We start from the raw sequence: 57,671 nt of genomic DNA, 5'->3' as shown, positions 1-57,671 counted from the left end.
GGATGGCCTCCTCGAACGAGCTCGCTGCGCTGGCCTGCAACAACGCCAGGATTTCGCGGTTTTTCGGTTTGGGATTGAGGGCAAGCCACTGCTGGCCTGAAGTTGTCACAAGGCCGGCCAGCGCTGAATCGGGATTGGGCCAGGGGGTAGCATGGGTAGCTGACCATGTTTTGCCTGCATCGACCGTTTCGGAAGCCATCACGGCAGTGCTCTTGCCCGAGCGCATGTAAATTTTTGCCTCCCGGGCACTATTCACAAGCACCACGGGTTGCAGGCTGGTCTGGCTACCCGGAACGCGCATTTTGTCGAGCACGCGTCCCTCGGGACTGATGCGCAGGATTTCAGCAAACTTGGTCACGAACTCGTGGTACACCGGCAAGCCGATCTGCCCATCCTGGTAAAAAATGGGTGCTCCCTTGGCGAGCGTGCTGATATTGAGGAAAGGCGAAGTCACCAGCCTTGCGGGAAGGCTCCAGGACAGGCCGTCATCGGTGGAGCGCAGCCAGGTGATGGAACTGCCCGCCCAGCCGCCCAGCGAGACATTGACCATCCAGAGCATGAGCGAGCCGTCAGGCATGCGGGCAATCACCGGATTGCCAATTTTTTTCACATAACGCCACAAGCCCTGCTGCAGTTGCTGGCGGTCCAGGAGCGTTGTCTCCTCGCCCCACTGCAGGTTTGCCGCGTCCATCACGGCGGTCTTGATGACCACGTCCCTCGCCCCTTCCCGCGAACCTGAAAACCAGACAGCGCGCAAACGGCCGTCACGCAGTTCGACCAGCGACGCGGCATGTACCGCCTGTCCAGGTGAAGAAGATACAAACCGGGCGTTAAATTCGAAACGGCCATCTGGCGAGGATTGCCGGACCGGCATGACCGCTGCGGGAACGGCAGTCTGCAACTTCGGCAGAATCTTTGTTGCCGACACTTCCGGCCGCGGCAATAACAGAAAATCCGGCGCAGACAGTTGGTTGCCAATTTTCCAGCCAGCCAGAAGAAAAATGGCTGTCAATACCAGCGCCAACAGCAAACTCATGCGGCGTGCAAAGCCTTGGCTGCTGAAGCTCAAGAAGCCCCCTGCCGGAAAGGCGAGCCCCTGTGGAAGCAACAAAAAACCATTTCAGTACTTGAGAAGCACGGCACCCCAGGTGAAACCGCCGCCAACGCCTTCCAGCATGACGATATCTCCCTTTTTGACCTTGCCGCTGCGTACCCCTTCGTCCAATGCCAGTGGAATGGACGCCGCCGAGGTGTTGCCGTGCTGGTCAACCGTGACAATCATTTTTTCCAGCGGTAATTTCAATTTTTTGGCCGTGCTCTGCATGATGCGCAGGTTGGCCTGGTGCGGAATCAGCCAGTCGATATCGGCTTCGGTGAGTTCCGCCTTGGCCAGCGTGGCACGGGCGGCACTTTCAAGCACCCCGACAGCCAGTTTAAAGACCGCCTTGCCATCCATGGTCAGGAGCGGGCTGCCGATCACCTTGCCACCCGATACATGGCCGGGAACGCAGAGGATGCCAACATGCTTTCCATCGGCATGCAGGTCGCTGGCCAGAATCCCGGGGGTTTCCGAGGCTTCCAGCACCACGGCACCGGCGCCGTCACCGAACAGCACGCAGGTCGTGCGGTCGGAAAAATCGAGGATGCGCGAAAACACTTCAGCACCGACCACCAGTGCCTTGCTCGCCGCGCCGCTCTTGATCATGGCGTCCGCCACGCTCAAGGCGTAAACGAAACCGCTGCAGACCGCCTGCATGTCAAAGGCCGGGCAACCGGCGATGCCAAGCTTGTGCTGCAGTATGCAGGCGACTGAAGGAAACACCATGTCGGGCGTCGAGGTGGCGACGATGATCAGGTCGATGTCGGCGGCTTGCAGTCCGGCAGCTTCGATGGCGCGTCTGGACGCCTCAAGCGCCAGGTCGCTGCTGGTCACGTCAGGCGCGGCAAAGTGGCGTGCGCTGATGCCCGTGCGTTCGACGATCCATTCGTCAGAGGTTTCGACGCCCCTGGCTGCCAGGTCGGCGGCCAGTTGGGCATTGGTCAGACGATTCGGCGGCAAAAAGCTGCCGGTGCCGGTAATGCGTGAATAGCGGGTCATTGGATTAGTGTGCCGGGGTTGAAACAGGGAATTCGGCTGGCAGGCGGGAGGCCGCCTGCGCGTCGTCGGTGGACACTGCCCCTCTGGCGGCTACCAGCAGGGGCGCTGCATGGGCAATGCGTTCGCGCACCCTTTCCAGCAGGTTGTTCCGGGCTGCATCATAAGCCCGGCCCAAGGCCTGCTCGAACGCAAAAGCGTCCGCCGAGCCGTGGCTTTTGAAGACCAGGCCGCGCAGGCCAAGCAGGGCCGCACCGTTGTAGCGCCTGTGATCAAAGCGCTTTTTAAACGCAGACAACACCGGGTAGGCCACAAGCGCGGCCATCTTGGTCAGCAGGTTACGGGAAAATTCGGCCTTGATGTAGTCGCCGATCATGTGGGCCAGGCCTTCGCTGCTTTTCAGCGCCACATTGCCGACAAAGCCATCACACACCACCAGGTCGGTCGTGCCCTTGAAAATGTCGTTGCCTTCGACATTTCCATAGAAGTTGATATCGCCGGAATCGGAAGCGGCCCGCAGCAAACGGCCGGCCTTTTTGATCATGTCGCCACCCTTGATGGCTTCCTCGCCGATGTTAAGCAAACCCACCGTCGGCGAGGGAATGTCGGCAATGGCAGCGACCAGCGCCGAGCCCATCACCGCAAACTGCAGCAAATGCTCTTCGGTGCAGTCCACGTTGGCGCCCAGATCAAGCATGGTGGTGGCCTTGCCTGCTGCATTGGGCAACTGGGACGCAATGGCGGGGCGGTCAATGCCTTCCAGTGTTTTGAGCACATAACGGGCAATCGCCATCAGCGCGCCGGTGTTGCCGCCCGAGACGGCCACCTGGGCGCGGCCTTCCTTGACCTGGTTGATGGCCACGCGCATCGAGGAATTTTTCTTGCGGCGCAGGGCAATTTCGATCGAATCGTCCATCGTGACCACTTCGCTGGCGGCAACGATCTCGCATCGGGCTTGCGCCAGCAACTGGGCATGCAGGGGATGTGCTGCAAGCACCTCGGGCTGGCCCACCAGCAACAGTTCGGCATCCGGGTGCGCCCGCAAAAAGGCCAGACTGGCCGCAAGGGTGACATCGGGACCGATATCACCGCCCATGGCATCGACAGCAATCCTGATCATGCGCGGCCCGGTCCCCTCAAAAATGAAAATTTAGGCAAAAGAAAGGCCCGCAGGATGAGTGCGGGCCATGGCTTGGAACGTGAAATTACGCTTCAGCTTTTGTTTTCAGCACCTTGCGGCCACGGTAAAAACCGGTGGGGCTGATGTGGTGACGCAGGTGGATTTCACCAGTGGTGGATTCCACGGCAATGCCCGGCACGTTCAATGCGTTGTGCGAGCGGTGCATACCGCGCTTGGAAGGGGACTTTTTGTTTTGCTGGACAGCCATGATTCGCTCCTGACAGGGGTGATAGTGTTGGTAAATTTCGCACCAAATTTCAGAGTCTGGTGAACTGCATTGCTCTGTTCAAGCTAGAAGCCAGTATCACTACCTTGGTACGCGAAGCCTTGGATTATAGCCCGATACCGGAAGGCAACCCGCACCAGGTGCCGAGGCCGTCACACGACTGCCCTGCCAGCCCTTGAACTGCACCCCCTGAAAAATCGCAATCGGGCTACTCGCTTTTCTTTTTCAACTGGGCCAGGACCGCAAAAGGATTGGGCTTTTCACTGGAAGTGGCTTCTTCGCCACTTTCGCCATTCCCGCTTTTCTCGTTTTTCTCGTTTTTCCCGCCAGATCCGCTGGCCAGCGCGTCCTCGCCGACCTGCATGACGGGCGCCACCGGACATTCGTCATGCATGGGCACCAGCGGCAGCGCCATCAGCAGTTCATCCTCCATCACCGCCAGCAGGTCGAAATGCGGCTCCATGACCAGCAGGTCCTCCTCGGACTCGTCGTCTTCGGCCATGGCGACTTCTTCGGTGGCCACGAAGCGGTACCACTGATCGACCTCCAGCGGCGTGGCTACCGTGCCCATGCAGCGCTGGCAGATCAGCGGGACCGATGTGCTGGCCAACAGATGCAGCCAGACATCATCTTCTGCGCCCGAGCCGGGGCGCAACTCGGCGCTGGCTTCCCACTTGAGCATCAAATCAGGTGCCAGCGCTTGTGCCTCATGCGCCAGGCGCTCCATATTTTGTAGCGGGGTGGTTTCAATGAGCGGAACGCCTTCGCGGGCGAAGGCTTGCATGTTCAGCCGGGTGGCATGATGAGATTTGGACATGCGTGCAGTGTAAGAGAATCAGTGCATGAATCCTGCGACCCTTCCTTCACCTGCACTCCCCGAAAAACCCGGTCTGTCCACGATCCGCCACCTGGCAGGCCGGCCACTGGTTCTGGGCTCCACCTCACCCTACCGGCGCGAGTTGCTCCAGCGTCTGCAAATTCCTTTCGAGGTGGCTTCGCCCGAGGTGGACGAGACACCGCTGCCGCATGAAGCGCCCGATGCGCTGGCCGCACGCCTGGCACTGGCCAAGGCGCGCGCCGTGGCCAGGAACTTTCCCCAAGCGGTCGTGATCGGTTCCGACCAGGTGGCAGACCTCAACGGGCTGGCGCTGGGCAAGCCCGGCAACCATGAACGGGCGGTCGTTCAATTGCGCCAGATGCGCGGCCAGACCGTGATTTTTCAAACAGCGGTGGCGGTGGTTTGCCAGGAAAGCGGTTTCGAGCAAACCGCCCTGGCGGCCGTCCGCGTGAAATTCCGCGACCTGAACGATATTGAAATCGAAAATTACCTGCGTGCCGAGCAGCCCTACGACTGCGCCGGCAGCGCCAAAAGCGAGGGACTGGGCATTGCGCTGCTTGAATCGATTGACAGCGACGACCCCACCGCACTCATCGGCCTGCCGCTGATCCGCACCTGCAAAATGATCCAGGCCGCCGGCACCGTCCTGCTGGCAAACAAAAAGGCCGCCCCATGAGCATCGCCAAAGGCAAACTCTACCTGGTGCCGGCACCGCTGGATTTCGGTTGCGACGAGCAGGCCCCGCTGCACGGCGTGATGCCCCAAGGCACACTGGAAATAGCTGCCCGGCTGTGCTGCTGGATTTGCGAAAACGCCAAAAGCACGCGCGCCTACCTCAAGCGCATCAACGAGCTGCACCCTTTGTCCACGTCGATCCAGGCGCTGCAGATACAGGAACTGACGCGCGAAGTTCACAAGAAAGGCGACCACACAGGCCACTTTGATGCCCGGCCACTGCTGCTTGCTGCCGTGGAAGGCCGCGACGTGGGTCTGGTCAGCGAAGCCGGCATGCCGGCGATTGCCGATCCGGGCTCGTCGGTAGTGCGCGCTGCGCATGATCTGGGTATTGAGGTGGTTGCGCTGACGGGCCCGATGTCGCTGGTGCTGGCGCTGGCGTCAAGTGGACTGAACGGGCAGAACTTTGCGTTCGTCGGCTACCTGCCGCAAGACCCTTCCGGCCGCGCCCAGCGCATCCGCGAACTCGAATCGCTGGCCCTGAAGACGGGCCAGACGCAGATTTTCATTGAAACGCCTTACCGTAATGCCGCCTTGCTGCAGGGCTTGCTGCAATCCCTGCAGGGCAACACCCGTCTCGCCCTGAGTTGCGGCATCACGCTGGGCAGCGGTGCATCGCGAAGTGCGCTGGCCAGCCACTGGAAACGCGACAAGCCGGTGCTCCCGCTCGACTTGCCGACCGTTTTCTGTATCGGCCGTTGATCCGCCTGCACAGTAAAAAGGCGCAAAAAAGCCCGCGACCTGCGCGGGCTTTTTTGACTCCGGTTGTTTAACGAAGCGCAGGAATCGCCTGGAAAGCCTTCATGGCTCCCTCGCCCATGGCGGCACCAAACTTCTTGGCAAGACGTTCGGCCACATTGTCACGGCGCGTGTAGTCGATGATTTCCTCCACCTTGACGACCTCGCGGGCAACATAGTCGAGGTTGCCCAAATGGTCCGCCAGGCCGAGTTCCACCGCCTGCTGGCCGTTCCAGAACAGCCCCGAGAACATCTCGGGCGTTTCCTTCAGGCGGCTGCCGCGACCTTTCTTGACCACCGCAATGAACTGCTGGTGAATCTGGTCCAGCATGCTCTGGGCGAAGGCCCGCTGCTTTTCGCTTTGCGCGCTGAAGGGGTCGAGAAAACCCTTGTTTTCACCGGCCGTCAACAAACGGCGCTCTACGCCGAGCTTGTCCATCAGACCGGTAAAACCAAAACCGTCCATCAGCACGCCGATGCTGCCGACGATGCTGGCCTTGTCGACGAAAATCTGGTCGGCGGACACGGCGATGTAATAAGCCGCCGAGGCACAGCTTTCCTCGACCACGGCATAAACCGGCTTCTTGTGCTTGGCCTTCAGGCGCAGGATCTCGTCGTTCATCATGCCGGCTTGCACCGGGCTGCCGCCGGGCGAATTGATCAACAGCACAATGGCCTTGGAACCCTCGTCCTCAAAGGCCGAGCGCAAGGCGGCATTGACAAACTCGGCGCTGGCATCGGCACCCTGGGCAATTTCACCCTTGATCTCGATCACGGCGGTGTGCGCAACGCTGGCGTCAATGGCCGGGGTGCCGCGCTGCAGCGCCATCCACAGCAGGACAACAAAAAACAGCAGCCATGACAGACGCACAAAGGTTTTCCAGCGGCGCGTAGACCTTTGCTCGTTAAGCGTGGCAAAGACCAGCTTTTCCAGTGTCGCCCGCTCCCAGCCGGGAACGCTGGACGCGTCTGCCGATGCGTACTTGCCTGTCAATTCGGCGTTCTCTTTCGCCTGACGGGCAGGTGCTTGCGACGGGTCGGGTGAAAATCCCGGCTCCCGGGATGGATCGAAGGAGGGGTCGGAATTGCCGGGTCGGTTGGAATCGTTCATGGGGCTAGTTTAGAGAAGTATTCAAAACGGCAAGGGCTTGAGGTTGTAGGTGGCGTGCCAATAAACCACATCGTCGCGCTCGGAAAGCATGATCTTGACCAGTCCAGCGCGGCATGGACCGCCGGCGCACTGCCCGGTATCGGGCCGGTAGGCCGCACCGTGGCTGGCGCACAACAGCCACTGGCCGCTGTCGTCGAACACCCGGTTGGGCAGCCAGTCCAGTTCCATCGCCACATGGGTGCAGCGGTTCAGGTAGGCCTGCGGCAGGCCCTGGAAACGGACGGCGAAGGCGCGGCAGGTCTGGCCGGCGTACACCACGTCAAACCCCACGGCCAGATCGCCGTCCGCCAGTTCGCGGCTGTTGCAAAGCGGCAGCGATTCGTCCATGGCGTCAAGCCGCCTTCAGCCGTTGGCCAGCAGCCATTGGTGCAGGTCCTGCACCGAATGCGCCACATGCAGCGGATTCAGAATGGTGAAGGTGGAAGGTTCATGCGCGCCGTAGCTCACGCCGACGCTGGCGCAGCCGGCGTTCAGCGCCATCTGCAGGTCGTGCGTGGTGTCGCCGATCATCAATATCCTGCTGGCCGGCAGGTCAAACTGCGCCATCAGTTCATGCAGCATCAGCGGATCGGGCTTGCCGGCGGTTTCGTCGGCGGTCCGCGAGCCGTCAAAAACGCCCCTGAGCTCAACGCTTTTCAGCGTCTCGTCGAGCCCGTGCCGTGACTTTCCGGTGGCCACCGCCAGCAAATGGCCACGCGCCTTGAGCGCGTCGAGCAGCGGCAGGACGCCGTCAAACAGGCTCAGGTCATTGAAATGGCTGGCGTAATGGTGGCGATAGCGCGCGCCGAGTTCCGGGTATTTGTCGGGCGAAACGTCGGGCGCGGCATGGGCCAGCGCCTGCATCAGGCCCAGACCGATGACATAGGCGGCGGCTTCCTGGGTCGGCGGCTTGCCGCCCACATCGCAAACGGCTGCCTGGATACAGCGCACGATGATCTGGGTAGAGTCGTATAGCGTTCCGTCCCAGTCGAAGGCAATCAGGTCAAAATTTCGAGTGTGCATGAGCCGGATTGTCGCTGGACGGCATGACCGATGCGTGACCGGCCGCGGAATTCTTCAGGAATCGCCGGTTTGTGCAGACGGCTCGGCGGTGCGATAAGGCAGGAACTGCTGCAGTTCCGCCGGCAAGGCAGACTGCAACTGAACCGCCTTGCGGGTCTTGGGGTGGTTGAACTTCAGGCTCCAGGCATGCAGAAACATGCGTTTCAGCGAAGGCGAATCAAGGCTGCTTTTTTGCAATGTCTTGTTCAACTCGAAATCGCCATACTTGTCGTCGCCGGCAATCGGATGCCCTTCTCCTGCCAGGTGGACACGAATCTGGTGCGTGCGCCCGGTCTTGATGGTGACTTCAAGCAGGCTGAACGGTGTGTTGAGCGCCAGCGGATTGGCGGCGATCTGGCTTTTGACCTTCACCAGCGTGACGGATCGCATGGCATCCGGATGGTCGTTGGCGACGATCTTGACGCGCCGCTCGCCGTTGGGCAGCAGGTATTTGTGCAGCGCCTTGTCAATCACGCGCAGCCTGGCAGGCCAGTTGCCGCTGACCAGCGCCAGGTAGACCTTGTCGGTTTCGCGCTCGCGGAACTGCTCCTGCAGCAGCTTCAAAGCCATGCGGCGCTTGGCGATCAGCAGGATGCCGCTGGTTTCGCGGTCCAGCCGGTGTACCAGTTCCAGGAAATCGGCTTCCGGCCTGGCCATGCGCAGTTGCTCGATGATGCCGAAGCTCACGCCGCTGCCGCCATGCACGGCCACGCCGGCCGGCTTGTCGATGGCCAGCAAAAAGTCGTCCTCGAACAGGATCGGGAACTCGGCAGCGGGCGCGTAGCCGCCGACGGTCGAGCTGGCGCCGTGGCGCGCCACTTCCGTCATCACGCTTTGCATGATCTGAGCCTTTTGCTCGGCCCGCTCCGAGGTGCGCACCGGCGGCAGGCGCACGATGTCACCGGTCTCTACACGGGTATCGGCATGCGCCCTGCCCTTGTTGACGCGCACTTCGCCGCTGCGGATGATGCGGTAAACATGGGTCTTGGGCACGCCCTTGAGTTGTCGGATCAGGAAATTGTCCAGCCGCTGGCCTGCATAGTCCTCGTCCACCGTGACCAGCGTGGCCTGTGGCACGGTCACCTCTTCGTCAAGGGTTGGGGGCACTGGCATGGCCTGGAGAATCGGCGGAGCCGCTGCAGGAACGGGGCGGAATGGCGCTTTTGTCGGGCGTTTTGCCTTGCCGGAAGCTGCCCCTATAATGTGTTTCACTAGCGATGCGCTGTAAGTAGTTGATTTGTCTGGAGTTTAGTCCACACCAATCCAAAGCCCCTGAAAAGGTCTGCAAACAGCCTCGCTGGAAGGTCGATGCCACTGGTGGCAATGGCCCACAAGCGACGCGTGCCAGGCACCTCGCGACACGGGAATTGCCATGCAGACGAGTCGATGCTTTGCGAATAAAACCACGGAATACCAAGGGATGCAGCTTCAGGTCACGGGCCCGGGGCTGCATCCGGATCCAGCTGAGATCAAGTCTTTTAACGGGTCACCCTCTGATGACAACACGGGTCAGTCTGATGTTTAGTTGCCTGCCGCGCCTCCTGGCCCTGCTTCATGGCATAAATCAGCCTGTAGCCCTTGCACAGCGGGCGCAAATAGCTACTAATTTTGTAGCAAATCCTGTCAGATACCTGCTCACTCCATCCACGCGCCTACGCCCAGACTGACACGGGCCGACCGACAACCGGTCGGCCCGTTTGCGGTCAAAAGCTCTCCGGCAATTCCCCACGTTCGCATTGCGTTGCTCCCGGCGTCGTTCAGCCATTTTTGGGCTTTAGAACGAAGAAAAGTTAGGAACACTCATGAAACGCATGCTGGTCAATGCCACCCAGTCCGAAGAACGCCGCCTGGCGATTGTCGATGGACAAAAACTCCTCGACTACGAAATTGAAATCGAAGGGCGCGAGCAGCGCAAGGGCAACATCTACAAGGCCGTCGTCACCCGCGTCGAGCCGTCGCTTGAAGCCTGCTTCGTCGATTACGGCGAAGACCGCCACGGCTTTTTGCCGTTCAAGGAAATCTCCAAGCAGTATTTTGCGCAGGGCGTGTCGGTCAGCCAGGCGCGCATCAGCGATGTGATCCGCGAAGGCCAGGAACTGCTGGTCCAGGTCGAAAAGGAAGAGCGTGGCAACAAGGGCGCGGCGCTGACCACCTTTGTCTCGCTGGCAGGCCGCTATGTGGTCCTGATGCCCAATAACCCGCGCGGCGGTGGTGTGTCGCGCCGCATCGAAGGCGAAGACCGGGCCGAGCTCAAAGAAAACATGGACAAGCTGGAATACCCGGCCGGCGCCAGCATCATTGCGCGTACCGCCGGTATCGGCCGCAGCGCGCCCGAACTGCAGTGGGACTTGAACTACCTGCTCAAGCTGTGGACCGCGATTGACGGCGCCGGCAAGGGTGGCAAGGGCGCTTTCCTGATTTATCAGGAATCGAGCCTGGTGATCCGCGCCATCCGCGACTATTTCAACAGCGACATCGGCGACATCCTGTTCGACACCGACGACGTGTACGAGCAGGCGCGCCAGTTCATGGCGCATGTGATGCCCGAGCATGAGCACCGCGTCAAGCGCTACCGCGACGACGCGCCGCTGTTCTCGCGCTTCCAGATCGAGCACCAGATCGAGTCGGCCTATGCCCGCACGGTTCAGTTGCCTTCGGGCGGCGCCATCGTGATTGACCACACCGAAGCACTGGTGTCGGTGGACGTGAACTCGGCCCGCGCCATCAAGGGCGGCGACATCGAGGAAACCGCCACCCGCACCAATCTGGAAGCCGCCGACGAAGTGGCGCGCCAGATGCGTCTGCGCGACCTGGGTGGCCTGATCGTCATCGACTTCATCGACATGGAGGAATCGCGCAACCGCCGCGACGTGGAAAACCGCCTGCGCGACGCGCTGCGCCAGGACCGCGCCCGTGTGCAGTTTGGCACCATCAGCAAGTTCGGCCTGATGGAAATGAGCCGCCAGCGCCTGCGCCCGGCGCTGAGCGAAGGCGCATCGATCCCCTGCCCGCGCTGCGGCGGCTCCGGCCATCCGAAAGCTCGGCGCTGCAGATTTTGCGCATCATCCAGGAAGAGTCGCTGAAAGACAGCACGGCTTCGGTGCTGTGCCAGGTGCCGGTCGATGTGGCGTCTTTCCTGCTGAACGAAAAACGTTCGGAAATCAGCAAGATCGAGATGAAGCAGCGCATCAACGTGCTGCTGGTGCCCAACAAGACGCTGGAAACGCCGAACTACAAGCTGGAGCGCCTCAAGCACGACGACCCGCGGCTGGACAACATCGAAGCCAGCTACAAGATGGCCGACGAAGCCGACGACGCCACGACCGTGACGCGCCGCAGCCAGGAAAAGCACAACAAGCAGGAGCCGATCATCAAGGGCGTGCTGCCCGATGCGCCGGCGCCGATGGCCATGCCCAAACCCGTGGCCGTCGCCCCCGTGGCGGCCAAGGCGCCGCCTGCGCCCCCGGTTCATGTGCCGGCGCCCGCTCCTGCCGAAAAGGGCTTGTTTGGCTGGATCAAGAACCTGTTCGGCATGGCCGAAACACCCGAGCCAGCGCCTGCACCGGTCCTCAGGGAAGTGAAAAGGGATGCGTCGCAAGAAACCGCACAGCGCGAAGGCCGGTCTGGCGAAGCACGCGGTGAGCAGCGGCCCGAGCGCGGCGGCCGCACGGAGCGCGGCGGTCGCCCTGAAGGCAGCAGGAATGACGGCGGCCGGGGCGATGGCCGACGCAACAGCGGCCGCGGACGCCCTGAAGGCGCAGCGCCTGAAAGCCGTGCCGAAGCACGTCCGGACACCCGTGGCGGCGAGCAGCGCCGTGAACGCAGCCCGGAAGGCCGCGCCGAGGGCGGCCGTCCCGAGCGCCAGGAACGTCAAGAGCGCCAGGAGCGTCCTGCCGGCGAATTCCGTGCAGAAAACCGCAGCGAAGGCCGTGGCGACAGCGAATCCCAGGCGCGCAATGAAGCGCCGGGTCAGGTCCGCGAAAGCCGTGGCGGTGAACGCGGCCGCAGCCGCGAAGGCCGTGCCGAGCGACCAGAACGCAGTGACCGTCCTGAACGTGGCGAGCGCATTCCGCGCGATGCCGTCGAGCAGGACCTGGCACTGGCCAACCAGGCGGCCATGGCTGCCGCCATGGGCAACGAAGCCGCTGCACCACGCCATGAACGGGCGTCCGAGGAAAATGAACGTGACGGCGAGCGCCGCCCGGCCAACGGACGCGATGAAGCGCGCAACGAAACCCGCACCGAAGGCAGCAACGAGCAGCCGCCGGTCGAAGGCCGTCGTGAACGCAACGAACGGGGCGGTGAACGGGGTGCAGAACGCTCCGGTCGACGCAACGAACGCCGGGGCGAACGCAACGACAGCGTTGCCGCACCGGTTGCCGGCGCGCAGGCTGACAGTTTCGATGCGGCACATCCGGCGGTCGTGTTAGGCCTGTCCGGTCTGGATGAGGCAGGCAATGCAGCGGCACCGCTGTCATCGACCGATGTTCAGATGCGCCCTGAAGGCCAGGAAGAAAGCACAGAGCGCCAGCCGCGCGAGCGCAAGAGCCGTGACCGCTATGGCCGCGAACGCCGCGAGCGGAGCGATCGCGGCGAGCCAGCCGCGCAAGGCGGGGAAACCGTGGCCAAGGCCAGCGCTTTTGAGCCAAATCCGCCTTATCCGCAGGATGGACAAGCGTATGCAGCTCCTGAATTGGTAGTGCCGCAAGCAACTCCATTGGCAGATCCAGTGGCAGTGCTTGCGGCAACGCCTGTCGCTGTCGCCATTGCGGCGCCAGTGCCTGCGATTGCCCCGGCGCCTGCACCAGCACCGGAGCGCATGCCCGCAGCCACAGCACCGCAAGCCAAAGCCGGCAGCCTGCCCAAGGTCCAGGCCTATGACCTGCCTTTGCAGGACCTGGCCCAGGTGGCCGAGGGTTCAGGCCTGCAGTGGGTGAATTCCGACGCCGCGAAGATTGCTGAAGCGCAGGCGGCCATTGCCGCCGAAGTCAAGCCGATCATGGTGAAACGTGAGCGCCCTGCCCCGGTGGTACGGGAAGAAGCTCCGCTGGTATTGGTCGAGACCAAGCGCGACCTGGCCAGCATGCCCCTGCCGTTCGAGAAATCGGCCGACTGACCTGACCCGCCCGACAGCCTGAGTTCCTGAAAAGGGACTTCAGGCAAAGTCCAGCCGCCAAGGCCGCATCCCGAGGGATGTGGCCTTTTTTTTGGCTGCTGAAGCGGCCCGGTTCAGCCGCATGGCGCGTTCACGGGGCTCTTGCAGATTTCGTGTCGAGAGCGCGCCGTGATTGCCGGCATTCGGGCAGGGACTTGCCTGAATGGCGACGGGTGAACACCAGGGGGTCAGCATGGTCTGTGTAGAAGCGCGATGCGCGGTGGGGCGGAACACGGGTCAGCCGACGAATTTTGCATAAAACAGGTCTTTTACGCAGGTTATATATGCACCTGTAGCTATTAATTCAGTAGCAATTTACCAAAATTCTCATGTTGTGCCTGTCAGTCACGCGGGTTGGGTTCCTGCGGCATCGCAACGCATCAACCTCTACGCGAGGCAGCAGGAAAAGCTGGCAAAGGCCGGTCAGGGCTGCGCGGCGCGCTTGTAGGCTTCGGTGGCAGCGGCATTGTCCTGGCGCTGCTCGGCCAGCACCGCCAGGGCGCGCCAGGCGTTGCGGTGCAGCAGCCGGTCCTGCAGTGCCGGCGCGGCCTGGCTCAAAAGCTGGCGCGCCTTGCCCCAGAGTTGCCGGTTCAGGCAGGCCATGCCAGCCAGATACAGCAAATTGGCATCGCGCGGCCGGCTTACCTGGGCCGCCTCGATGCGCGCCAGCCATTCGCCATCGAGCGTGTCCATGCCGGCTTCCAGCAAGGTGATCAGCTTGATGCGCAGGTTGTCGCCCAGTTGGGAGCGCGGCTCCAGCATCTGCTCCCACACCGGCAGCAGCCAGGAACGGGCCAATGCCGTATCGCCATGCAGGCTCATCAGCCGGGCTGCTGCATGCACGCACAGCTCGGGCATGGCGCGCTCGCTGTCGTCCAGCAATGTCCAGGCCTGCTGCAACTGCACCGGGTCATGGGCTTCGTCGAGCAGTTCCAGCGCCAGGCCGCGCAGGATGCTCTGCGCAGCAACCGGCGAGAACGCGCGGTGCTTGGCCAGCAGACGCGCGGTTTCCAGCGCCTGCAGGGTTTGCCGTCCGTACCGGGCGGCGCGCAGCTTCATGCGCAGGGCCAGCGTGCGGCGCGACGCGCCCTGCGGCAGCTGGCCGAGCCAGTCGAGGGTGGCGCCGGCATCATGGTCTTCAAGCGACCAGCGGGCGGCGCGAAACAGCACGCCTTCGCGCACTTCCTGGGCATGGCGGGCGGAAGAATTTTGCAGGGCAAGCGCCAGATGCTGGTTGCGCAGGGCCTTGTTTTGCAGCGCCTGCGCGCTTTCGGCCACGAGCAGGTGCGACAGTGAACGCAGCTGGCTGGCCAGACTGTCGCTGTGGCCGGTGGGGTGCCCCGTCGTTTCGGTGGTCACGCCCAGGCTTTTTTCCTGTGCCAGCGCATTCTGGGCCGATTTGGTCGCGCGTATGAAGCGCCCGGCCATCAGGTGCGCCAGCGAATCCATCAGCGCGCCGTACATGGCACGCTCTTTTTGCTGCGCACGCCAGCGCCGCGCCTCGACCGGCAGGGAAAACAGCGCCGACAGCGCGCGCGAAGCCAGGTACAGCAGCATGAACAGCCCGACCAGCAGCAGCACCGTCAGGTTGAAGGACACATCGACCCGGTGCGGCGGCCAGAATACCGTGACGACGGCCTGGTTGTTGCCGGCAAACAGGGCAACGGCGACGGCAATGCCGAACAGGGCGATGAACCAGAGAGCGGCGCGCATGGTGTGGTCTGAACTGCCTGTGTCTGGCGCTTGGCGTTTAACGGCCGGCGGCTGCAGTGGCCAGTGCGGCCAGGGTTTCATCGAGCCGGGGCAGTTCGGTGTTCTTGAGCTGACCCTGCACCTGGACCAGCAGCTGACGCGCGGCCTGGGTCTTGCGCGCTGCAGGGTCAAAGTACTTGCCCAGCCAGTTTCCGGCATTGAGCAGGTCGGCACGCGCGGCGTCGGTCTGGCGCGACAGCAGCGCCAGGCGCGCGTTGAGCAACCGCAGCTTGAGATTTTCGCGCAGGAAAAAGGCCTGCTCTGGCGCCAGCAGGGCTGCTTCAGGCTGGTCGATGCGGCTGACCCGCAGCAACTGGCTGGCTTCCAGCCACAGGCTGCCCGCCACCCGGCTCGACCAGGCGCGCAGCGCCTGCGTGTCAACGCCCGGCAGCCAGGACTTCTTGCCGGCGTCACGGGCATCACCCTCGGGCTCGGTAGCGCTGGCATCGACCTGGCGCGGAATATTGTTGCTGGCCACTTCATTGACCACCGGCAGTTCGTCCACCAGTCGGGCCAGCTCGTCCAGCTTGAGCATCAGCGCCGGAACGTCGGCAATACTGGCGTTTTTGACGCGATCGATGTCGCGGGTGACGGCGCGCTGTACGGGATTGAGTCGCGGCTGCGCGGCGCGCGTCAGCCGGGTTTCGGCCGATTTCAGCGCCGCCAGCAAGGGCTCTGCGCTGCCGGTGAGCAAGGCGCGCTGCTGGGCCAGCCGCAGGTCGGATTCGACATCGACGACCAGGTTTTCGTCGCGCGAGCGCGACAGGCTCTGCATCAGTTCTTCGAGCTGGGTGCGCTGCAAGCTGACTTCGCCCAGGCGGGTTTCCAGCAGGGCCAGGCGCACCGACTGCTCTTTGGTGCTGTCCTGCGCATCCTGCGCCAGGGTGCGCGCTTCGATGGACTGGGCGCTGGTGTCGGTTGTGCGCCGCGCGAGTTCTTCCTGGATGGAGCCCAGCTTTTGCCACAGCGCCGCGCTGCCCAGCAGGCCGGCGGCCGCCAGCGCCGCGACGCCCAGCGCCCAGCTGCGCGGCACCAGCCAGGCGTCCAGCGGGGCGGCGTACGCTGTGGCGCTGGAGGGCACGCCACGGTCTGTCGGCTCGCCTGCGGGCGGCGGGTGACTCATTGGGGGCAAGGCTGGAGGACTGTCGCTCATGGATGCTGCGATTCTATCGAGCCAAGCGTCTGCCGGATGTCCTGGAGCGCCGGGCGTGACTCCACAACAACACCCCAGCCGACAGCGCGCACGGCCTGGGCGATGCGGGGGTGGGTGGCGATGGCGCGGGCTCGGCGCCAGTCCACGCCCTGCAGGCCGGCCAGCCGGAGCAAATGGGCGACGGCTTCGGAACTGCTGAACAGCCAGACCGAACCATCGGAGCTGGCCTGGCGCGCGCGCGCGACTTGCGCGTCGCTCAGGCAGGGGGCACGGCGCTGGTACACGCCGACAAAATCGACGCTGGCGCCGGCATCGTGCCACTGGCGGGCAATCCAGTCGCGCCCGGAACTCGGGCCTTCAGCGCCCGCGCTCTGGCCGCGAACGACCAGCACCCTGCGGCCCTGCCAGTCACGCGCCCCAATGGCTTGCCACAGCGCTTCGGAATCAAACTGGCGGGCATCGGCCGCCGGCGCGTCGATTTGCGCGGCGGGAACGCCAGCGGCCCGCAGCGCGGCCACGGTGCCGGGGCCGGGCGCCATGAAGCGCAGGTGCGGCGGAATTCCTGGAAATTCCCCATTTGCTACGTTATCAATAGCTGCTTGCGCACGTACAGCCTGCGCAAGAGGCATTTTTTGCTTGAAAAAATGGTTGACGGCATGTCCGCTGACGAACATGCAGGCGGCGTAATCGTCCAGCGCCTGCCAGGCCTGGTTGAGCGCCTGAGCGTCGGCGGCGCCTGAAAGGGGCGCGATGTCAATCAGCGCCAGGGCCTCGGCGTCAATGCCGGCCTGCGCCAACTGCTGCACCCACAAGCCGGCATCGGGTTCGGGCCGGGTCACGATGACGCGGGCGCTTGTCATGCGTTCATGCGGTCAGGCCGGTGCGGGTCAAGCTGGCAGCGGCGTATTGCCGGCCCAGACCGCGCCGCCAGCGCGCAGCTGCGCCGCCACGGCTTCGCCCAGCGCCTCGGCTTCGGCAAAGGTCCGCACGACAGCGCTTTGCCGGGCATGCACCAGCGGCGCGGGCGCGGCTTGATGGGCGCCGGACAGCGCATCGGCCGTGGCCGGCTCTCCCCAGGCGGCGTCAAGACGCAGCGCGCCGTCAGTGCCGGCGGTGACAAAAGCGGCCAGCGGCATCGAGCAGCTGCCGCCCATGGCACGCGAGACAGTGCGTTCGGCCGTGACCGCCAGCCAGGTAGGCGAATGCGCCAGCGTGGCCAGCGCCTCGACCAGATCGGCGCGGTCGGCCCGCACTTCAATGCCCAGCGCGCCTTGCCCGGCTGCCGGCAGCATGTCGTCGGGCACAAAGGTGTGGCGGATGCGCGATTCCAGCATCAGCCGCTTGAGGCCGGCGGCAGCCAGCACGATGCCGTCGTACTGGCCTTCGTCGAGCTTGCGCAGCCGGGTGTCCAGGTTGCCGCGCAGGGGCTGGATGGCCAGGTCGGGCCGCAGCGCCTTGAGCAGCACCAGCCGCCTCAAACTCGACGTGCCGACGACGGCGCCCTGCGGCAGTTCAGCCAGCGAGGCATACCGGTTGGAGACAAACGCATCGTGCGGGTCTTCGCGCGCCAGGACGCAGGCCAGCGCGAAGCCGTCGGGAAGGTCCATCGGCACGTCTTTCAGCGAATGCACCGCCAGGTCGGCCCGGCATTCTGCCAGCGCGACTTCGAGTTCCTTGACGAACAGGCCCTTGCCGCCGACCTTGCTGAGCGAGCGGTCGAGGATCTGGTCGCCCAGGGTGGTCATGCCCAGCAGTTCGACCTGCCAGCCCAGGCGGGCTTCCAGCAGCGCCTTGACATGCTCGGCCTGCCACAAGGCCAGGCGGCTTTCGCGCGTGGCAATGACCACCTTGAGCGTTTTTGGGGGAGTTTGAAGCGCTGCTGCCACTGGTAACCTGTTGGTAATCTATAGAGGGAGTGAATGCTAGCATGTACGCTTTGCCTCACATTTCACCCGCCACCAGACGCAAAGGGCCAGGATGCCAACTTCCGCACGCACGAAAAAAGTCAAGACCGTTGTCAAGTCCGACATACTTGCCGCCGTGGTTGAAACCGTCAAGCCCGCCGTAGCCTCGGTGCGTGCCAGGAACAACGAGCGCCCGCTGGTCGAGGACATCCGCCTGCTGGGCCGCATCCTGGGCGATGTGATCCGCGACCAGGAAGGTGTGGCGGCGTATGAGCTGATCGAGCAGGTGCGCACGCTGTCGGTGGCCTTCCGGCGCGATGCCGACCAGGAAGCGGACAAGGCGCTCAAGACCCTGCTGAAGGACCTGAGCGGCGACCAGACCGTCAGCGTGATCCGCGCCTTCACCTACTTCAGCCATCTGGCCAACCTGGCCGAAGACCGCCATCACATCCGCCGCCGTGCCATCCACGAGCGCGCCGGCGACACGCAGGAAGGCAGCATCGACGTGGCGCTGGCGCGGCTGCGCTGGGCCGGCATTGCCCCCAAGACCATCTCGGACACATTGGCGCGCAGTTTTGTCTCGCCGGTGCTGACCGCCCACCCGACCGAGGTGCAGCGCAAGAGCATCCTGGATGCCGAGCGCGGCATTGCCCAGCTGCTGACGGCGCGAGACAGCATCAAGGCGATGGCGCTGGCCGTCAGCAGCGCCAAGGATGCGCTCACGCCGCGCGAACTGGACGCCAACGAAGCGCAGTTGCGCGCCCGCGTCATGCAGCTATGGCAGACCCGCCTGCTGCGCATGTCCAAGCTGACCGTAGCCGACGAAATCGAGAACGCGCTGAGCTATTACGAGGCAACCTTCCTGCGCGAGATTCCGAAAATCTATGCCCACCTGGAGCGCGAGCTGGGCGCGCAGCCGGTGCACAGCTTTTTGCGCATGGGCCAGTGGATAGGCGGCGACCGCGACGGCAACCCGAATGTCAACGCCGATACGCTGAACTACGCGCTGCGCCGGCAGGCCGACGTGGCGCTGCGCCACTACCTGACCGAGGTGCACCTGCTGGGCGGCGAGCTGTCGATGTCGGCCATCCTGGTCGAGTGCAGCGCGGAGATGCAGCAACTGGCCCAAAGTTCGCCCGACACCAGCGAGCACCGCCAGGACGAACCCTACCGGCGCGCGCTGACCGGCGTTTATGCCCGGCTGGCGGCCACGCTCAAAGCGCTGACCGGCGGCGAAGCGGCGCGTCATGCAGTGGCGCCGCAGAACGCCTACGCGACAGCGGAAGAGTTTTTGGCCGACCTGCGAACCCTGCAGGCCTCGCTGGTCAGCCATCATGGCCAGGCACTGACTGCCCAGCGCCTGCATCCGCTGATCCGCACTGTTGAAGTGTTCGGCTTTCACCTCGCCACCGTCGATCTGCGCCAAAGCTCCGACAAGCATGAAGAAGTCGTCGCCGAGCTGCTGGCCGTGGCGCGGATCGACGCCGGCTACGCCAGCCTGAATGAAGCGGCCAAGCGCACGCTGCTTTTGAAGCTGCTCAACGACGCCCGGCCGCTGCGCGTGCTGGGCCATGTTTACTCGGAACTGGCCCGCGTCGAACTGGCGATTTTTGAAGCCGCCCTGAGTGCGCGCGCCAGGTTCGGCAAGGAAGCGATTCGCCACTACATCATCAGCCACACCGAAACCGTCAGCGACCTGCTCGAAGTGCTGCTGCTGCAAAAGGAAGTCGGCCTGATGCACGGTGTGCTGGAGGATGCGCAAAACCAGCCCGGGTCGCGCTGCGACCTGATCGTGGTGCCCTTGTTCGAGACCATCGAAGACCTGCGCAATGCCGCGCCCATCATGCGCGAGTTCTATGCGCTGCCGGGCATTGCGCCGCTGCTCCAGCGCAGCGGCGCCGAGCAGGACATCATGCTCGGCTACAGCGACAGCAACAAGGACGGCGGCATCTTCACCAGCAACTGGGAGCTGTACCGCGCCGAAATCGCGCTGGTCGAGCTGTTCGACCAGCTGGCGGTGTCGCACGGCATCACGCTGCGCATGTTCCACGGCCGCGGCGGCACCGTGGGCCGGGGCGGCGGCCCGAGCTACGAAGCCATCCTGGCGCAGCCGCCGGGCACGGTGCGCGGCCAGATCCGCCTGACCGAACAGGGCGAGGTGATCGGCTCCAAATACGCCAATCCGGAAATCGGCCGGCGCAACCTGGAAACGCTGGTCGCGGCCACGCTGGAGGCCACGCTGCTGCAGCCGACCAAGCCGGCGACGCAGGCCTTTTTGCAGGCCGCCGCCGAACTGTCGCGGGCCAGCATGGCCGCCTACCGGGCGCTGGTGTACGACACCCCGGGCTTCACCGAATATTTTTTCAGCGCCACGCCGATCCGCGAGATTGCCGAGCTCAACATCGGCTCGCGGCCGGCGTCGCGCAAGCCCTCGCAGCAGATCGAGGACCTGCGGGCGATTCCCTGGGGTTTCAGCTGGGGCCAGTGCCGCCTGACCCTGCCCGGCTGGTACGGTTTTGGCACCGCCATCGAGCAGTTCCTGGACCAGGGCGGCACGCCGGACAGCCGCAAGGAGGCGCTGGCGCTGCTGAAAAAAATGTACCGGCAGTGGCCTTTTTTTCGCACCTTGCTGAGCAACATGGACATGGTGCTGGCCAAGAGCGACCTGGCGCTGGCCTCGCGCTATGCCGAGCTGGTGGGCGACGCCAAACTACGCAAAAAAATATTTTCCGCCATTGACGGCGAATGGCACCGCACTGCCCAGGCGCTGACGCTGATCACTGGCGACCGCCAAAGGCTGGCCGGCAACGCGGCACTGCAGCGGTCAATCCGCCACCGCTTTCCGTATATCGACCCGCTGCATCATCTGCAGGTCGAGCTGGTACGCCGCTACCGCGCCGGCCAGACCGACCAGCGGGTGCAGACCGGCATCCATATCTCGATCAACGGCATTGCTGCAGGGCTGCGAAATACCGGCTGACAGGGAATATCGGCCCGGTCCTACATTCCTAACAGTTTGTCGTTGATGGCGTTGTCGCCTGCCAGGTCATAGCATTGAAGGTATGCCAAGAATCCCGCGTTCCCAGCGCGTCAAGAGCATCAACTTTCAATAGGACCTGACCCATGACCGCTAACCATGCACAGTCTGCCCGCCGCCCTTCGCTGAGCGATGAGCTGGTGTCCAGCGACTTCATGGCGCTGGCCTCGCACATGACCGACTGCCAGCGTTCAAGGGGCCGCTTTTTCACCCTGCGCACCCGTCTTGAAAGCCTGCATGCCATCACCGCGCCCCGGTTGGTAACCACCGGTGCTGCCTTGGTCGTATGCAGTCTGGGCCTCGTGGGCCTGGGTCTGCTGACGATGGCTTGAGGAGGTGAATCCTGCCGTCCTGGACCGGCTTGCAACGCTCAGCCCCCATGCCCGAGAACTCCTGCTGTCGCAGGAAGGATCTGCCGAACCCCCTATCAGGGCGGAACTGTTCGGCATCCAGCGCTTTGAAGAACATGGCTGCAGCCTGGCGCAGGCGCAGGTTGTCGAAACCGATGCGCAGTCGCTGCGCCACACCCCCTTCTTTCCGCGCGTCGATGAAAACCTGGCGGCGCTGCGCATTGCCTACGACTATGTCGCGCTGACCTCGCACAGTGGCCATTACACCACCCCGGCGGCCGAATGGCTGCTGGACAATTTCCCGCTGATCGAAGCGCAACTGCAGCAAATCCGCGAAGGCGTGCCGCGCCGCTTCTATGCCAGGCTGCCCAAGCTGGCTGCGCCGCCGCTGCGTGGACTGCCGCGCGTCTATGGCATAGCCTGGGCTTACGTGGCGCACACCGACAGCGTACTGAATCCGGAAGTGTTCACCGCCTTCCTGAATGCCTACCAGCGCTGCAGCGAATTGCGCCTGAGCGAACTGTGGGCCCTGCCGACGACGCTTCGCGTCGTGCTGCTGGAAAACCTTCGCCGCATGGCGGACGACATTGCACGCAGCAAAATGGCGCGCGAAGTCGCCCATGCAGTCTGGGACAGCGGTCAAGGGCTGGACGAAGCGGACCTGGACACCGTCAACAGCCTGATGCGCCAACGCGGGGTGCAGCGCAGCTACCAGACCCAGTTGTGGCAGCGTCTGCCCACCGAAATTTCAGCCGACTCATCCGCCGTGCTCCGCTGGATCGAGAAGAACTGCCCTGACCGTCATGCGCTGATGCTGGAAAGCCAGAGCGCCCAGGTTGCGTCCAACCTGACCGTTGGCAACATCATCACCACCCTGCGCGTGATTGGCCAGATTGACTGGGTCGATCTGATCGAGCCGGTCAGCCGGTCCCTGCAGGTATTGCAGCAACTGCCCGGCTTTGCAGGCGAAAGCGAAAGCACGCGCCAGCAGATCACCCGGGCCATGGAGCAACTGGCGCGAGACAGCAAAAAAACAGAGCACGAGGTGGCCCAGGCGGTGGTTGCGGCGGCCCTGTCGGTGCCAGGCAGCCTGGCGCCGGACGCCGCCGAGCGATGCGCAGGCTTTTACCTGACGGGCGATGGCCGTGCCCGGCTGGAAGCCGACCTGGGCATGCCGGCGCAACGCGCCCGGCAACGCCTGAACTGGCGACGTTGGCGGCTGAGCCTGTACATCGGCTGCATCACCCTGGCGACGCTGTTGGCGGTGCTGCTGGCCACGCACCATGCAGACGGGCACCGCTGGCAGACCCTGGTGGCGCTTTTCCTGCTGGCCGGTCCTGCCTTCGAGGCCGCATCGGCTCTGGTACACCGCCTGATTGCCGAGTCGCTGAAAGTCCGGCCACTGCCGCGCCTCGGCTTTGCGTATGGCATTCCGCCCGAACACCGGGTACTGGTGGTGATTCCGACGCTGCTCACCTCCACGCACGCCAACGAGGAACTGCTGCAGCAGCTGGAATTTCACTGGTTGGCCAATCGGGAAAACGAAGCCCAGTTTGCCCTGCTCTCCGACTGGCTCGATGCGCCCGAGGCCAGCCTGCCGGGCGATAACGGCCTGCTGCAGGATGCGCTGTCCCGGCTGGAAACGCTGAACGCACGCTACCCGGCAGGCGCAGGCAGCCCGCCTCGCTTCCTGCTGATTCACCGGCCGCGCAGCTGGTGCGAAACCCAGCAGCGCTGGCTCGGCTGGGAACGCAAGCGCGGCAAGCTGGAGCAGCTGATGCGCCTGCTGGCCACCGGCAGCATGGAAGGCTTCCTGCCACTGGCCGCACCTTTGCGGCTGGCCGGTGACATCCGCTACGTGGTCACGCTGGACAGCGATACCGGCCTGCCGCCCGGCGCGCTGCGCGAACTGGTCGCCATTGCCGCCCATCCGCTGAATGCGCCTCGGGTGGACGTCCACCTGCGCCGCGTGGTCAGCGGCTACGGCATCCTGCAGCCGCGCATGGTCACGCCCCTGCCTGACCGTCTGGAGGACACTGCCTACCACCGGCTGTTTGCCGGCCAGTGCGGCATCGACCCCTACAGCAGTGGCGTCTCAGATGTGTACCAGGACCTGTTCGGCACCGGAAGTTTCAGCGGCAAGGGCCTGCTGCATGTCAGCGCGCTGCATGCCGTGCTGGACCGCCGCCTGCCCGATGAAGCAGTGCTCAGCCATGACCTGCTCGAAGGCAGCATGGCACGCTGCGGCTTCGTCAGCGATGTGGTCATGGTCGAGGATGCGCCCCATCATGCCGGCGTGGCCGCATCGCGCCAGCACCGCTGGACGCGCGGCGACTGGCAGCTGATTCCCCTGCTATGGCATGCCCGGCAGTACGGCATCGACGCCCTGGGCGTCTGGAAAATGCTCGACAACCTGCGCCGCTCGCTTGTTTTTCCTGCTGCGTTCGCACTGCTGGTCTGGGTGATCTTCACAGGCGCATTGCCCTTGGGCACCGCATTTCTGGCCGTCATTGCGGCGCTGCTGGCCGGGCCGCTGCTGGGTGCGCTGGCCGGACTGGTGCCAACCCACCCCGGCATCGCCTGGCGCCATTTTTTCAGCCGTGGAAGGGCGGAGTTGCGCACCACCCTGGGTGCTGCTGTCTGGCAGTTCAGCCAGATACCGGCGCAGTCGCTCCTGCTGCTGGATGCGGCGCTGCGTTCCATCTGGCGCATGTGCGTCAGCCACCGCCGGCTGTTGGAATGGACCACTGCGGCACAGGCGCAATCGGCGTCGCGCAAGGCGCTTTTTGTGTTTGTGCACCAGCATGCCGCAGCGTCGCTGCTGTGCGCTGCGCTGGCCATGGCGGCACCGTGGGCGGCGCACTCGTGGGCCGGCATCTTCCTGTTTCTCTTCTGGGGTGCATCACCGATTGCCGCATGGTGGGCCAGCCAGCCGCGCCCTGCCAGCGCCGAGCATGCGCTGTATGCCGCAGACAAGCGCTACCTTATGACGCTGGCGCGCGATACCTGGCGCTTTTTCGAGCGTTGCGTCGGGCCTGAAGACCACCACCTGCCGCCCGACAACCTGCAGCTGGTTCCCGACCCGACGCTGGCGCATCGTACCTCGCCCACCAACATCGGGCTGTACCTGCTGGCCGTCTGCTGCGCGCGCGAATTTGGCTGGATCTCGACCCCTGAAGTCATCCGGCGCCTGCAGGCATCGCTGGACAGCATCGACAAGCTGGCCAAGCACAATGGCCACCTGTTCAACTGGTATGACACGCGCACGCTGCAAATCCTTTTGCCGGCCTATGTGTCGTCCGTTGACAGCGGAAACCTGGCCGGCATGCTGCTGGCCGTGGGCCAGGCGTGCCGGCAGCTGGCGCAGCAGGGCGAGAAGCAAGACCCTGATGACGATCAAGCACAGACACAGGCAGCGCTGCGCGGCCTGGCCGGCCGCTGCGCCAGCCTGTACGAAGCCATGGATTTCAAGGGCCTGTATGACCCCAAGCGCCGCCTGTTCCACATCGGCTTGCGGGTTGACGACCAGGCGCTGGACATCAGTTACTACGACTTGCTGGCGTCCGAGTCGCGGCTGACCAGCTTTCTGGCGATCGCCAAGGGCGATGTGCCCAAGCGCCACTGGAGCGCACTGGGCCGGCCCTTTCTGTCGGTGGGCGGTGCGCCCGGGCTGGCTTCCTGGTCGGGCTCGATGTTTGAATACCTGATGCCGTCGCTGCTGATGCACGAGCCTGCCGGGGGACTGCTGCAGACCATGGCGCGATCGGCCATTGCCGCGCAGCGCGAATTCGGCCGGCAGCAGCTGATGCCCTGGGGCGTTTCGGAATCGGCTTATTTTGCCCAGGACCATTCGCTGGCCTACCAGTATTCGCCCTTTGGCGTTCCCCGCCTGGCGATGCGCCGCACGCCGCTGACCGACAGGGTGGTGGCGCCTTATGCGACCCTGCTGGCCACGTTGTTTGAGCCCGCCGCATCCGCAGCCAATTTGCGGCGGCTTGAAACGCTGGGCGCGCGCGGCGAACTCGGGATGTTCGAAGCGCTCGACTTCACCGCCTCGCGCCAGCCTGAAAGGCAGGCCTTCAGCATTGTCCAGACCTTCATGGCGCACCACCAGGGCATGTCGCTGGTGGCGCTGTGCAATGTACTGTGCCTGGATGCGCCCCGGCGCTGGTTCTGTGCCGAGCCCCAGGTGGCCGCGCATGAATCCCTGCTGCATGAACGCACGCCGCGCCAGATCATTGAGACCGCCAGCCCGCGCCAGCCGCCCATGCTGGACGCGCACAGCAGCGCACCGGTATTCCACTCACGCGACGTCAACCCGGTGCAGCTCGGCTGGAAACCGACCCACCTGCTGTCCAACGGGCGCTACAACGTGGCCCTTCGCGCCAGCGGCGCGGGCGTCAGCCGCTGGCAGGGCCGCAACATCAGCCGCTGGCGCGACGACCTGCTGCGCGACAGCCAGGGTTGCTTTTTCTACCTGAACCTGGGCGGCAACGAAGGCGCCGGATCGCTGACCGCGGCGCCGGCGCCCCTGCCTGGCTGGCGTTATCAGGCGCGCTTCATGGCAGACCGGGTGCAGTTCGATGCACAGGGCGAAAGTTTTAACACCAGCATCAACGTGCTGGTCAGCCCCGAGGACGACACCGAACTGCGCACCGTGCAACTGCACAACACCGGCCGGACCGCGCGCGTCGTCGAACTGGTGTCGTGCTTTGAGGCAGTGCTGGCTGACCCGCGCGCGGACGAAGCCCATCCGGCGTTTTCCAACCTCTTCGTGCAGACCCGCTGGGAGCCGCAGTGGCGAGCCCTGCTGCTCAAGCGCATGCCGCGCCTGCATGGCGACCCGCAAATGGCGGTGGCGCATTTCCTGGCCGAGGCCGATGCCGAGCTGCTGTCGGTCGATTGCATTGCCGACCGCAGGATTTTCGCCGGGCGCCACCAGCCGCAGCACCGGCCCGCCATGGGCAGGCAGCCGACGGACGCCGACGGCAACCCGATCAACGGCCTGGACCCGGTGGCCAGCCTGCGCCTGACCTTGCGGCTGGCGCCAGGTGCCGTGGCCCGCCTGACCTTTGCCACGGCGGCAGCGCAGACGGAAGACGAACTGATCGCGCGCATCGACAAATACCTGCAGCCCATGCACATCGTGCGGGCCACCCAGATGGCGGCCACGCTGGCGCAGGTCCGGCTGCGCGACCTGACCCTGACGCCCGAAGAACACCTGGCGGTGCAGGACCTGACGACTGCCCTGATGTACAGCACGCCCCGGCTGAATGCCGTGGCCGGGCCGCTGGACCAGCGCCAGCTGTGGCGCTTTGGCATTTCGGGCGACAAACCCATCCTGCTGGTGCGCATCCAGGCCGCCAGCGGGCTGCCCATGGTCGATGCCTTGCTGCGCGCCCAGCCCTGGTGGACCTTCGGCGGCCTGGCGGTTGACCTGGTGGTGCTCAACAGCGAGCCCAATTCCTACCTCATGCCCTTGCAGCGCGACATCCTGGCGATGCGAGACCGGCTGATGCAGCATGTGCAGAACAGCTTTTCCAAGGGTTCCGAGCTGACATCAAGCTTTCACCTGCTGCGCGACCCTGAAACCTCCGCCGCCGAGAAGGCCGCATTGGCCGGACTGGCGCGGGTGGTGCTGACGGCCGACGGCCGGGGACTGGAAGCGCAGGTAGCCGCCCTGCGCGTCGGCGTCTGGCCGGCGCAACAGGCCAGCCTGGCCAACGGAACGCTGCTTTCGGGCCGGCCAGACACAGCTCCGGCCAACGGCATGCCGGCGCCTGCACCCGTGCCGCAAGGGATCGGCCAGTTCGACCCGGCCAGCGGCGAATTCTGGTTTGACCTGCAGGGCGGCCAGTCCCTGCCGCGCCCCTGGGTCAATGTCATCGCCAATCCCGAATTCGGCTTTCAGGTGTCGGAAACCGGCAGCGGCATGAGCTGGGCCGGCAACAGCCGCATGCACCAGCTCACGCCGTGGTCGAACGACCCGGTCAGCGACCCGGCGTTCGAGCACTGGCTGCTGCAGGACATCGACAGCGGCCAGGTGTTCCCGCTGGCGCCCTCCAGGCTGGCAGCCAGCGACAGCCGCTGGCGCGTACGCCATGGCCAGGGCTATTCGGTGTTTCATGGCGTGCAGGACGGGCTTCAGGTGGAAACCACCTTCTTCGCCGACATGCAGGCCGCCGCCAAGATTGTTCAGGTCAAGGTGCGGCTGGACGGCGGCGCGCGCAGGCGCCTGCGCGCCGTGGCCATGGTCGAATGGCAGATGGGCGACGCTCGCGGCCGCCGGCGCACGCTGGAAACCTGGAAGGCTCCCGCTCAGGCGGCGGTGATGGCCCGGCAGCAGGAAACCCGGGACGGCTATGGCGGCAGCACGGTGTTTCTGGCCATGGCAGGCGCCTCTGGCGACGCGCAATGGACCTGCGACAGGGGAGAGTTTTTTGATACGCTGGGCCGGTTGTTCCTGCCCGACACCCTGGCCGGCCAGAGTGGCACCGGTTGCGACCCCTGCGCCTGCCTGGCCAGCGAATTTTTGCTCGCTGGCAACGAAGAACTGGCGTTCAGCTTCATCCTCGGCCATGCCGCTGATGGTTCTGAAGCAGAGCAGATGGCCGCGCGGTGGACGCCACAGGCCTGCACCGAGGCCCTGGCCGGTGTCAAGGCCGCCTGGTCAGGCCTGCTCGGCAAGGTGCAGGTCAGTACACCCGACGCCAGGTTCGATGCGTTGATGAACCACTGGCTGCTCTACCAGACGGTGGTGTGCCGTCTGTGGTCCAAGGCCGGCTTTTACCAGGCGGGCGGCGCCTCGGGTTTTCGCGACCAGTTGCAGGATTCGATGGCGCTGGCGCTGGCCGACCCGGCGCGGCTGCGCGCCCAGATCATGCTCAGTGCTTCGCGCCAGTTTCCCGAAGGCGACGTGCAGCACTGGTGGCACGCGCCCGGCGGCGAAGGCGTGCGCACCCATTTTTCGGACGACCTGCTCTGGCTGCCGTATGCCTGTACGCATTACCTGCAAGTCACGGGAGACGCCAGCCTGCTGGACGAGGACGTGGCCTTCATCGACGGGCCGCCGATTCCCGACGGAGCCGAAGACGCCTACTACGCGCCGCAAATCAGCGATCAGTCGGCGAGCATCTATGAGCACTGCGCCCGCACCATCGACCACAGCCTGGCGGTGGGCGCGCACGGCCTGCCCCTGATGGGCACCGGCGACTGGAACGACGGCATGAACCGCGTCGGCCATGAGGGGCGCGGCGAGTCGGTCTGGCTGGGCTGGTTTTTGTGCAGCGTGGTCGAGGGCTTTGCGCCGGTGGCCGCGCAACGCGGCGACACTGCGCGCGCGCAGCGCTGGCGGGAGGCGCGCACCGGCTGGATCGCCGCGCTGCACGACGCCGGCTGGGACGGCGCCTGGTTCCGCCGCGCCTTTTTTGACAACGGTGCGCCGCTTGGTTCGGACGCCAATGCCGAATGCCGCATCGACCTGATCGCGCAGGCCTGGGCCGTGCTGTCGGGTGCCTCGACCCCGGCCTTCATCCGCTCGGCCATGCTGGCACTGAACAACCAGCTGATCGACGAAAAGGCCGGCCTGCTGCGCCTGCTCGATCCCCCGTTCCGCGACTCGGCCAACAACCCCGGCTATATCCAGGCCTATCCGCCGGGCGTGCGCGAGAACGGCGGTCAGTACACGCATGCCGGGGTCTGGGCACTGATGGCGCAGGCGCTGACGGGCGACGTGGAAGGCGCCTGGCGCAGCTTCGAGGACCTGAGCCCGGCCCACCGCAGCGCGCATCCCGGACGCGGCCCGGCCTATGAACTGGAGCCGTATGTGGTGGCCGGCGACGTCTACAGCGCCGAACCGTATGTGGGCCGGGGCGGCTGGAGCTGGTACACCGGATCGGCGGCCTGGCTCTACCGGGCGGGGCTTGAAACGCTGCTCGGCCTGGCAGTGCAGCCCGGTCGCCTGTCGCTGTCGCCGCGCCTGCCCGCGCACTGGCCGGAAGTCGAGCTGCGTCTGCAACTCCAGGGTCACGACATCACTGTGCGCTGGAAGCGTGAACCGGCAGGCGCCACGCCGCTGGAGGTAGACAGGCAACTGTCTTGGGGCGAATGGACCCGGCTGGACACGCTGCCCGCAAAGGCCGTGTTGCTGGTCCGTGGCAACACAGCGCTGGCATTACCTGATTGCTATCAATAAAATAGCTATTACCCCATGCGCAGCATGCGGAAAAGGCATATTTCATGCTTGCAAGGGGGTGAAGGTTCAGCGCGCCTTTTTTTCGCGATGGGTGCGCTGTATCGCCGCCACGTCGATGATCAGCGCCACATTGCCGTCGCCCAGTATGGTGGCGGCGGAAATCCCCGGCACCTTGCGGTAGTTGGTTTCCAGGTTCTTGACCACCACCTGGTGCTGGCCCACCAGCTGATCCACCAGCAGCGCAAAACGCGTTCCCTCAGCCTGCACGATGACGACAATGGCCTGCGTCGGGTTATGCACGGCACCGGCCACGCCAAACAGCTTGTGCATCTCGACCAGCGCCAAGTACTCGCCGCGCACGTGCAGCACCTGCTCGTCGGCAGTGATCGCATGCAGGTCTGCAGACTGGGGCTGCAGCGACTCGATGACGTAGTTCAGCGGCAGGATGTAGATTTCATTGCCGATCCTGACCGACATGCCATTGAGGATCGCCAGCGTCAGCGGCAGCACGATCCGGATCGTCGTGCCCTTGCCCTGCACCGAGGAAATCTCGACATGGCCGCCCATTTCCTGGATGTTGCGCTTGACCACATCCATGCCGACGCCCCGGCCCGAGACATCGGTCACGGCTTCGGCGGTTGAAAAACCAGGCGCCATGATCAGCAGCCAGACTTCTTCATCAGGCGCGTTCTCGGCAATGGCGATGCCCTGCTGCCGGGCCTTGGCCAGGATCTTGTTGCGCGCCAGCCCACCGCCGTCGTCCTTGACCTCGATCACGATGCTGCCGCCCTGGTGCTGCGCCGACAGCGTCAGCTGGCCCGACGCGTCCTTGCCGGCCAGGGTGCGCTGCGCCGGCGTTTCGATGCCGTGGTCCAGGCTGTTGCGTACCAGGTGGGTGATCGGGTCGATGATGCGTTCGATCAGGCTTTTGTCGAGCTCGGTTTCCTTGCCAACCGTGACCAGTTGCACCTGCTTGCCCAGCTTGGCCGACAGGTCGCGTATCAGGCGCGGAAAGCGGCTGAACACATAATCCATCGGCATCATGCGGATCGACATGACCGATTCCTGCAGGTCGCGCGCATTGCGTTCCAGGTGGCCCAGGCCGCTGAGCAGGCGCTCGTGCAGCACCGGATCCAGCGTGGACGCGGTTTGCGTCAGCATCGACTGGGTGATCACGAGTTCGCCGACGAGGTTGATGATCTGGTCCACCTTTTCGACATCGACCCGGATGGAATTGGATTCCCTGGCCTGGCCGGCGGCGGCTGGCGCGGCTGCAGCCGTCCCGGGAACGGCGCCCGGCAGCAGCGCGGGTTGCGTAGCCGCCACGTCAGCAAGGACGGCCGGGCTTTCCGGCTGGCCAGGCTGGTCCGGATGTTCCGGCTGCGGCTGCGGTTCCGACACCTCTGAGGGCGTTGCGGTGCTGATTTCAATCTGTTCGGTTTCCACAATGAAGCAACTCACCGCCACCAGGTCATCGGCATCGCACGCGGTTTGCAGCCACAGCGTCAGGCTGTCGGCCTCGGCGGTCTGCGCCAGCACAGTCCCCAGGTTGGCCATTTCCTCGGCCAGCAGTTTCTGGTCATGGTCCGAAACCTTGGTAAAGCGGACCTTCAGCGTGGGAACGGCTGGCGGGCTGCCCTCGTCCCGCGCCAGGGCAGCGGGAACCGGTGCAGGAGCGGGTGCCAGCGCTTTTATGGCGGGCGCCGCCGAAAGCACGGGCGAAGCAGCGGCATTGGCCTCAAGCGCCAGCTGGCGCAGCACGGCGCAAATCTGCTCGACCATTTGCGGCTCGGGTTCCTTGCCCTCGCGGTAAGCGCTCAATTCTTTTTGCAACACGTCCTTGGTCTCCAAAAAAACATCCATCATCTTGGTACTCAGCGTCAGCTCGCCATGCCGGGCGCGGTCCAGCAGGTTCTCCAACAGGTGGGTGGTATCGGTCAGCGCCACAAAGCCGAAGGTGGCGGCGCCGCCCTTGATCGAATGCGCCGCGCGAAACACGGCGTTCAGGTCTTCACTGTCGGGCGCCTGAAGGTCAAGCCCCAAAAGCAGCTGCTCCATTTCCGCCAGCAGTTCGTCGGCTTCTTCAAAAAAGGTCTGGTAAAACTGGGTGATATCCATCTTTTAGGCTTTTCGGGTTGGGTTCTGGCGGCTGACCAGTCGATTGAGGCAAGCGTGCCGCAAGACGGGTTCATCTGGCCGCCAGGAATTGGCAGGCGCGTCAGCTCCGCTGGCCGGGAGCAACGGTTGACAGCTTCACGGCCGTCTGGCTGGCACGGGCTGGCTGCGAAGCGACCGGCCTGGCCAGCCCGCCGGAGGCATTGGCTGCATTGGCTTTCTCGATGGCAGCCTGGGCACGCTGGTTGAGCACGACAATGCTGATGCGGCGGTTGATGGGTGCAAAAGGGTCTTCCTGGTTCAGGTTCATGCTTGACGCAACGCCCATGACCCGCAGGATCTTGACCTCCTGAAGGCCGCCGGCCACGAGTTCGCGGCGCGACGCATTGGCCCGGTCGGCTGACAGCTCCCAGTTGCTGTAGGACTTGTCACCCTGTGCGTATCGGGTGGCATCGGTATGCCCCGACAAGGTGATCTTGTTGGGCTGTGCATTGATGACCGGGCTGATCTCGCGCAGGATGGTGTGCATATAGGACTGCACCACCGCGCTGGAGCGGTCGAACATCGGCCGGTTGCTGCTGTCGACAATCTGGATGCGCAAGCCTTCGGGCGTGATGTCGATCAGCAGCTGCGGGCTGAACTGCTTGAGCAGCGGGCTGGACTCGATCATCTCGTCAAGCTGCTTTTTCAGGTTGTCCAGGCGGGCGACGTCCTCGGCATTGGCCATCGCTTCAAGGTCTTCCTCGTTTTTCGGCTTCTTGATCTCGTCCTTGGTCAATGGAGGATCGCCGCCGCCCGGAATCACGCTGGGGCTGTTGTTGATGGCCGGCCCGCCCTTGAGCGCTTCGCTCAGCGGCATCTGGAAATGTTCGGCAATGCCTCTCAACTGTTTGGGCGAGGAGGACGACAGCAGCCACATGACCAGGAAAAAAGCGAACATCGCCGTCATGAAGTCGGCAAAGGCAATCTTCCAGGCGCCGCCATGGTGGCCGGCCGCCATCACTTTGCGCTTGATGACGATGATCGGGCGTTTGGCGTCGCTGCTCATGCTGGGGCCTTGCAGGGTTCAGCGGCTCTTGACATCGCGCACATGCCCTTCGAGTTCGCTGAAGGAAGGCCGTTCGGTGGATAGCAATACTTTTCGGCCAAACTCCACCGCCAGCTGCGGCGCATAGCCGTTCAGGCTGGCCATCAAGGTGACCCGGATGCACTCATAAACCTTGAGGGACTCGGCCACCTTGTGCTCGATCAGCGTGCCCAGCGGGGAAACGAAACCATAGGCCAGCAAGATGCCCAGGAAGGTTCCAACCATCGCATGCGCAATCAGCTGGCCCATCTCGGCCGGCGGCAGGTCGGCTGAAGCCAGCGCATGCACCACGCCCAGTACCGCCGCCACGATGCCCAGCGCCGGCAACGCATCGCCAACACGCGTCAGGCTGTGCGCAGGAATCTCGCCTTCGTGCTTGAAAGTTTCCATTTCCTGCTCCATCAGCTCGCCGATCTCATGCGGATCGGTGTTGCCGCTGACAACCAGGCGCAGGTAGTCGGTCATGAACTCCAGCACATGGGCATCGGCCAGGATCACCTTGTAAGGCGCAAAGACAGGGCTGTTCTTTGGGTCCTCGACATCGGACTCCAGCGCCATCATGCCGTCCTTGCGGCCCTTGGACAGCAGCACGTACATCAAGGCAAGCAGTTCCATGAAAAGCGCCTTGTCGTGCTTGCCGGAACTCTTGACCAGGCCGGGCAGCGCCTTCAGCGTGGCACGTATGGTCTTGCCATCGTTGCCCGCAATGAAGGCGCCCACAGCCGCACCGCCGATGATCAGCACTTCCAGGGGCTGGTAGAGCACGCCAAAATGCCCGCCCATCAGGGCATAACCGCCAAACACCGACCCCAGCACCACCACATATCCAAGAATCACCAGCACGCCGCTCTCCCCATTCAATGTTTACTTCGCGATTCGCCGCCACCGCCCTGCGACAGGTCAGATACGGGCACCGTTCATCACATCGGCCAGCCATTGCGACGACGAAGGCGACGCCACAAGCCCAGGCTGCTTCGGCATGGCGGCTTTTGCCGGCACAGCGCGCGGCGTCTTGCTGGTCTTGCCGGCACGCGATGGCGGCCGGCACAGCACGCAGACGTAATGGTTTTGCGGTTCGTGCGCATGGGCGACAAACTGTCCGGTGCAGCGTGTGCAGGTGCTCAGCTGCAGCATGTCGCTGTCGAAAAAGCGCACCAGCGTCCAGGCCCGCGTGAAATCGAGAATCGGCTCACCGCCCTGCTGCCCGACCTGCTCCAAATACAGCCGGTAGCTCTTGATGACCGCCGGAATCCGCGCGCAGTCGCCATGCGTCACCATGAAGCGGTAGATGTTGTAGAACATCGACGAATGAATGTTCGCCAGCCAGGTCATAAACCAGTCGGTCGAAAACGGCAACAGGCCCTTGGGCGGCGAAACGCCCCGGATTTCCTTGTACAGCTTGATCAGGCGGTCCCGGCTCAGCGTCGTTTCCGCTTCCAGGAACTGCAGGCGGGCGCCCAGCTTGATCAGGTCGATCGCCAGATGGATCTCGCGCGCTTCACGAATGACGCTTTTAGCAACCATGATGACTTTCACGTTCAGCTTGGGTAACTATTTTTGAAAGATCTGAAGGCGCAATATGTAACATCACTGCAGGGCGTTAATCCGCTGGCCCGACAACACAATGGCCGCATGCGCCTGCTGCAAGGGCAGGCTTTTGCCGTCCTGTGTCAGTGCCGACAAAATCGGCTGGTCGTCAAACCGCAGCCGGCACAGGAACAGGCTGGAAGCCGCCAGCTTCACGATTTGGGAAAGTGACAAATTGCCCAACAAATCAGCCACTTCCCGGCTCAAACCCAGGCGAAACATGGCTGTGGCAACGTCTTCCCGCACCAAGCGCTGGGCCAACAGCAAATAGGTCAGGTTCAGATCACCAATTTCATTGGTGTTGGTGGTTTCAGCCATAACTTTTTCCTTTTTCTCTTGTTTAGCTGTAATTTCAAGCAAAACAGAGAAATAAATAAATGAATCGAATATTAAAAAAATGACGTTGAATGAAATATCCAGCAAAGATGTTTTCTAAATCTGCTTTTGCCATATTCTAGATATTTTTACATCTATGTCACACTTTTATTTATTTTGTTTCAGTTTTGCATCACTTCCATCAATTAGCAGAAGTGCAAGTGCATCTGAAAATTTGATGAAATTCAGGCGGAATGGTCAGGTTCGAGCCGGTAAAGCCAGGCCAGCACTTCGGCGACGACCAGGTACAACTGCGGCGGGATTTCGTCGTCCAGGCTGACTTGCATCAGCAACTTGACCAGTTCCGGCGATTCATGCACGTACAAACCGCTTTCGCGCGCCCGCTTGACGATGGAATCGGCCACGGCGCCATAGCCTTTGGCCACCACCAGCGGCGCCCGGTTCTTGTTGGCATAAGAAAGCGCGATGGCGCTGGGCCGACCGGCCATGTCGCGGGCGGCCGGATCGTCACCTGCAGGGCTAGTCTCCATCGTCGGCTTTCGGCGTGTTTGCGTCGGCAGGTTCGGTAGGTTCGGCAAGGGAGCCAATCTGCAGGCTCGTCAGTTCGAGCCCCAGAGCACTCAGGCGTTCCGGCAGTTCGGCGCGGGCTTCACGAAGCCGGTCCTGGGTGACGTCTTCGCTGGCAGCCAGGCGAACCTGCAGGGCATCGCCGGTCAGGCTGATCCGCACTTCAATGTTCCTGAGTGTCGGAAGGGTCAAGGCCAGCCGGGTGCTCCAGCTGCGGGGCATGGCCTCGTCGCCGATTGCGGCCTGGCGTTCATCTTCCCGGATTTCCCAATCCATGGACACGGCGGGCCAGGCTTCGCCGCTCCAGCGAAATACGGGCTGTGCCAACAGTTCGAGTTGCTGGCGCACCAGGGCCACCGCATCCTGGTGAATTCCCGCCAGTGCAGGCGTGGTTCCGCGTGCCGCATGCGTCGCGCTGTCGTCGTGGCTTTTTGCCGCAGGCGTTGACCCATCAGCCTCTTGCATGGACGCGTAGGCACTCTTGTGTGCATGGGCCGCCTCAAGGCCTGGTGCAAGCCGGGCTGATTCCGGGTCGTTAGCCGGCGGCGGGGGAACGGCGACACCCGGCTTGTTACTCCCGCCCGGTGCTGCCTCGTCGGCCTGCGTCATGACAGGCTGGGCGGCGCGGCTGTTTAACGGGGCCACGGCCCGTTCGCCATCCGGGCCAGCCCCCTCTGGCAAGTCCGCCTGGACCGTCGCGGCCTTAAGGATTCCCTCCATGCGGGACTGCGGCTCCTGCGCCAATTCGGCCAGCGAGCGCGCGCCGGCAGCGAACTGCGCCAAGTGCGATTCATAGAACAGGCCAGAACGGCTGACAGTGCGAGCCAGCGTTTCGGCAATCACCGGAGACGGCGGCAGTTGCGACGACGGCAACAGCGGGCCGCTGCCGATGACCCGCGCTGCTGCGCCGGTGTGTCCGTCCAGGATGGCGCTGACCGCGCGCGCCGCAGCACTCAGTGTCACCGCCTGGTCGGGCCGCGCGCTTATGTCGCCATGGCCACGCAGGCCGCTTTTCAGCGGTCCCACGCCCAGTTGCTGCTCCACGGCCGCACGCGACGGCAGTCGGACGTCGTTGATCACTTCCTCGACCTGCGTGACCGGTCCCGGGCCGGCAAGCTGCACTTCGGGCTTGAGCGGCACCAAATCCACCCGCTGGGCCAGCCGGGTGGCCAGCAGCGTGTCAACCAGAGGCGTCAGGCCGCTCATCGGGTTTCCATTTCAGGGCAGGATCAGGCGCAAAACGGCTGACAGTGCGTTAACGGCCAAGGCCAGGCAAGGACATGACTGGTGAAAATGGAATCACAATCGTATGTCGGAATGCGGGCCGTAGGCTTTCTGAAGGCTTTCCTGCTGCTCAAGATTCCGGACCATTTCACCCAGCTGCCGCAGCTGGGGCATGACCAGGCTGGAGATTTCCGCTTGGTGCGACGCGATACGGCTGAGCAGCAGATACTTGCGCGCCACCTGCTCTTCATGCAGCGATTCGAGCGCTTCGATCTCTTTGAGCCGGTCCACCATGCCGCTGTACATCGTTTCATGCGCCGGCAACTCGCCCCACTGACAGGTGCGCGCCAGCGACAGCATCTGTTCCGCCAACAGCGCAATCTGTTCGTAGCAATGCATCACTTCACTTTGAGAACTCATGGATCAGGCTCCTGCAGAAAAACGTGGGGTGGCATGGTCATTCGACGCTTCGGGCATCGAGTGTGATTTTTGCGGATCGATCTCGCGCCAGGCCGAACCGATGTTTTCCAGCAGCCGTTCGGCCTCGTCCAGCAGCGCCGGGTCGTTGCGCAGGTTGGCCTGCATCAGGCGCTGGTTGATGTAGTCGTACAGCGCTGACAGGTTGGCGACCAGTTCGGCCCCGGCCTTGCCGCCCGCTTCTGCATCCAGGCTGGCCTTCAGCCCGTTATCGATGATGTTGATCGCCTTGGAAATTGCCTTGCCTTTGGCGGCGATTTCCTTGTGCGCCATGTGGTGGCGGGCCATGGCGATGGCGGTCTTGGCGCCATCGAACAGCAAAGTGATCAGCTGGTGCGGCGACGCGCTCATGACCCCCGACTGAAGGCCGACCTGGGCATAGCTCCGGGCGCCGGCGCTGCTGATGGCGTTGCGTGTGTACATGGGAGAGCCTTACTTTTTGTTGTCGCTGTTGTTCAACGCATCGAACTGCTGCGTCAGGTAGTTGCTGGTCTGGTTCATGCGACTCATCATCACGTCAAGCGCCGTGAACTGGGCTTTGTAACGCGCCACCGTGGACTCCACTCGGGCAGAGGTCGCCGTGTACTGCTTTCCCAGCATGTCCAGCGTTGCATTGATGCCCTTGGTGGCCGCTGTCAGCACGCCGCCTGTGGTGTCGGTATAGCTGGTAATCAGCGCGGCAATCTTGGTACCGTAACCGCTGGCCGCGCCTGAAAACAGATGGGTCACACCGCTAATGTTGCCGTCAAGTGCAGCCTTCAGCTTGGTCGAATCCAGTGCCAGGGTGCCGTCTTTTTGAAACGACACGCCAACCTGCGACAGCATCGTAAGGCCGCTGCCATCGTCTGTTTGCGCCGAAGTCAGCGCCGAACGGATGCCCACCTGAATATTGCGCAAGGTCGAGTCGCCCAGCAAAACGGCGCCTGACTTGCTGGCAGCATCAAAGGCGGTCAACCTTTTGGCAACGCTCTGCAGGCTGTTGAAAGCATTGACAAATGTGGCGATCGCATCTCCTGCGCTGTCGGTGTCTTTTTGCACCGTAAGGGTGCTGGTGCCGACCTTGCTCACTGTCATGGTCACATCCGCAACTGCACCGGGCACGCTATTGGTGGCGCTGGTGATGTCAATGCCGTTCACGGTCAGTTTTGTGTTTTGGGCGGCTACAGTTTGCTGCAAGGTTTTTGCGGCCGCCGGGTCGTTCGTCAGCAAACCAGCAATCTTGGCATCCGGAAGACGAGCCCCACCCGTATTACCAGGGTCAACCTGGTCTCCGGCAACCGTGATGCGCATGCTGGAAGCTTCGCCGGTTTTTGTCGAGGTCAGCACCAGACGGAACGGTGTGGCGCTGCCGTCATTGACGATGGAAGCGGTCACCCCCAGCGTAGTTTTTGCATTGATGGCCTTGGCAATGTCCGACAGCGAGCTGTGCGCGGGGTCAATGTCTAGCGATTGCGTACGCGAGGCATCCGCATCCTTGGTGAACACCGCACCCACCGTCTTGCCAAATTCAAACTGCACACGGATGGCTGTCGTGCCATCGCCAATGTTGGTGCTGGCATCGGCTTGTCCCGTGGTTGCCAGCGACTGCGCTTGCGACAACTGCGTCACGTTCACCGCGTAGCTGCCGCTCACCGCCGCTGGCAGCGCTGTCGCCGTCAGCACATCGGTGGCGGTCGAATTGGCCTTGATGCCCTGAAACAATTCCGGCTTGGCCAGTGCCGCCGCTGCAGACTGCAGCCCGCTCAAGGCACCGTTGAGCTGGCCATAGGCGGTCAGCTTGGTGGTGTAGCTGGTTTGCTGCTTCTGAATCGCCGCCAGCGGTACTTGCTCGGCGGTCTTCAAGCCCGTCAGCAAGGTATTCAAATCAAGGCCGGAGCCAATGCCGAGAGAAGAAACTGAAGCCATGGTCAATCCTGTTTTTTCTGTTCTGAAAAATCACACCGACTGGGCAAACAACAGCCCTTTCAGGTTGTCCATCGCCTTGGACATCTTCACCACATCCTCGGTCGGAATCTGGCGGATCAGCTTGCCGGTGTCCTGGTCCACCACCTTGACGATGAATTCCTTGTAATCTGGGTCAACCTTGAACTGCACGCTGATTGAAAAGCCGGCCAGTACCTTGTTGATGTCGTCCAGCGATTGCTGCACCTGCGTGGCATTGGGTTTGGCAACGTCGCCATCCTTTGCATCCACTGCAGGTTTCACAACGGGCACGCCGGAAAGGTCAGCCTTCGCAAGGGCAGCCGGTGAATTAGAGGCCACGACTTGCGCGCTCTGGCCGCCAATGGCCAGCTGAGCTGTTTTTTGACTGTGCTGCAAACCAGCGCTTGCGCCAATCGAACCCGTTGAAATCGACATATTCATTCTTTCGTCAAAAGCGCTAGCCGCTCGCGCCTGAAACCTTTTCAAGCGGGACTGGGCAGCGCAATCAGGTGTTGCCTGATTGCCTGACTTTTTTTGCAAGTGGCAGCCCGCAGGCCGCCGCTTGATTTAACTCGTCAAGGGCTTTCCCTCGACGAATCCGCTTACTTATTGCAGCAGCGACATCACGCCCTGGGTCGACTGGTTGGCCTTGGCCAGCACTGACGTACCAGCTTGCTGCAGAATCTGTGCGCGCGTCATGTTCGAAACTTCAGTCGCGTAGTCTGCATCTTCAATGCGTGAGCGTGAAGAAGACAGGTTGGTGATGGTCGAGCCGAGATTGGAGATGACCGAGTCAAAACGGTTTTGTACCGCACCGAGTGAGCCGCGCAGTTTGTCTACTTGTGACAGAGCTGCATCCAGTGCCTTCAGAGGATCAACAGTTGCCGTGGCGTTGCTGACTGCTTTGGTCGTCAGCTTGCCAACGCTGGTTGCATCCGCAAAAACGGTGTTCGCCTTGCTGTCGGTAACGATGCCGTTTTCGTGCATCGTGATCGTTTCATTGGTGCCGGCCGAGATTGCACCGCTGATGTCGACGAATTGCGCGGCAGCACCGACCGTAACAGCGCCCGTGGCGGCCACACCGTAGGCAGCAGTAGCACCACCAGCGCCGTCGATGTCAATCGTCGCGGGAGCCGCGAACGTGTTAACCAAAGCATTGACCGTCGAAGCGGCCACTGGCTCGTTAGTGACGCTCATCGTGCCTGCAACAGCGGTGGCCGTGAACACGGTGCCGGTGTTGTTGATCTTGATCGTGTCGGCGACGGTACCCATCTGGGTGGTCAGTGACGTAACGCTTGCAGCAACGGTGGTACCGTTCTTGGTCGCTGTCAGGTTGCCATCGGAAGTATCGACAAACAACGCGGAGCCGTCGGCGGCAGTAATGCCGCCGCTGCTGTCGATCTTGATGTTGGTCGACGCGCCGCCGAGAGTCACGGTGGCGGATAGGCTCTGTCCAGCCGGCGCCTTGAGCGAATCCGTCAGGGCGGTGCCGGTACGACCCGTTTCAGCCAGCGTGTAGCTCTTCGATGCAGCGGCGTAGGTGTAAGTGGACGTACCGACGACGACCGTACCCTTATCCTGCATCTTGCCAAGCACATCGTTTGCCGTAGCAGCGACAGTAGCTTTCGTGAAAACAGTGTTGCCACTCGTTGTAGCGCCCTTGGCCCAGCCTGCAACCAGAAGATCCGATTCGCCTGCGGCTTTGTTGGCCGGGCCCGTGCCATCCACGTTGAAGCCGGTCAAGCCCAGTGTTTTCGAGCTAATTTCCGACAGACCAATCTTGATGGTTTCGCCGTCATTTGCACCGACTTGCACGCTCAATTCCTTGGCGCTGGATGACAACACCTTAACGCCGTTGAAATCGGTTTGTGCGGAAGTACGGTCAATTTCAGACAGTCGCTGGGTAATTTCAGCTTGAATCGAAGCCTTGTCGTCAGCAGAGTTCGAACCGTTGGCCGATTGCACAGTCAGCTCGCGGATACGCTGCAGGTTGGTGTTGACTTCGTTCAACGCGCCTTCAGTGGTTTGCGCCAGCGAGATGCCGTCGTTGGCATTGCGCTGGGCCTGGCTCAGTCCCTTGATGTTGGCGGTGAAACGGTTGGCAATGGCCTGGCCGGCAGCATCGTCTTTGGCACTGTTGATGCGCATGCCGGAAGACAAACGCTGAATCGCAGTGTTCAGTGAAGCCTGCGACTTGGTGAGGTTGTTCTGTGTGAGCAACGAGAGCGAGTTGGTGTTGATAACTGAAGACATGAAAGGCTCCTGAATACAAAGTTTATGGACTCCGGCTAACTTGCCGTCACGTTGGCCTTGTTTGCTAGAACAGGTTGCAAGCCACCGTTATTTGAGTTATCGGCCAGTGCCCGGAAAACCTTTAGGCCTGCAGACAAATAATTTGCCTGTTTTTCAAAAACAGCCATCTTTCAATAAAACAGCGGTAAAAAAATTCCTGATTTTTTGATAGAAAAGGCTTGCATCGCTTTTTTGGCAAGCCTTAGCAGCTATTAATAAAATAGCATCTACAGGGTGACCTGGTGCATTGCGGGGTCATGACGCCTGGCTACCTTCCGTGCACGGCCCAAGTGGTTTTTTCCAGCCCAGCGGCTTTAAATTTATATTAAATACGGCTGAAGCGCTTGCCGGGCAAGCGCAAGCAGCTATGAATAACAGAACAATCCGCCTCAAGCTGACATGTTCATGACTTCCTGGTAGGCGGCAACCACCTTGTTGCGCACCTGCAGACCGGTCTGGAAGGCGATGTTGGCTTTTTGCATGTCGACCATGACGTCGTTCAGCGCCACGCCGGGCTTGCCCATTTCAAACGCCTCGGCCTGGCCGTAAGCGCCTTCCTGCGCACTGCTGATGCGTGCCAGCGACTTTTGCAGTTCGCCGGCAAAACCGCCGGCCGCCGCTTCGCCACTGGATGCCGGTGCGGAGCCCATCGACGGGGCCAGGGCGCGCATTTGCTGCAGGACGGATTCAATGGACGAAATGGACATGGTGTGTGGGGCAGACTGAAAACGAGCCCATGGGTGAGGATAGGCTGAAGCGTACCAGCGCCCCCTGCGGCCGCATCGTGCCAAAAGATGCCAAAAGCCCCGGCTATTCAGCCGATCAAGCGCGGGCCTGCACTCTGACAATTGTCCAACAAGGCCGGGGTGACCTGGCCGCAATGCACGGGTCAGCCCCTTTACCGCTTTACCGCTTCGCTTCTTTACCTCCCGTCGTATGCCACCCCTCGTCCTGCCGCGCCAAACGTCCTGCCTGCACTCCACCGGCCTGCTTGCCGCCCGTGCTGTTGAGCCGCGCAACGCTGCGCTGGACCGGTAACGCATGAGCACCCTTGCTGCAACAACTGGCGCGCAGGCAGCGCCTGGCGCTCTGCCTTTCCTGCAGCAACTGCGCGCCAACCCGCGCCTGCCGCTGATGATTGGCGCGGCTTTCGCCGTGGCGGTGATTGCCGCGATGTGGATGTGGAGCCGCCAGCCCGACTATGGCGTGCTGTACAGCAACCTGTCGGACCGCGACGGCGGCGCCATCATTGCCTCGCTGCAGAAGATGAACGTTCCGTACAAGTTTGCCGAAGGCGGCGGCGCCCTGCTGGTGGAAAAAGGCAAGGTGGCTGAAGCGCGTTTGCGCCTGGCCGCCGAAGGCCTGCCCAAGGGCGGCACGGTCGGCTTCGAGCTGATGGACAACCAGAAATTCGGCACCAGCCAGTTTGCCGAGCAGATCAACTACCAGCGGGCGCTCGAAGGCGAACTGGCGCGCTCAATCAACTCCATTTCGGCAGTCGAGTCGGCACGGGTTCACCTGGCGCTGCCCAAGCCGTCGCTGTTCGTGCGCGACCAGAAAAAGCCCAGCGCGTCGGTGGTGTTGTCGCTTCACAGGGGGCGCAGCATCGACGAGGGCCAGGTCAGCGCCATCGTCCACCTGATTTCCAGCAGCGTGCCCGAGCTTTCAGACAAGAGCATCACGGTGGTAGACCAGGCGGGCAACCTGCTGTCGGCGGCCAATTCGGGCACGCGTGGCCTGGACGTGAGCCAGCTGAAATACGCGCAGGAAATCGAGCAGGGTTACATCCGGCGCATCGAAGCCATTTTGCAGCCGCTCATGGGCACTGCCAACGTGCATGCGCAGGTGGCGGCAGAGATCGATTTTTCGGTGGTCGAGAACACCGACGAGAAATACCGCCCCAACCAGACACCTGGCAGCGCGGCGATTCGAAGCCAGCAGTCGAGCGATTCCATCCAGACCGGCAGCAACCCGCCCGGCGGCGTTCCGGGTGCGCTGAGCAACCAGCCGCCGGTCAATCCGGTGGCGCCCATCGCCCAGCCGGCTGCTGCTGCTGCTGGTCAGGCAACTGCAACGGCAGCAGCCCCGCCGGGTACCACGCGCAAGGACGGCACCACCAACTACGAGCTGGACCGCTCGATCCGGCATGTCCAGCAAGGCGCCGGTGGCATCAAGCGGCTGTCGGTGGCGGTGGTGGTGAATTACCGGGGCAGCGTCGATGCGCAGGGCAAGCGCATGGCCAAGGCCTTGACGGCCACCGAACTGGAACAGGTCAACAACCTGGTCAAGGAAGCCATGGGCTTCAGCGCTGACCGGGGCGACTCGGTGAACGTGGTCAACAGCGCGTTTGTCTCCGACGTTGCCGAAGCGGTTGAACTGCCGCTATGGAAGCAGCCCGAGAACATCGAGATGGCCAAGACCGGCGGCCAATATCTGCTGATTGGCATGCTGGCGCTGTTTGCCTGGTTTGCCGTGTTTCGGCCCTTGCTGCGCAAGCACCTGGCCCCGCCAGTCCTGCTGGAGGCAGAAGAAGAGGCACAAGCGCTGCCGGCTCCGGGCAGCCTGGAACAGGCGCCGTCGCAGGCACAGACCGCAGCAAGCCGCCAGGCCGAGGCCAAGGAGCGGCGCGAGCTGCGCAATGCCGAAAACATTCAGTACGCGCACGCTACCTCGGTGAAAAACCCGCAGGTCGTGGCCATGCTGATCAAGCAATGGATGGCGGAAAAAGATGAATAAGCACTTGAGGAAAAGCGCCATCTTGCTGATGTCGCTGGGCGAAGAAGGCGCCGGCAGCGTGCTGCAGCACATGTCGCAGTCTGAAATCCAGCTTCTGGGTGAAGCCATGGCCAAGCTGACGCAGGTCAAGCGCGAGGAAGCCAATGCCATCCTGGAAGAGTTCAGGGTCGAGACCGAGCAGTACTCGGCGATTCACATCAACTCCGGCAGCTACCTGAAAACGGTGCTGAACAAGGCGCTGGGCAACAACCGCGCGGCGACCCTGCTCGAAAGCATCTTCGAGCCAAGCGAGACGGCCACCGGTATCGACCGCCTGAACCACCTGGAGTCGGGCGAGGTGGTCGAGCTGATCCATGACGAACATCCGCAGATCATTGCCACGCTGCTGGTGCACATGGACCGCGACAAGGCCGCCGCTGTGCTGGAAAAACTGCCGGAGCGGGTGCGCGACGATGCGGTCATGCGCATTGCCACCTTCGGCGGCGTTCAGCCGGCGGCGCTCAAGGAACTGACTGATGTGCTCAACACCATGCTGTCGGGCGAAGGCACCAAGCGCAGCCGACTGGGCGGCGTGCGGGCCGCGGCGGAAATCGTCAACCTGATCAACAGCACGCAGGAAGAAAGCGTGATCAAGCACCTTCGCTCGCACGACGAACAGCTGGCGCAGAAGATCATTGACGAGATGTTCCTGTTCGAAAAGCTGCTGCTGATCGAGGATCGCGGCATCCAGCTCCTGCTCAAGGAAATCGAGTCGGAGTCGCTGATCATTGCGCTCAAGGGATCACCTCAGGAAATGCGCGACAAGTTCCTCAAGAACATGTCCACCCGGGCAGCGGACATGCTGCGCGAAGACATCGAAATGCGCGGCCCGGTGCGGGTCTCGCAGGTCGAGGCCGAGCAAAAGAGCATTTTGCAGATCGTGCGCCGCCTGGCCGATTCGGGCGAGCTGGTGCTGGGCGGCCAAGGCAACGACGCGTATGTCTAGCAACACCCGACTTCACGGATTCGATGCCGGCAAGTTCTTGCCGCAAGCGTCAATGGCACCGCAGGCGCTGGACGGCAAGCCATCGCAAACCGCCTGGGAGCGCTGGGAAATGGCGTCGTTCACACAAAAAAACGTTTTGCCCGCCAGCGTCCTGAACACGCCGGCACCGGAACCGGCTTCGCTGGTGCCGACGCTGCAGATCGACGAGGCCGAACTGGCCGCGTTGCGGCTTCAGGCCCGCCAGACCGGCGAAGCCGAAGGCCGCAAGCAAGGCCATGCGCAAGGGCTGGCCGAAGGCCATGCCGCCGGACTGGCAGCCGTCCAGGCGCAGGCCGCGCAACTTCAGGCCCTGGCGCAGACCCTGCCCGCCGCCCTGCAGCTGGCCCAGAGCAGCGTGGCCGATGACCTGCTGGCGCTGGCGCTCGACATTGCGCGGCAGGTGCTGGGCCAGGCGCTGGCCGCCGAGCCGCAGGCCATTTTGGCCGTGGTGCATGAGCTGCTGCAGGCCGAGCCCAGCCTGTCGGGTACGCCGCAACTGCTGCTGCATCCCGACGATGCGGCACTGGTGAAGGAATTGCTGACCGACGACCTGAAGGCCGCCGGCTGGCGCGTGCGCACCGATGCACAAATCGCACGCGGCGGCTGCCGCGTCATGGCCCACAGCGGCGAGCGCGACGCAACCGTGCAGGCGCGCTGGGAGCGGGTCAGCGCAGCGCTGGTGCGCCACCCTCCCCCCGAACACCTGGCGGTGCCCGAAAGTGCCGAGCCAGCATGACGGTACAACCCGTGACTGCCGACGCCAATCCACACCTGTCCGCATGGCAGTCGGCGCTGGGCGAGGCGCGGGTGGCGGTCGGCCTGACGGTGCCGGTACGCACCTACGGGCGGCTGACGCGCGCGGTGGGCCTGGTGCTTGAAGCGGTAGGCTTGCGCCTGCCGGTGGGCAGCGACTGCCTGATCGAGCTGCCGCCCGGCTACCCGGAAAAAACTGCCGAAGCCGAGGTGGTCGGCTTTGCCGGCGACCGTATCTTGCTGATGCCGCTGAGCGTGGTCGACGGCCTGCTGCCGGGTGCGCGCGTTTATGCGCCGGAGTCGCCGGTCGGCGGCGGCAACGCCGGTCCGCGCACCAAGCGACTGCCGGTAGGCGACGGCATGCTGGGCCGTGTGGTCGATGCCTCCGGCCGGCCGCTCGATGGCCTGGGCCCGCTTGATGTGGACCAGGAAGTGCCGCTGTCGCGCGCGCCGGTCAATCCGCTGACCCGCGCGCCGATCAAGGACGTGCTGGACGTCGGCGTTCGCGCCATCAACGCCATGCTGACCGTCGGGCGCGGCCAGCGCATGGGCCTGTTTGCCGGCTCGGGAGTGGGCAAGAGCGTGCTGCTGGGCATGATGGCCCGCTACACCAGCGCCGACGTGATCGTCGTCGGGCTGATCGGCGAGCGTGGCCGCGAGGTGAAGGATTTCATCGACAACACGCTGGGCAAGGAAGGCATGGCCAGGGCCGTGCTGGTGGCAGCGCCGGCCGACACCTCTCCCCTGCTGCGGCTGCAGGGTGCGGCCTATGCCACCTGCCTGGCCGAGTATTTCCGCGACCGGGGCAAAAGTGTGCTGCTGATCATGGATTCGCTCACCCGCTATGCCATGGCCCAGCGCGAGATTGCGCTGGCAGTCGGAGAGCCTCCAGCCACCAAAGGCTACCCGCCGTCGGTGTTTGCCAAGCTGCCGGCGCTGGTCGAGCGTGCCGGCAACGGCGAGATCAATGCCGAAGGCCATGGCGGCTCGATCACCGCGTTCTACACCGTGCTGACCGAAGGGGACGACCAGCAGGACCCGATTGCCGACTCGGCCCGCGCCATCCTGGACGGCCACGTGGTGCTGTCGCGCAGCCTGGCCGAATCGGGCCACTACCCCGCCATCGACATCGAGGCGTCGATCAGCCGGGCCATGACGGCGCTTATCGAACCGTCGCAGTTCGAGTCGGTACGCAGCGTCAAGCAGATGCTGTCGCGCTACCAGCGCAACCGCGATCTGATCAGCGTGGGTGCCTACGCGCCCGGCCACGACGCGCAACTGGACAAAGCGATTGCGCTGTACCCAAAGATCGAAGCCTTTTTGCAGCAGACGATGGACGAGCGCGCCGATTACGCCACTTCCGTCAGCCAGCTGCATGCAATTTTCAATGCCCGCTAGCCCTCTTCAACCTCCGCCCAAAGCACACCATGTCTGAAAAACTACCGCTTGCCACGCTCATCGAACTGGCCCAGACCAGGACTGACGAGGCCACGCGCCGGCTGGGCCAGCTGCAAAACGCCCAGACCAGCGCCAGTGCCAAGCTGGAGATGCTGGTGCAGTACCGGCAGGAATACCTGGAGCAGTTCAACGGGCAGATGCAGGGCGGCTTGGCAGCGTCGCAGGTGCGCAATTTCCAGAACTTCATATGCACGCTCGACGGTGCCATCGAGCAGCAGCGCGCGCTGACGCTGCAGGCCGACACTCGCCTGGGACAGGGACGCACCGACTGGCAAAGCAGCAAGCGCCGCCTGAGCTCGTTTGGCACGCTGGCGGACCGGGTTCGCCAGTTCGAACTCGGCGTGGCCAACAAGAAGGAACAACGCGAAAGCGACGAACGCTCCGCCAGGCAGTTTTTCCTGCGTTCCACAGCATTGACCGACTAATTCATTCTGTTCACGGAGCCCGTCATGACTTTCATACTGTCACCGCAAGCCGCCGTGCCGGCGCCGCCAGCCAGCCCTGGCAGCCCGGGCTGCCGGGCGCTAGCACGATCCGGCGATCAGGACTCCGGCCAACCGGGCAGCTTTGGCGAAGCCATGGCCCGCTCGCGCGAAGCCCGTCAAGAAAAGGCGGTTGAACCGCCTGTCAGGCCCGGTCCGCCCAAGACCGTGCGGCGTCTGGCCGACGAAGAAAAAGCGCCTGCGCAGGACAGCGTCAACCTGATGTCAGGGCTGATGGCGGTTCCCCTGGAGAGCAGACTCGCCGCTACCTCGATGAAGGGCGGCGCCGCAGCCGCTGGCCCGATTGAAAACCCTGGAATACCTGAAGATGCTGGTTTAAGGCACGAAGCGGGTCAGGAAATAGCTGAGGAAACCGCTATCAGGTCTGTACCGCCCAAGTTTCTGCAACCTCTTGTCGATGCTGAAAAAGCGTCTGCGCAAGACAGCGTCAACCCAATGGCGGTGCAGTTGGCGGTTCTGCAGGAAAGCAGGCTTGCCGCCACCGCGCTGACGGGCGGTGCTGAAGCCTCTGGCCAGATAGAAAACCCTGGAATATCTGTCGATGACGGCCTGAGCAAGCTGCTGGCAGCAGCGTCAGCGGCGTCAGGCGGCCTTGCCGCCATCATCCCAAAAGGCGCTGACCTGGCGCCGGCCCAAACCCGGGCGACGGCAGCCCCTGTCGGCATGCCCACGTCTGCAGATCCACACGCGGTGACGGCGCAGGCCGATGCCGCCAGCGCAGGCCTGTCGGACCCGTCGTCCGGACAAGGCGGTAATGGCCTGAACCGCGCGGCCCCGGCGCTGGATGGACATACCGAACTGACGCCAGAAGTAGCAGACATCACGTCCTTTGCAGGCACGGGCCCACTGACGCCGCCTTCAGGTGCTGCGCTGCAGCAGCCCGGCAGCCTGGCCACGCCGAACGCGCCAGCGCCCGTGGCGTCGGCACTGCTGACACCCGACGTGGGCAGCATCGAATGGGGCAAGGCGCTGGGTCACCAGATCATCCACCTGAGCGCGGCCGACCGGCAGGTGGCAGAACTCCAGCTCAATCCACCCGGGCTGGGACCCCTCAAGGTCACGCTGAGCATGAACGACCAGCAGATGCAGGCGGCCTTTGTCTCGGCGCATTCGTCGGTTCGGGTGGCCGTGGAAGCGGCCTTGCCGCAGCTTCGGGCGCTGCTGGCCGAGAGCGGCATCAGCCTGGGCCAGACCTCGGTCGGCGCCGAAAGCCAGCCGCAGACAGCATTTTCCAACAACCAGGGCGATTCCGGCGGTTCCTCGCGCGCAAGCTACCGTGGCCGCGAAGCCGACAAGGCCGCGCTGCTTTTCTCGGCCCCGCCGGCTGCGTTGCAGCGCCGCACCGGCCAGGGACTGCGTATTGACACCTACGCCTGAGCCGGCCTGAAGGGATGAATTCCCGGCGCGATGCAAACGCCTGAGTTGAAGCGCTTTACCCCTTTTTATCAAGCCATGAGGGCAAGCCCTTCTGGCCAACAATAGCCTTTCCACCCAAGGCACACCCCTCATGGCTACCAGCAAAGAAGAAACCGCACCTCCCGTCAAAAGCAAACGGAAAATCCTCATCATTGGTTCGCTGGCGTTGGCACTGGCAGGCGTGGGAGGCGGCGGCTACTTTTTCATGAAGGGCAAATCCGCGCCAGCCCATGAGGAAGTCAATGCCGAAGCGCCGATCTTTTTTCCGCTGGAGCCCTTCACCGTGAATCTGCAGCCCGGCGGCAGAAACCGTTTTCTGCATGTCGCCGTGACACTGAAAATGGCCGATGCGGCATCGCAGGCGCAAATGACCCAGTACCTGCCTGAAGTGCGCAGCCGGGTGCTGAGCACGCTGTCCAACCGCGAAGCCGAGTCCCTGGCGACGCCCGAGGACAAAACCCGCCTGAGCGGTGAAATCATGCAGTCGCTGGGCCAGCCTTTCGGCCCGAACACGCCGCAGCAAAAAATCGCCAGCGTGATGTTCACCACCTTCATGCTGCAGTGAAGCCACCCGAATGAAATTTTTCCATGGCTTATGAACAGCAGCTGTCGCAGGACGAGGTCGATGCCTTGCTCCAGGGTGTTACGGGCGATAGCGATACGCCTGATGCATCCCCTGCGGCCGCTGGCGTGGCGTCCGGGCCGCCGGCCTACCGCTTCGGCACCGACGAGCGCGTTGTGCGCAGCCGGATGCACACGCTGGAAGTCATCAACGAGCGTTTTGCCAGGCATCTGCGCGGCGCACTGCTGACCTACATGCGCCGCAATGCCGATATTTCAGTCGGCGCGATACAGATCCAGAAGTACGGCGACTTCATCCGCAACCTGCCGGTTCCCGCCAACATCAACCTGATCCAGATGAAGCCGCTGCGTGGCACGGCGCTGTTCGTGTTCGACCCGAAGCTGGTGTTCCTGGTGGTGGACAACCTGTTCGGCAGCGACGGCCGCTACCACGTCCGGGTCGAGGGCCGGGACTTCACACCGACCGAGCAGCGCATCATCAAGCGCCTGCTCGACCTGAGCCTGGAGAGCTACGGCAACGCCTGGCAGCCGGTCTATCCGCTCGACTTCGATTATGTGCGTTCCGAAATGCATGCCCGGCTGGCCAATATCGTCACGCCCAACGAGCTGGTCGTCAACACCACTTTTCATATCGAGTTCGGCCCCGTGGGCGGCTCGCTCAATGTCTGCATTCCATATTCGATGATCGAGCCCATCAGAAGCCTGCTGTCGAATCCCCTGCAGGACGAGATCGAGGTCGACAAGCGCTGGGTCAAGCAGCTGGCGCAGCAGGTTCAAAGCGCCGATGTCGAACTCAAGGCCCAGTTCCTGACCGTGCAGTCGAGCATCGGCCAGCTGCTCAAGCTCAAAGTGGGCGATGTGCTGCCGGTCGATATTCCGGAAACGGTGCTGGCGCGGATCAATGGCGTGCCTGTCATGGAATGCAGCTATGGAATGTCCAACGGCCGCTATGCACTCAGGGTCCAGAAAATGATCAAACACCAACACCTAGATTCAAGCAAGGCAAACGAACATGAGTGATCTCGAGAAGTCCGACCCGGTGGACGACGCGATGGACGACTGGGGCAGTGCCATGGCCGAACAGGCATCTGCGTCCCAGCCGCCAGCGGCAGCACCTGCCTTGCCGGCCGCCGGCCGGGTGTTCCAGCCGCTGCAGGGCCAGGCCGGGCCGGACGCCGGCCAGGGCGACATGGACCGGGTGCTTGATGTGCCGGTGCAGTTGACGGCCGAACTGGGCCGCGCGCGCATCACCATCAAGAGCCTGCTCCAGCTCTCGCAGGGGTCGGTTGTCGAGCTTGACGGCCTGGCCGGCGAGCCGATGGACATCTTCATCAACGGCTACCTGATTGCCCAGGGCGAAGTGGTGGTGGTGAACGAGAAGTTCGGCATCCGCCTGACAGACATCATCACGCCATCCGAGCGCATCCAGAAACTGAGCCGATGAAAGCGCGGGTGCTGGTGCAGGCGGCGGCTGCATTGACGGCCCTGTCGTGGCACACGGCCCATGCAGTGCTGCCCACCGTGGCAAGCCCGGCCACCGAGCCGGTGCGCTCGTTCGCGGCGGCCGGGCTGCTGCAGGCCGGACTGGGCCTGGCCGTGGTGATCGGGTTGATCTTTCTGTTTGCCTGGATGGCCAGGCGCTTTGGCCTGCAGCCTTCGGGCAAGGGCAAGCTGCTCAAGGTGGTGTCCAGCACCATGGTCGGCCAGCGTGAACGCGTGGTGGTGGTGGAAATCGGCGACGCGTGGCTGGTGCTGGGCGTTGCCGGCGGCCAGGTCAGTGCGCTGCACACCATGCCGGCCGGCAAGCTGCCCGAAGCACCGGAGCCGTCCCTGGCCGCTTTTGCCGGCACGGGCGCGTTTTCGCAAAAACTGGTCGATTCGATGGCCAGACTGACGAAGTCCAGGGCAGGTTGAAGATGCTGGATTGCCTGCGCCTGCCGGTTCGTCCGGCCCTGCTGCGCATCATGCTCGCCGTGGCGACGGGCTTGCTGCTGCCTTGCCTGGCATCGGCCCAGGGCCTGCCGGGCATCACCAGCACGACCGGGCCGGGCGGGGTGCAGACCTGGTCGCTCAGTGTGCAGATGCTGGTGCTGATCACGTCGCTGTCGTTTTTGCCGGCGCTGCTGCTGTCGATGACCAGCTTCACGCGAATCCTGATTGTCCTGGGCCTGCTGCGTACCGCCATTGGAACGCAGTCGTCGCCGCCCAACCAGATTTTGGTCGGCCTGTCGCTGTTCCTGACGTTCTTTGTCATGTCGCCAGTGTTCGACAAGGTCTACACAGACGCCTACAAGCCGTTTTCGGAAAACACCCTGAGTGCCGAAAAGGCGCTGGAGCGTGGCGTCGAGCCGTTCAAGCAGTTCATGCTCAAGCAGACCCGCGAAGCCGACCTGGCGCTGTTCGCCAAACTGGCCAAGATTGACAGCATGGACGGGCCGGAGCAGGTTCCCCTGCGCATCCTGCTGCCGGCCTATGTGATCAGCGAGTTGAAGACGGCTTTCCAGATCGGCTTCACCATCTTCATTCCCTTCCTGATTGTCGACCTGGTGGTGGCGAGCGTGCTGATGTCCATGGGAATGATGATGGTTCCGCCTGCCACCATTTCGCTGCCTTTCAAGTTGATGCTGTTCGTGCTGGTGGACGGCTGGCAGTTGCTGATCGGCGCGCTGGCGCAAAGCTTTTACCTGTGATCCGTTGGTTTTTACATGTTCACGTTTTCAGCGCAGGAATGAATTGAAATGACCCCCGAGTTCGTCATGAGCATGGGCTATGAAGCCATGAAGCTGGCCCTGCTGCTGGCCGCGCCGATGCTGCTGGTGGCGCTGGTGACCGGCCTGCTCGTCAGCCTGTTCCAGGCCGCCACGCAGATCAATGAAGCGACGCTGTCCTTCATTCCCAAGCTGCTGGCGGTGTTTGCCACTGCCGTGATCGCCGGCCCCTGGATGCTCGGGCTGGTGCTGGACTACATCCGCACTTTGTTTTCCTCGATTCCGCAATTGGTGGGCTGATGCCGCCGGTCTTTTCCGTTACGGCGGACCAGCTGAACGTCTGGCTGGTGGCGTTTTTCTGGCCTTTCGTTCGCATGCTGTCGCTGGTCGGCACTGCGCCGCTGTTCAGCGAAAAGGCGGTTTCGCGCACGATCAAGGTCAGCGTGGCCGGCCTGATGGCCATCGCCATCGCGCCCACGCTGGGCCCGCTGCCGCAGGTGCCGCTGGTCTCGGCGGCGGGCCTGTGGATCGTGGTGCAGCAAGTCCTGATCGGCGCGGCCATGGGCTTTTCCATGAAGCTGGTGTTTGCCATGGTGCAGGCCGCCGGCGAATACACCGGCCTGCAGATGGGTCTGTCCTTTGCGTCCTTCTTTGACCCGACCAGTGGCGGCAACACAATGGTGCTGGCGCGGTTTTTGAACGTCATGGCCATGCTGGTATTCCTGGCGGTTGATGGCCACCTGGTGCTGATCGCCACGCTGGCCGAAAGCTTTCAAATACTGCCGATTGCCGATGCGCCGCTGGCGGCCAGCGGCTGGTTCCTGCTGGTGTCGGCGGGCGGCCAGGTATTTCTGGGCGGACTCATTCTGGCGCTGCCGCTGATTGCCACGCTGCTGACCCTGAACCTGGCCATGGGTATCCTGAACCGCGTGTCACCCCAGTTCAGCATTTTTGCCGTGGGCTTTCCCATCACGCTGCTGGCAGGCATTGCCATGCTGCAGTTGCTGATGCAATACCTTGCGCCCTTCCTGGAACCGCGGTTTGCCGCCAGCTTCACCTCTATGCTGGAAATTTTGCAGGGTTTAAGGCCCTAGCGCATATCTGGCGGTCACAAGCAGCTATTTTTTTAATAGCATAACCAGACCGACCCGTTTACAAATAGTTGAACAGCGAAATCTGCTGGATCTTGACAAAAGTCTGCTGGCTGGCCTGCAAGGCTGTCTGGCGCTGGTAGAACTCGGCGATGGCGCTGCTGTAGTCCAGGTCCTGCAGGTCCGACAGATAGCTTTTGTCATACAGCGTGCGGTTGTCTGCGTTGACCGCCAGCGAGTCCAGTTCCTGCAGGCGCGAGCCGACCGAGGAGCGCACCGTCAGCACGTTGTCGTGGGCGTTGGTGAGCTTGCGGTTCGCGGTGCTCAGGGCGTTGAGCACCAGCGCCTGGTTTTCCGGACCATCCACTGGCGTTTTGAGTGCCTTGATCGCATCGCCGATGGCAGCAAAGACGTCCGAACCGGCATTTTTTGCAGTGACCACATTTACCTGGTCGCCCGCAGCGGGCGTACCGCTGATGCTGATCTGCAGCCCGCCAAACGCGATGGCGCTGCCCGGTGTGAAAGGCGTGGCAGCGACCAGCGGGGTTGGCGGCACCGACACGGTGTCCACGCGATAGCTGCCGGTGGTTGGAAAGCTGATGATGAAATCCTTGCCGTAATTCACGTCCTTCGGGTTGACCACCGAGGTCGCGCTGAAAACGCCGCTGCCGGTGTTGCTGGTGGGCGCCGACGCCACATAGCCCGCGCCTGACTGCACCGACTGGAAAATACTGCGGCCGTCGTCCGTTCCGGCCATCTGCCGCGACGCATCGACCTGCACCTGGCGCTGGCCCTGGTCGCCGTTGTACTGGATACTGCCGTCGGCCTGGCGCACAAAGGGTGCGCTGCCGCTCCTGAAGCCGGCGAACAAAAACTGGCCGTTGCCGTCGTCGGTATTGGCCAGTCCCTGCAACTGGTCCAAGTTGCTTTGCAGCGTGGTGGCAATGGTGGCGCGGTCGGCGTCGGTCATGGTGCCGTTGCCGGCTTCGATCAGGCTGCTCTTGACGTTTTGTAGCAGGGTGGTGACGCTTTGCAGGGTATTTTCTTCCAGCGACAAGGTTTGCACCGCATGGTTGCGGCTGGCCGAATACTGCGCCGTGAGCGAGATAGACTGGGAAACGGCCAGCGCGCGGGTGGCGCCCAGCGGATCGTCCGAAGGAGCCAGTATCCTGGTTCCCGCGCCAAGCTGCTGCTGCACGCGCAGCAGGCTGCTCTGCTGCGAACCCATGCTGGTGCGGCTTTGCTCGTAAAAAGTCTGGGTGCTGATGCGCATGGGGGCTCCTGGGGTGCGTTTAGCGGATGCCCAGCACGGCATCGAACATGGTCGATGCGGTCTGGATCACCTTGGCATTGGCCTGGTACATCTGCTGGAACATCAGCAGATTGGCGGTTTCTTCATCCTGGTTGACGCCCGACACCGACTGCTGGGCAGTGCGGATCTGAAGCGTCAGGCTGGACTGGGCAGTGTTCGAGATCTGCACCTGCCGCGCCTTGTTGCCCACCGTGCTGACCAGTTGCGCATAGGCATCGTTGAAGCTGGCGGTGCCGCCGGCCATGGTTTTCTTGTTCTGCAGCGCGCCCAGCAGCAAGGCATTGCTGCCGTCGGACACGCCGCCGGTCGTGCTGGTGAACGGCGAACCGGCAGCGGCCACCTCGGCCGGATCGATCAACACCACAGCAAGATCGCGGGCACCCGCGCGCGTGGGCTGGAGCAGGAAAGAGTCGCCGGCAACGCCGCCGCTGAAGTTCAGTGTCAGGCCGTCATACGCACCCGTGGAATCAGCCGTCACCGGGGCGTTGTCCGACAGGCGCGTCACCGTGTAGGCCGAGGGTCCGGTGGCATCGACCCGGTAATCGCTGGTGGTCAGCTTGCCGATGTTGGCAAAGCTTGCCGTCAGGGCACCGACCGGCGCGGCCTGGCTGTTCGTTGCGTTGGATAGAACGGCAGGGCTGGCTTGCGAAAAGAAATTCTTGCCCGACGCGCCATTCAGGTCAAACCCTGCCCGTTGCTGGGTATTGAACGTCTCGGACAACGAAATAGCAATGCGGCCAAGGGAATTTTGCGCAGCTGTCAGCGTTTCGCTGCGAAACTGCAGCAAGCCTCCCAGCGCGCCGCCGGTGATCATGCCCTCCTGCAGCTGCACGGCCTTGCCGGCAGGGTTTATGGCCGCCAGGGTGGTGCGGTTCGGATCACTGGCGGAGTTGACAGCGGCCAGCATCGTGGCCTTGCCGCCCAGCACCAGCGTTTGCCCGTTGCCGATGAAAACGTTGAACTGGCCGCCGTCCTGCACCACCACCTTGGTTCCGACCAGTTTGCTCAGGTCGCTGACCAGCTGCTCACGCTGGTCCAGAAGGTCATTCGGGGCTTGCATTCCCGAGGCGTTGCCGAACATGGCCACCTGCTTGTTCAGGCTGGCGATCTGCCCGGCGTAGGTGTTGATCTGGTCGGCCATGCCCGACACCTGGCCGTTCACACTCGCGTTCAGGCCCGTCAGGTACTGGTCCATGGTGCGGAACTGGTTGGCCAGCGCCTGGCTGGAGCCGATCAGCTGCTGCCGCGCCGATGGGTCGGCCGGGGTGTTGGCCACCGCCTGCACATGGGTGAACAGCGTCTGCATCTGCGGCGCCAGACCGGCCGTCTGGTTGGCCAGCAGGTTGTCGATCTGGCTGATCTGCGCGCCATAGGTGGTCAGCGACTGGTTCGTTGACTGGGCCTGGTTGAGCTGCGACGTGAGGTACTGGTCGTAACTGCGGCTGACGTCAGTGACCTTGGCGCCGTTTCCGAAAAAACCCACACCGGGGATGTTCGAGCCGCCACTCGCGGAAATCTGTGCAGTCTGGCGGCTGTAGCCCGGAGTATTGACGTTGGCGGTGTTGTGACCTGTCGTCACCAATGCCGCCTGCGCGGCATTCAGGCCGCTAAGCCCGGTATAAAACATGCTGTTTGACATAAACCTGATTTCCTGAAGCAACGACCTGTACCCCAAAGGCTTTTGAGGGTCTTCATAGTGATTAACGACAAGCCGTCAGAAAAACTTGAGCGTGGGACGGGCGAATTTTGTAACTTTTGATTTCCGTACGAGCAAGCCAGGCGATGCAGTCGCGAAGCGCATCAAGACAAGGCCATCCAGTTGGCGCTGGCAGCCAAGCTTCGAACCAGCGAATCAATTGTTGCGGCGTCTGCGTCATAAAGATCAAGTGAGCCAGAAAGGTTGAATTTTTGAAAAACCTTTTTGGTTTCATCGTTCCAGGTGAGCAAGCCCATTGACCAGCCGGGAAAGGCACGCTCGGAAATCGCCTTGCTTTCCAGAATCTTAGGTTCGGAGTGGCGGGGATCTTCTTCGATTCGCTTGTACAGGGTGGTGACGACGCTTGCATCGCCCTCAAGATACTGCAGATAGAGTCCGTCAAGAAAGCCCATGGCCCCGGTGACACGCAATGCGCGGTTGTTTTTCCGGGACGAGGCAAGGATATCTTTAAGCTCAAGCGGAAGTGAAGAGCTGGCCCGACTGACATAAATAATGCGAAGCAACATGGCGTTTACCTTGATGACACTAAATGCGCTGCGTTCTTGTGCTGTTGGCTGCACCAGAGCGCACATGAATTACCAGCCGGCCCACCTTGCGGCAGACAAGGCTGCCTGCAGGCGTGAAAAGCCTGGATTTTTTCTGTGTCCTTGCGGCATGTAGGGTTCAAAACTCCTCCCACTGCCCGGCGGCACTCGCTGCAACCAGTTGAGGGGTGGGCGACGGAGTCTTGTTGCCCTTTGGCGCTGGCGCGGCAATGCCGCGCTTGGCCGCAGGCGGCTGCTTGTGCGGAACATCTCGCCTGGCTGTCGCAGGCCGCACCGGGGAATGACGGCTTGACGAAGCAAGTTGCGTGTCTTGGCTGCCCAGCCGGAACACGCTGACCACCTGGCTGAGCCCGCCGGCCTGCTCCTGCAGCGAAGCGGCCGCCGCTGCCGCTTCCTCCACCAGCGCAGCGTTTTGCTGCGTCACCTGGTCCATCTGCGTGATCGCCTGGTTGATCTGCTCAATCCCTTGCGTCTGCTCCTGGCTGGCCGCCGTGATCTCGGCCATGATGTCCGTCACCCGGCGCACGCTGTCAACAATTTCCTCCATCGTCTTGCCAGCGTCGGCCACCTGCCGGCTGCCCTCCTCGACCTTCTCGACCGAGTCGCCAATCAGGGTCTTGATCTCCTTGGCCGCTGCAGCGCTTCTTTG

The 57,671-nt window shown here is 63.1% G+C and carries 48 protein-coding genes and 1 pseudogene (1 of these 49 running past the window's edge); 19 read left to right on the top strand and 30 right to left on the bottom strand.

The window, feature by feature from the left end:
- The 5 genes from GZ092_RS15375 to GZ092_RS15355 all read right to left on the bottom strand — a co-directional run.
- Positions 1–1,036, bottom strand: partial view of a sialidase family protein gene (locus GZ092_RS15375; RefSeq protein ID WP_293637672.1) — the 5' portion only. 332 nt of this gene lie to the left of the window's left edge; 1,036 of the gene's 1,368 nt are visible here — the first part of the coding sequence; it begins with the start codon at positions 1,034–1,036; its stop codon lies off the left edge, out of view.
- Positions 1,037–1,120: 84 nt separating this feature from the next.
- Positions 1,121–2,098 carry a beta-ketoacyl-ACP synthase III gene (locus GZ092_RS15370; protein WP_293637671.1) on the bottom strand — a complete coding sequence of 326 codons (978 nt, stop codon included), beginning with the start codon at positions 2,096–2,098 and terminating at the stop codon, positions 1,121–1,123.
- Positions 2,099–2,102: 4 nt separating this feature from the next.
- The gene (plsX, locus tag GZ092_RS15365; protein ID WP_293637670.1) at positions 2,103–3,215 is read right to left on the bottom strand and encodes a phosphate acyltransferase PlsX; all 1,113 of its coding nucleotides are present in this window, start codon (positions 3,213–3,215) and stop codon (positions 2,103–2,105) included.
- A gap of 85 nt (positions 3,216–3,300) precedes the next feature.
- Positions 3,301–3,483 carry a 50S ribosomal protein L32 gene (rpmF, locus tag GZ092_RS15360; RefSeq protein WP_011802449.1) on the bottom strand — a complete coding sequence of 61 codons (183 nt, stop codon included), beginning with the start codon at positions 3,481–3,483 and terminating at the stop codon, positions 3,301–3,303.
- A gap of 226 nt (positions 3,484–3,709) precedes the next feature.
- On the bottom strand, positions 3,710–4,318 hold the full coding sequence (locus GZ092_RS15355) for a YceD family protein (protein ID WP_293637664.1): 609 nt from the start codon (positions 4,316–4,318) through the stop codon (positions 3,710–3,712).
- 25 nt (positions 4,319–4,343) lie between these two features.
- Between GZ092_RS15355 and GZ092_RS15350 the strand changes: the two genes are divergently transcribed.
- Together GZ092_RS15350 and GZ092_RS15345 are read left to right on the top strand one after the other, a co-directional pair.
- Positions 4,344–5,015, top strand: a complete 672-nt coding sequence (locus GZ092_RS15350) for a Maf family nucleotide pyrophosphatase (protein WP_293637663.1) — start codon at positions 4,344–4,346, stop codon at positions 5,013–5,015.
- A complete protein-coding gene (locus GZ092_RS15345) occupies positions 5,012–5,776 on the top strand; it encodes an SAM-dependent methyltransferase (RefSeq protein WP_293637661.1) in 765 nt (254 codons plus the stop codon). Before GZ092_RS15350 ends, GZ092_RS15345 begins: the two co-directional genes overlap by 4 nt.
- Before the next feature lie 67 nt (positions 5,777–5,843).
- On the opposite strand, the gene GZ092_RS15340 is transcribed toward GZ092_RS15345, so the two are convergent.
- From GZ092_RS15340 to GZ092_RS15325, 4 genes are read right to left on the bottom strand one after another with little or no spacing between them, the layout of a single operon-like run.
- Positions 5,844–6,923, bottom strand: a complete 1,080-nt coding sequence (locus GZ092_RS15340) for a S49 family peptidase (RefSeq protein ID WP_293637659.1) — start codon at positions 6,921–6,923, stop codon at positions 5,844–5,846.
- 21 nt (positions 6,924–6,944) lie between these two features.
- Entirely contained in the window at positions 6,945–7,310 is a 366-nt protein-coding gene (locus GZ092_RS15335; protein ID WP_293637657.1) for a Rieske 2Fe-2S domain-containing protein, read from the bottom strand.
- A gap of 15 nt (positions 7,311–7,325) precedes the next feature.
- Positions 7,326–7,985: an HAD-IA family hydrolase gene (locus GZ092_RS15330; protein WP_293637655.1), complete on the bottom strand. Its 660-nt coding sequence runs from the start codon at positions 7,983–7,985 to the stop codon at positions 7,326–7,328.
- Between the two features lie 54 nt (positions 7,986–8,039).
- Positions 8,040–9,137 carry an RluA family pseudouridine synthase gene (locus tag GZ092_RS15325; RefSeq protein ID WP_293637653.1) on the bottom strand — a complete coding sequence of 366 codons (1,098 nt, stop codon included), beginning with the start codon at positions 9,135–9,137 and terminating at the stop codon, positions 8,040–8,042.
- A gap of 689 nt (positions 9,138–9,826) precedes the next feature.
- Between GZ092_RS15325 and GZ092_RS15320 the strand changes: the two are divergent.
- A pseudogene (locus GZ092_RS15320) lies at positions 9,827–13,140 on the top strand (Rne/Rng family ribonuclease).
- Positions 13,141–13,602: 462 nt separating this feature from the next.
- Here the strand turns inward: GZ092_RS15320 and GZ092_RS15315 are convergent.
- From GZ092_RS15315 to hemC, 4 genes are read right to left on the bottom strand one after another with little or no spacing between them, the layout of a single operon-like run.
- On the bottom strand, positions 13,603–14,892 hold the full coding sequence (locus tag GZ092_RS15315) for a heme biosynthesis HemY N-terminal domain-containing protein (protein WP_293637651.1): 1,290 nt from the start codon (positions 14,890–14,892) through the stop codon (positions 13,603–13,605).
- 37 nt (positions 14,893–14,929) lie between these two features.
- The gene (locus GZ092_RS15310) at positions 14,930–16,084 is read right to left on the bottom strand and encodes a uroporphyrinogen-III C-methyltransferase (RefSeq protein WP_293637650.1); all 1,155 of its coding nucleotides are present in this window, start codon (positions 16,082–16,084) and stop codon (positions 14,930–14,932) included.
- Entirely contained in the window at positions 16,081–16,944 is an 864-nt protein-coding gene (locus GZ092_RS15305; protein ID WP_293637649.1) for a uroporphyrinogen-III synthase, read from the bottom strand. Before GZ092_RS15305 ends, GZ092_RS15310 begins: the two co-directional genes overlap by 4 nt.
- 27 nt (positions 16,945–16,971) lie before the next feature.
- On the bottom strand, positions 16,972–17,970 hold the full coding sequence (gene hemC, locus GZ092_RS15300) for a hydroxymethylbilane synthase (protein WP_293637648.1): 999 nt from the start codon (positions 17,968–17,970) through the stop codon (positions 16,972–16,974).
- A gap of 187 nt (positions 17,971–18,157) precedes the next feature.
- Here hemC and ppc point away from each other — a divergent pair, with 187 nt between their 5' ends.
- From ppc to GZ092_RS15285, 3 genes are all read left to right on the top strand, one after another.
- Complete coding sequence (ppc, locus tag GZ092_RS15295; RefSeq protein WP_293637712.1) at positions 18,158–20,968, top strand: phosphoenolpyruvate carboxylase; 2,811 nt, start codon at positions 18,158–18,160, stop codon at positions 20,966–20,968.
- A gap of 143 nt (positions 20,969–21,111) precedes the next feature.
- A complete protein-coding gene (locus GZ092_RS15290; RefSeq protein ID WP_293637646.1) occupies positions 21,112–21,357 on the top strand; it encodes a hypothetical protein in 246 nt (81 codons plus the stop codon).
- A gap of 4 nt (positions 21,358–21,361) precedes the next feature.
- Positions 21,362–29,569, top strand: a complete 8,208-nt coding sequence (locus GZ092_RS15285; RefSeq protein ID WP_293637644.1) for a glucoamylase family protein — start codon at positions 21,362–21,364, stop codon at positions 29,567–29,569.
- A 66-nt stretch (positions 29,570–29,635) separates the two neighbouring features.
- Here the strand turns inward: GZ092_RS15285 and cheA are convergent, their stop codons facing one another.
- The 13 genes from cheA to fliE all read right to left on the bottom strand — a co-directional run bounded on the left by cheA (position 29,636) and on the right by fliE (position 41,884).
- Positions 29,636–31,687 (bottom strand): chemotaxis protein CheA, encoded by a 2,052-nt coding sequence (gene cheA, locus GZ092_RS15280; RefSeq protein ID WP_293637642.1) that lies wholly within the window; start codon positions 31,685–31,687, stop codon positions 29,636–29,638.
- 100 nt (positions 31,688–31,787) lie between these two features.
- Entirely contained in the window at positions 31,788–32,732 is a 945-nt protein-coding gene (gene motB, locus GZ092_RS15275; RefSeq protein WP_293637640.1) for a flagellar motor protein MotB, read from the bottom strand.
- An 18-nt stretch (positions 32,733–32,750) separates the two neighbouring features.
- Positions 32,751–33,614, bottom strand: coding sequence for a flagellar motor stator protein MotA (gene motA, locus GZ092_RS15270; protein ID WP_293637638.1), 864 nt, complete (start codon positions 33,612–33,614; stop codon positions 32,751–32,753).
- Positions 33,615–33,671: 57 nt separating this feature from the next.
- Positions 33,672–34,295 (bottom strand): flagellar transcriptional regulator FlhC, encoded by a 624-nt coding sequence (gene flhC, locus GZ092_RS15265; RefSeq protein WP_293637636.1) that lies wholly within the window; start codon positions 34,293–34,295, stop codon positions 33,672–33,674.
- Between the two features lie 63 nt (positions 34,296–34,358).
- Complete coding sequence (gene flhD / locus GZ092_RS15260) at positions 34,359–34,676, bottom strand: flagellar transcriptional regulator FlhD (protein WP_293637710.1); 318 nt, start codon at positions 34,674–34,676, stop codon at positions 34,359–34,361.
- Between the two features lie 242 nt (positions 34,677–34,918).
- Positions 34,919–35,224, bottom strand: coding sequence for an EscU/YscU/HrcU family type III secretion system export apparatus switch protein (locus GZ092_RS15255; RefSeq protein ID WP_293637634.1), 306 nt, complete (start codon positions 35,222–35,224; stop codon positions 34,919–34,921).
- On the bottom strand, positions 35,214–36,467 hold the full coding sequence (locus tag GZ092_RS15250; protein ID WP_293637633.1) for a flagellar hook-length control protein FliK: 1,254 nt from the start codon (positions 36,465–36,467) through the stop codon (positions 35,214–35,216). Before GZ092_RS15250 ends, GZ092_RS15255 begins: the two co-directional genes overlap by 11 nt.
- Before the next feature lie 93 nt (positions 36,468–36,560).
- Complete coding sequence (locus tag GZ092_RS15245; RefSeq protein WP_293637632.1) at positions 36,561–36,905, bottom strand: flagellar protein FliT; 345 nt, start codon at positions 36,903–36,905, stop codon at positions 36,561–36,563.
- A gap of 3 nt (positions 36,906–36,908) precedes the next feature.
- Positions 36,909–37,385 carry a flagellar export chaperone FliS gene (fliS, locus tag GZ092_RS15240; RefSeq protein ID WP_293637631.1) on the bottom strand — a complete coding sequence of 159 codons (477 nt, stop codon included), beginning with the start codon at positions 37,383–37,385 and terminating at the stop codon, positions 36,909–36,911.
- A gap of 9 nt (positions 37,386–37,394) precedes the next feature.
- On the bottom strand, positions 37,395–38,867 hold the full coding sequence (gene fliD, locus GZ092_RS15235) for a flagellar filament capping protein FliD (protein ID WP_293637630.1): 1,473 nt from the start codon (positions 38,865–38,867) through the stop codon (positions 37,395–37,397).
- Between the two features lie 30 nt (positions 38,868–38,897).
- Positions 38,898–39,176 carry a flagellar protein FlaG gene (locus tag GZ092_RS15230; protein WP_293637629.1) on the bottom strand — a complete coding sequence of 93 codons (279 nt, stop codon included), beginning with the start codon at positions 39,174–39,176 and terminating at the stop codon, positions 38,898–38,900.
- Positions 39,177–39,491: 315 nt separating this feature from the next.
- Entirely contained in the window at positions 39,492–41,138 is a 1,647-nt protein-coding gene (locus tag GZ092_RS15225) for a flagellin (RefSeq protein ID WP_293637628.1), read from the bottom strand.
- Between the two features lie 428 nt (positions 41,139–41,566).
- Complete coding sequence (gene fliE / locus GZ092_RS15220; protein WP_293637627.1) at positions 41,567–41,884, bottom strand: flagellar hook-basal body complex protein FliE; 318 nt, start codon at positions 41,882–41,884, stop codon at positions 41,567–41,569.
- Positions 41,885–42,218: 334 nt separating this feature from the next.
- Here fliE and fliF point away from each other — a divergent pair, with 334 nt between their 5' ends.
- The 13 genes from fliF to fliR all read left to right on the top strand — a co-directional run bounded on the left by fliF (position 42,219) and on the right by fliR (position 53,451).
- Entirely contained in the window at positions 42,219–43,913 is a 1,695-nt protein-coding gene (gene fliF, locus GZ092_RS15215) for a flagellar basal-body MS-ring/collar protein FliF (RefSeq protein ID WP_293637626.1), read from the top strand.
- A complete protein-coding gene (fliG, locus tag GZ092_RS15210) occupies positions 43,906–44,898 on the top strand; it encodes a flagellar motor switch protein FliG (RefSeq protein ID WP_293637624.1) in 993 nt (330 codons plus the stop codon). The genes fliF and fliG overlap by 8 nt, the downstream gene beginning before the upstream one ends.
- Entirely contained in the window at positions 44,891–45,673 is a 783-nt protein-coding gene (gene fliH, locus GZ092_RS15205) for a flagellar assembly protein FliH (protein WP_293637622.1), read from the top strand. Before fliG ends, fliH begins: the two co-directional genes overlap by 8 nt.
- A complete protein-coding gene (fliI, locus tag GZ092_RS15200; protein WP_293637620.1) occupies positions 45,670–47,088 on the top strand; it encodes a flagellar protein export ATPase FliI in 1,419 nt (472 codons plus the stop codon). The genes fliH and fliI overlap by 4 nt, the downstream gene beginning before the upstream one ends.
- Positions 47,089–47,117: 29 nt before the next feature.
- A complete protein-coding gene (fliJ, locus tag GZ092_RS15195) occupies positions 47,118–47,573 on the top strand; it encodes a flagellar export protein FliJ (RefSeq protein WP_293637618.1) in 456 nt (151 codons plus the stop codon).
- A gap of 24 nt (positions 47,574–47,597) precedes the next feature.
- Complete coding sequence (locus GZ092_RS15190) at positions 47,598–49,028, top strand: flagellar hook-length control protein FliK (protein ID WP_293637616.1); 1,431 nt, start codon at positions 47,598–47,600, stop codon at positions 49,026–49,028.
- Positions 49,029–49,158: 130 nt separating this feature from the next.
- A complete protein-coding gene (fliL, locus tag GZ092_RS15185) occupies positions 49,159–49,632 on the top strand; it encodes a flagellar basal body-associated protein FliL (protein ID WP_293637614.1) in 474 nt (157 codons plus the stop codon).
- Between the two features lie 23 nt (positions 49,633–49,655).
- On the top strand, positions 49,656–50,669 hold the full coding sequence (gene fliM / locus GZ092_RS15180) for a flagellar motor switch protein FliM (protein ID WP_293637612.1): 1,014 nt from the start codon (positions 49,656–49,658) through the stop codon (positions 50,667–50,669).
- Positions 50,662–51,093, top strand: a complete 432-nt coding sequence (gene fliN, locus GZ092_RS15175) for a flagellar motor switch protein FliN (RefSeq protein ID WP_293637610.1) — start codon at positions 50,662–50,664, stop codon at positions 51,091–51,093. Before fliM ends, fliN begins: the two co-directional genes overlap by 8 nt.
- The gene (gene fliO / locus GZ092_RS15170; protein ID WP_293637608.1) at positions 51,090–51,563 is read left to right on the top strand and encodes a flagellar biosynthetic protein FliO; all 474 of its coding nucleotides are present in this window, start codon (positions 51,090–51,092) and stop codon (positions 51,561–51,563) included. Before fliN ends, fliO begins: the two co-directional genes overlap by 4 nt.
- A gap of 50 nt (positions 51,564–51,613) precedes the next feature.
- Positions 51,614–52,339 carry a flagellar type III secretion system pore protein FliP gene (gene fliP / locus GZ092_RS15165; RefSeq protein ID WP_293637708.1) on the top strand — a complete coding sequence of 242 codons (726 nt, stop codon included), beginning with the start codon at positions 51,614–51,616 and terminating at the stop codon, positions 52,337–52,339.
- A 48-nt stretch (positions 52,340–52,387) separates the two neighbouring features.
- Positions 52,388–52,657, top strand: a complete 270-nt coding sequence (fliQ, locus tag GZ092_RS15160) for a flagellar biosynthesis protein FliQ (RefSeq protein ID WP_293637607.1) — start codon at positions 52,388–52,390, stop codon at positions 52,655–52,657.
- Positions 52,657–53,451, top strand: a complete 795-nt coding sequence (fliR, locus tag GZ092_RS15155) for a flagellar biosynthetic protein FliR (protein WP_293637606.1) — start codon at positions 52,657–52,659, stop codon at positions 53,449–53,451. The genes fliQ and fliR overlap by 1 nt, the downstream gene beginning before the upstream one ends.
- Before the next feature lie 58 nt (positions 53,452–53,509).
- On the opposite strand, the gene flgL is transcribed toward fliR, so the two are convergent.
- The 4 genes from flgL to GZ092_RS15135 form a co-directional block, all read right to left on the bottom strand.
- Positions 53,510–54,721 (bottom strand): flagellar hook-associated protein FlgL, encoded by a 1,212-nt coding sequence (flgL, locus tag GZ092_RS15150; protein ID WP_293637605.1) that lies wholly within the window; start codon positions 54,719–54,721, stop codon positions 53,510–53,512.
- A gap of 19 nt (positions 54,722–54,740) precedes the next feature.
- A complete protein-coding gene (gene flgK / locus GZ092_RS15145; RefSeq protein ID WP_293637604.1) occupies positions 54,741–56,399 on the bottom strand; it encodes a flagellar hook-associated protein FlgK in 1,659 nt (552 codons plus the stop codon).
- A 161-nt stretch (positions 56,400–56,560) separates the two neighbouring features.
- Entirely contained in the window at positions 56,561–57,049 is a 489-nt protein-coding gene (locus GZ092_RS15140) for a BLUF domain-containing protein (protein ID WP_293637603.1), read from the bottom strand.
- Between the two features lie 91 nt (positions 57,050–57,140).
- Positions 57,141–57,671, bottom strand: a 531-nt coding sequence (locus GZ092_RS15135; protein ID WP_293637602.1) for a methyl-accepting chemotaxis protein, incomplete at its 5' end; no start/stop codon positions are given.

This window comes from Polaromonas sp. (genome assembly GCF_010365105.1).
Taxonomy (GTDB): domain Bacteria; phylum Pseudomonadota; class Gammaproteobacteria; order Burkholderiales; family Burkholderiaceae_C; genus Polaromonas.
The sequence above is the reverse complement of the archived record's forward strand: the minus strand, read 5'-3'. Positions and strand labels throughout refer to the sequence as shown.

Excerpts from the sequence above, each read along its gene's own strand:
- GZ092_RS15370 (WP_293637671.1), bottom strand. The coding sequence starts at position 2,098 with ATGACCCGCTATTCACGCATTACCGGCACCGGCAGCTTTTTGCCGCCG.
- plsX (WP_293637670.1), bottom strand. The coding sequence starts at position 3,215 with ATGATCAGGATTGCTGTCGATGCCATGGGCGGTGATATCGGTCCCGAT.
- rpmF (WP_011802449.1), bottom strand. The coding sequence starts at position 3,483 with ATGGCTGTCCAGCAAAACAAAAAGTCCCCTTCCAAGCGCGGTATGCAC.
- GZ092_RS15355 (WP_293637664.1), bottom strand. The coding sequence starts at position 4,318 with ATGTCCAAATCTCATCATGCCACCCGGCTGAACATGCAAGCCTTCGCC.
- GZ092_RS15350 (WP_293637663.1), top strand. The coding sequence starts at position 4,344 with ATGAATCCTGCGACCCTTCCTTCACCTGCACTCCCCGAAAAACCCGGT.
- GZ092_RS15345 (WP_293637661.1), top strand. The coding sequence starts at position 5,012 with ATGAGCATCGCCAAAGGCAAACTCTACCTGGTGCCGGCACCGCTGGAT.
- GZ092_RS15340 (WP_293637659.1), bottom strand. The coding sequence starts at position 6,923 with ATGAACGATTCCAACCGACCCGGCAATTCCGACCCCTCCTTCGATCCA.
- GZ092_RS15335 (WP_293637657.1), bottom strand. The coding sequence starts at position 7,310 with ATGGACGAATCGCTGCCGCTTTGCAACAGCCGCGAACTGGCGGACGGC.
- GZ092_RS15330 (WP_293637655.1), bottom strand. The coding sequence starts at position 7,985 with ATGCACACTCGAAATTTTGACCTGATTGCCTTCGACTGGGACGGAACG.
- GZ092_RS15325 (WP_293637653.1), bottom strand. The coding sequence starts at position 9,137 with ATGCCAGTGCCCCCAACCCTTGACGAAGAGGTGACCGTGCCACAGGCC.
- GZ092_RS15315 (WP_293637651.1), bottom strand. The coding sequence starts at position 14,892 with ATGCGCGCCGCTCTCTGGTTCATCGCCCTGTTCGGCATTGCCGTCGCC.
- GZ092_RS15310 (WP_293637650.1), bottom strand. The coding sequence starts at position 16,084 with ATGAGCGACAGTCCTCCAGCCTTGCCCCCAATGAGTCACCCGCCGCCC.
- GZ092_RS15305 (WP_293637649.1), bottom strand. The coding sequence starts at position 16,944 with ATGACAAGCGCCCGCGTCATCGTGACCCGGCCCGAACCCGATGCCGGC.
- GZ092_RS15290 (WP_293637646.1), top strand. The coding sequence starts at position 21,112 with ATGACCGCTAACCATGCACAGTCTGCCCGCCGCCCTTCGCTGAGCGAT.
- cheA (WP_293637642.1), bottom strand. The coding sequence starts at position 31,687 with ATGGATATCACCCAGTTTTACCAGACCTTTTTTGAAGAAGCCGACGAA.
- motB (WP_293637640.1), bottom strand. The coding sequence starts at position 32,732 with ATGAGCAGCGACGCCAAACGCCCGATCATCGTCATCAAGCGCAAAGTG.
- flhC (WP_293637636.1), bottom strand. The coding sequence starts at position 34,295 with ATGGTTGCTAAAAGCGTCATTCGTGAAGCGCGCGAGATCCATCTGGCG.
- flhD (WP_293637710.1), bottom strand. The coding sequence starts at position 34,676 with ATGGCTGAAACCACCAACACCAATGAAATTGGTGATCTGAACCTGACC.
- GZ092_RS15255 (WP_293637634.1), bottom strand. The coding sequence starts at position 35,224 with ATGGAGACTAGCCCTGCAGGTGACGATCCGGCCGCCCGCGACATGGCC.
- GZ092_RS15250 (WP_293637633.1), bottom strand. The coding sequence starts at position 36,467 with ATGAGCGGCCTGACGCCTCTGGTTGACACGCTGCTGGCCACCCGGCTG.
- GZ092_RS15245 (WP_293637632.1), bottom strand. The coding sequence starts at position 36,905 with ATGAGTTCTCAAAGTGAAGTGATGCATTGCTACGAACAGATTGCGCTG.
- fliS (WP_293637631.1), bottom strand. The coding sequence starts at position 37,385 with ATGTACACACGCAACGCCATCAGCAGCGCCGGCGCCCGGAGCTATGCC.
- fliD (WP_293637630.1), bottom strand. The coding sequence starts at position 38,867 with ATGGCTTCAGTTTCTTCTCTCGGCATTGGCTCCGGCCTTGATTTGAAT.
- GZ092_RS15225 (WP_293637628.1), bottom strand. The coding sequence starts at position 41,138 with ATGTCTTCAGTTATCAACACCAACTCGCTCTCGTTGCTCACACAGAAC.
- fliE (WP_293637627.1), bottom strand. The coding sequence starts at position 41,884 with ATGTCCATTTCGTCCATTGAATCCGTCCTGCAGCAAATGCGCGCCCTG.
- fliF (WP_293637626.1), top strand. The coding sequence starts at position 42,219 with ATGAGCACCCTTGCTGCAACAACTGGCGCGCAGGCAGCGCCTGGCGCT.
- fliG (WP_293637624.1), top strand. The coding sequence starts at position 43,906 with ATGAATAAGCACTTGAGGAAAAGCGCCATCTTGCTGATGTCGCTGGGC.
- fliH (WP_293637622.1), top strand. The coding sequence starts at position 44,891 with ATGTCTAGCAACACCCGACTTCACGGATTCGATGCCGGCAAGTTCTTG.
- fliI (WP_293637620.1), top strand. The coding sequence starts at position 45,670 with ATGACGGTACAACCCGTGACTGCCGACGCCAATCCACACCTGTCCGCA.
- fliJ (WP_293637618.1), top strand. The coding sequence starts at position 47,118 with ATGTCTGAAAAACTACCGCTTGCCACGCTCATCGAACTGGCCCAGACC.
- GZ092_RS15190 (WP_293637616.1), top strand. The coding sequence starts at position 47,598 with ATGACTTTCATACTGTCACCGCAAGCCGCCGTGCCGGCGCCGCCAGCC.
- fliL (WP_293637614.1), top strand. The coding sequence starts at position 49,159 with ATGGCTACCAGCAAAGAAGAAACCGCACCTCCCGTCAAAAGCAAACGG.
- fliM (WP_293637612.1), top strand. The coding sequence starts at position 49,656 with ATGGCTTATGAACAGCAGCTGTCGCAGGACGAGGTCGATGCCTTGCTC.
- fliN (WP_293637610.1), top strand. The coding sequence starts at position 50,662 with ATGAGTGATCTCGAGAAGTCCGACCCGGTGGACGACGCGATGGACGAC.
- fliO (WP_293637608.1), top strand. The coding sequence starts at position 51,090 with ATGAAAGCGCGGGTGCTGGTGCAGGCGGCGGCTGCATTGACGGCCCTG.
- fliP (WP_293637708.1), top strand. The coding sequence starts at position 51,614 with ATGCTCGCCGTGGCGACGGGCTTGCTGCTGCCTTGCCTGGCATCGGCC.
- fliQ (WP_293637607.1), top strand. The coding sequence starts at position 52,388 with ATGACCCCCGAGTTCGTCATGAGCATGGGCTATGAAGCCATGAAGCTG.
- fliR (WP_293637606.1), top strand. The coding sequence starts at position 52,657 with ATGCCGCCGGTCTTTTCCGTTACGGCGGACCAGCTGAACGTCTGGCTG.
- flgL (WP_293637605.1), bottom strand. The coding sequence starts at position 54,721 with ATGCGCATCAGCACCCAGACTTTTTACGAGCAAAGCCGCACCAGCATG.
- flgK (WP_293637604.1), bottom strand. The coding sequence starts at position 56,399 with ATGTCAAACAGCATGTTTTATACCGGGCTTAGCGGCCTGAATGCCGCG.
- GZ092_RS15140 (WP_293637603.1), bottom strand. The coding sequence starts at position 57,049 with ATGTGCGCTCTGGTGCAGCCAACAGCACAAGAACGCAGCGCATTTAGT.